Origin of the sequence: Pseudalkalibacillus hwajinpoensis (assembly GCF_015234585.1) — a bacterium.
Taxonomy (GTDB): Bacteria; Bacillota; Bacilli; order Bacillales; family Guptibacillaceae; genus Guptibacillus; species Guptibacillus hwajinpoensis_B.
Window position 1 is genome coordinate 1,441,786 of record NZ_JADFCM010000001.1, and the last position, 57,671, is coordinate 1,499,456.

Annotated in this window: 54 protein-coding genes, 1 tRNA gene, 1 pseudogene and 2 other annotated features (2 of these 58 only partly in view); of the genes and pseudogenes, 53 read left to right on the plus strand and 3 right to left on the minus strand. The window is 40.6% G+C overall.

Annotated features, from left to right (window positions below; all coding sequences use genetic code 11):
- The 15 genes from racE to IQ283_RS06995 form a co-directional block, all read left to right on the plus strand.
- Positions 1-530: the 3' portion of a glutamate racemase gene (gene racE / locus IQ283_RS06925; RefSeq protein WP_194219367.1), read on the plus strand. 268 nt of this gene lie to the left of the window's left edge; only the last 530 of its 798 coding nucleotides appear in the window; its start codon lies off the left edge, out of view; its stop codon occupies positions 528-530.
- A 210-nt stretch (positions 531-740) separates the two neighbouring features.
- Entirely contained in the window at positions 741-1,826 is a 1,086-nt protein-coding gene (locus tag IQ283_RS06930; protein WP_194219368.1) for a GerMN domain-containing protein, read from the plus strand.
- A 202-nt stretch (positions 1,827-2,028) separates the two neighbouring features.
- On the plus strand, positions 2,029-2,787 hold the full coding sequence (rph, locus tag IQ283_RS06935) for a ribonuclease PH (RefSeq protein WP_194219369.1): 759 nt from the start codon (positions 2,029-2,031) through the stop codon (positions 2,785-2,787).
- Positions 2,780-3,373: an XTP/dITP diphosphatase gene (locus tag IQ283_RS06940; RefSeq protein WP_194219370.1), complete on the plus strand. Its 594-nt coding sequence runs from the start codon at positions 2,780-2,782 to the stop codon at positions 3,371-3,373. Before rph ends, IQ283_RS06940 begins: the two co-directional genes overlap by 8 nt.
- Positions 3,374-3,481: 108 nt before the next feature.
- A complete protein-coding gene (locus IQ283_RS06945; RefSeq protein WP_194219371.1) occupies positions 3,482-3,997 on the plus strand; it encodes a metallophosphoesterase in 516 nt (171 codons plus the stop codon).
- 97 nt (positions 3,998-4,094) lie between these two features.
- Positions 4,095-4,171, plus strand: a tRNA-Arg gene (locus IQ283_RS06950).
- Positions 4,172-4,585: 414 nt separating this feature from the next.
- Positions 4,586-5,614 (plus strand): tetratricopeptide repeat protein, encoded by a 1,029-nt coding sequence (locus tag IQ283_RS06955; protein ID WP_194219372.1) that lies wholly within the window; start codon positions 4,586-4,588, stop codon positions 5,612-5,614.
- A gap of 259 nt (positions 5,615-5,873) precedes the next feature.
- Positions 5,874-7,166, plus strand: coding sequence for a trigger factor (tig, locus tag IQ283_RS06960; protein WP_194219373.1), 1,293 nt, complete (start codon positions 5,874-5,876; stop codon positions 7,164-7,166).
- Positions 7,167-7,493: 327 nt separating this feature from the next.
- The gene (gene clpX, locus IQ283_RS06965; RefSeq protein ID WP_194219374.1) at positions 7,494-8,768 is read left to right on the plus strand and encodes an ATP-dependent protease ATP-binding subunit ClpX; all 1,275 of its coding nucleotides are present in this window, start codon (positions 7,494-7,496) and stop codon (positions 8,766-8,768) included.
- A gap of 131 nt (positions 8,769-8,899) precedes the next feature.
- Positions 8,900-10,567, plus strand: coding sequence for an ATP-dependent protease LonB (lonB, locus tag IQ283_RS06970; protein WP_194219375.1), 1,668 nt, complete (start codon positions 8,900-8,902; stop codon positions 10,565-10,567).
- A 253-nt stretch (positions 10,568-10,820) separates the two neighbouring features.
- Complete coding sequence (lon, locus tag IQ283_RS06975) at positions 10,821-13,142, plus strand: endopeptidase La (protein ID WP_194219376.1); 2,322 nt, start codon at positions 10,821-10,823, stop codon at positions 13,140-13,142.
- Positions 13,139-13,720 (plus strand): ribosome biogenesis GTP-binding protein YihA/YsxC, encoded by a 582-nt coding sequence (gene yihA, locus IQ283_RS06980; protein ID WP_194219377.1) that lies wholly within the window; start codon positions 13,139-13,141, stop codon positions 13,718-13,720. The genes lon and yihA overlap by 4 nt, the downstream gene beginning before the upstream one ends.
- Positions 13,721-14,002: 282 nt before the next feature.
- Positions 14,003-14,818: a transporter substrate-binding domain-containing protein gene (locus IQ283_RS06985; RefSeq protein WP_306558415.1), complete on the plus strand. Its 816-nt coding sequence runs from the start codon at positions 14,003-14,005 to the stop codon at positions 14,816-14,818.
- A 79-nt stretch (positions 14,819-14,897) separates the two neighbouring features.
- Entirely contained in the window at positions 14,898-15,557 is a 660-nt protein-coding gene (locus tag IQ283_RS06990; protein WP_160918640.1) for an amino acid ABC transporter permease, read from the plus strand.
- A gap of 21 nt (positions 15,558-15,578) precedes the next feature.
- Positions 15,579-16,319 carry an amino acid ABC transporter ATP-binding protein gene (locus IQ283_RS06995; protein WP_276511803.1) on the plus strand — a complete coding sequence of 247 codons (741 nt, stop codon included), beginning with the start codon at positions 15,579-15,581 and terminating at the stop codon, positions 16,317-16,319.
- A gap of 23 nt (positions 16,320-16,342) precedes the next feature.
- Here IQ283_RS06995 and IQ283_RS07000 read toward each other — a convergent pair whose 3' ends face one another.
- Positions 16,343-16,819 (minus strand): LiaI-LiaF-like domain-containing protein, encoded by a 477-nt coding sequence (locus IQ283_RS07000; protein ID WP_194219378.1) that lies wholly within the window; start codon positions 16,817-16,819, stop codon positions 16,343-16,345.
- A gap of 241 nt (positions 16,820-17,060) precedes the next feature.
- On the opposite strand from IQ283_RS07000, the gene hemA reads away from it, so the two are divergent.
- The 32 genes from hemA to pheA all read left to right on the plus strand — a co-directional run bounded on the left by hemA (position 17,061) and on the right by pheA (position 48,893).
- Positions 17,061-18,434, plus strand: coding sequence for a glutamyl-tRNA reductase (gene hemA, locus IQ283_RS07005; protein WP_194219379.1), 1,374 nt, complete (start codon positions 17,061-17,063; stop codon positions 18,432-18,434).
- 17 nt (positions 18,435-18,451) lie between these two features.
- Positions 18,452-19,279, plus strand: coding sequence for a cytochrome c biogenesis protein (gene ccsA, locus IQ283_RS07010; protein WP_194219380.1), 828 nt, complete (start codon positions 18,452-18,454; stop codon positions 19,277-19,279).
- Positions 19,280-19,309: 30 nt separating this feature from the next.
- Positions 19,310-20,239, plus strand: coding sequence for a hydroxymethylbilane synthase (gene hemC / locus IQ283_RS07015; protein WP_194219381.1), 930 nt, complete (start codon positions 19,310-19,312; stop codon positions 20,237-20,239).
- A gap of 26 nt (positions 20,240-20,265) precedes the next feature.
- Complete coding sequence (locus IQ283_RS07020; protein ID WP_194219382.1) at positions 20,266-20,982, plus strand: uroporphyrinogen-III synthase; 717 nt, start codon at positions 20,266-20,268, stop codon at positions 20,980-20,982.
- A gap of 12 nt (positions 20,983-20,994) precedes the next feature.
- Positions 20,995-21,972, plus strand: a complete 978-nt coding sequence (hemB, locus tag IQ283_RS07025; RefSeq protein ID WP_194219383.1) for a porphobilinogen synthase — start codon at positions 20,995-20,997, stop codon at positions 21,970-21,972.
- A 28-nt stretch (positions 21,973-22,000) separates the two neighbouring features.
- Positions 22,001-23,287 (plus strand): glutamate-1-semialdehyde 2,1-aminomutase, encoded by a 1,287-nt coding sequence (gene hemL, locus IQ283_RS07030; protein WP_194219384.1) that lies wholly within the window; start codon positions 22,001-22,003, stop codon positions 23,285-23,287.
- Between the two features lie 142 nt (positions 23,288-23,429).
- Positions 23,430-24,464 (plus strand): stage VI sporulation protein D, encoded by a 1,035-nt coding sequence (spoVID, locus tag IQ283_RS07035; RefSeq protein WP_194219385.1) that lies wholly within the window; start codon positions 23,430-23,432, stop codon positions 24,462-24,464.
- Between the two features lie 68 nt (positions 24,465-24,532).
- A complete protein-coding gene (locus IQ283_RS07040) occupies positions 24,533-25,396 on the plus strand; it encodes a hypothetical protein (protein ID WP_194219386.1) in 864 nt (287 codons plus the stop codon).
- Positions 25,396-26,361 carry a phosphotransferase gene (locus tag IQ283_RS07045; RefSeq protein ID WP_194219387.1) on the plus strand — a complete coding sequence of 322 codons (966 nt, stop codon included), beginning with the start codon at positions 25,396-25,398 and terminating at the stop codon, positions 26,359-26,361. Before IQ283_RS07040 ends, IQ283_RS07045 begins: the two co-directional genes overlap by 1 nt.
- Positions 26,362-26,720: 359 nt before the next feature.
- Positions 26,721-26,945 (plus strand) — a binding site (T-box leader).
- A gap of 114 nt (positions 26,946-27,059) precedes the next feature.
- Positions 27,060-29,702 (plus strand): valine--tRNA ligase, encoded by a 2,643-nt coding sequence (locus tag IQ283_RS07050; RefSeq protein WP_194219388.1) that lies wholly within the window; start codon positions 27,060-27,062, stop codon positions 29,700-29,702.
- A gap of 56 nt (positions 29,703-29,758) precedes the next feature.
- Positions 29,759-31,054 carry a bifunctional folylpolyglutamate synthase/dihydrofolate synthase gene (locus IQ283_RS07055; RefSeq protein ID WP_194219389.1) on the plus strand — a complete coding sequence of 432 codons (1,296 nt, stop codon included), beginning with the start codon at positions 29,759-29,761 and terminating at the stop codon, positions 31,052-31,054.
- Positions 31,055-31,166: 112 nt separating this feature from the next.
- Positions 31,167-32,876: a sensor domain-containing diguanylate cyclase gene (locus IQ283_RS07060; RefSeq protein WP_206759434.1), complete on the plus strand. Its 1,710-nt coding sequence runs from the start codon at positions 31,167-31,169 to the stop codon at positions 32,874-32,876.
- 363 nt (positions 32,877-33,239) lie between these two features.
- Entirely contained in the window at positions 33,240-33,995 is a 756-nt protein-coding gene (locus IQ283_RS07065; protein ID WP_194219391.1) for a prepilin peptidase, read from the plus strand.
- 158 nt (positions 33,996-34,153) lie between these two features.
- Positions 34,154-34,387 (plus strand): hypothetical protein, encoded by a 234-nt coding sequence (locus IQ283_RS07070; RefSeq protein WP_194219392.1) that lies wholly within the window; start codon positions 34,154-34,156, stop codon positions 34,385-34,387.
- 335 nt (positions 34,388-34,722) lie between these two features.
- Positions 34,723-35,718, plus strand: a complete 996-nt coding sequence (locus IQ283_RS07075) for an SPOR domain-containing protein (RefSeq protein ID WP_194219393.1) — start codon at positions 34,723-34,725, stop codon at positions 35,716-35,718.
- A gap of 249 nt (positions 35,719-35,967) precedes the next feature.
- Entirely contained in the window at positions 35,968-36,546 is a 579-nt protein-coding gene (locus tag IQ283_RS07080; RefSeq protein ID WP_194219394.1) for a Maf family protein, read from the plus strand.
- Positions 36,547-36,598: 52 nt separating this feature from the next.
- A complete protein-coding gene (radC, locus tag IQ283_RS07085; protein WP_194219641.1) occupies positions 36,599-37,270 on the plus strand; it encodes a RadC family protein in 672 nt (223 codons plus the stop codon).
- 102 nt (positions 37,271-37,372) lie between these two features.
- The gene (locus IQ283_RS07090; RefSeq protein ID WP_194219395.1) at positions 37,373-38,410 is read left to right on the plus strand and encodes a rod shape-determining protein; all 1,038 of its coding nucleotides are present in this window, start codon (positions 37,373-37,375) and stop codon (positions 38,408-38,410) included.
- Positions 38,411-38,426: 16 nt separating this feature from the next.
- Positions 38,427-39,305 carry a rod shape-determining protein MreC gene (gene mreC, locus IQ283_RS07095; protein ID WP_194219396.1) on the plus strand — a complete coding sequence of 293 codons (879 nt, stop codon included), beginning with the start codon at positions 38,427-38,429 and terminating at the stop codon, positions 39,303-39,305.
- Complete coding sequence (gene mreD / locus IQ283_RS07100) at positions 39,302-39,847, plus strand: rod shape-determining protein MreD (protein ID WP_194219397.1); 546 nt, start codon at positions 39,302-39,304, stop codon at positions 39,845-39,847. The genes mreC and mreD overlap by 4 nt, the downstream gene beginning before the upstream one ends.
- Positions 39,848-39,888: 41 nt before the next feature.
- Positions 39,889-40,566, plus strand: a complete 678-nt coding sequence (gene minC / locus IQ283_RS07105; RefSeq protein WP_194219642.1) for a septum site-determining protein MinC — start codon at positions 39,889-39,891, stop codon at positions 40,564-40,566.
- A gap of 19 nt (positions 40,567-40,585) precedes the next feature.
- On the plus strand, positions 40,586-41,386 hold the full coding sequence (gene minD / locus IQ283_RS07110) for a septum site-determining protein MinD (RefSeq protein WP_194219398.1): 801 nt from the start codon (positions 40,586-40,588) through the stop codon (positions 41,384-41,386).
- Positions 41,387-41,574: 188 nt separating this feature from the next.
- Positions 41,575-42,309, plus strand: coding sequence for a M23 family metallopeptidase (locus IQ283_RS07115; RefSeq protein ID WP_206759435.1), 735 nt, complete (start codon positions 41,575-41,577; stop codon positions 42,307-42,309).
- The gene (locus IQ283_RS07120; RefSeq protein ID WP_194219400.1) at positions 42,309-43,133 is read left to right on the plus strand and encodes a M50 family metallopeptidase; all 825 of its coding nucleotides are present in this window, start codon (positions 42,309-42,311) and stop codon (positions 43,131-43,133) included. The genes IQ283_RS07115 and IQ283_RS07120 overlap by 1 nt, the downstream gene beginning before the upstream one ends.
- A 31-nt stretch (positions 43,134-43,164) precedes the next feature.
- Positions 43,165-44,313, plus strand: a complete 1,149-nt coding sequence (locus IQ283_RS07125; protein WP_194219401.1) for a ribonuclease E/G — start codon at positions 43,165-43,167, stop codon at positions 44,311-44,313.
- Positions 44,314-44,391: 78 nt separating this feature from the next.
- Positions 44,392-44,466: a sequence feature (ribosomal protein L21 leader region), on the plus strand.
- A gap of 12 nt (positions 44,467-44,478) precedes the next feature.
- Entirely contained in the window at positions 44,479-44,787 is a 309-nt protein-coding gene (gene rplU / locus IQ283_RS07130) for a 50S ribosomal protein L21 (protein WP_048312605.1), read from the plus strand.
- Positions 44,788-44,798: 11 nt separating this feature from the next.
- Positions 44,799-45,131, plus strand: a complete 333-nt coding sequence (locus IQ283_RS07135; protein ID WP_194219402.1) for a ribosomal-processing cysteine protease Prp — start codon at positions 44,799-44,801, stop codon at positions 45,129-45,131.
- Between the two features lie 13 nt (positions 45,132-45,144).
- Complete coding sequence (gene rpmA / locus IQ283_RS07140) at positions 45,145-45,435, plus strand: 50S ribosomal protein L27 (RefSeq protein ID WP_098444403.1); 291 nt, start codon at positions 45,145-45,147, stop codon at positions 45,433-45,435.
- A gap of 245 nt (positions 45,436-45,680) precedes the next feature.
- On the plus strand, positions 45,681-46,151 hold the full coding sequence (locus tag IQ283_RS07145) for a Spo0B C-terminal domain-containing protein (RefSeq protein WP_194219643.1): 471 nt from the start codon (positions 45,681-45,683) through the stop codon (positions 46,149-46,151).
- 9 nt (positions 46,152-46,160) lie between these two features.
- Positions 46,161-47,444: a GTPase ObgE gene (gene obgE / locus IQ283_RS07150; protein ID WP_194219403.1), complete on the plus strand. Its 1,284-nt coding sequence runs from the start codon at positions 46,161-46,163 to the stop codon at positions 47,442-47,444.
- A 126-nt stretch (positions 47,445-47,570) separates the two neighbouring features.
- Positions 47,571-48,020 (plus strand): ACT domain-containing protein, encoded by a 450-nt coding sequence (locus tag IQ283_RS07155; protein WP_194219404.1) that lies wholly within the window; start codon positions 47,571-47,573, stop codon positions 48,018-48,020.
- Between the two features lie 9 nt (positions 48,021-48,029).
- Positions 48,030-48,893 (plus strand): prephenate dehydratase, encoded by an 864-nt coding sequence (pheA, locus tag IQ283_RS07160; RefSeq protein ID WP_194219405.1) that lies wholly within the window; start codon positions 48,030-48,032, stop codon positions 48,891-48,893.
- A gap of 70 nt (positions 48,894-48,963) precedes the next feature.
- Here pheA and IQ283_RS07165 read toward each other — a convergent pair whose 3' ends face one another.
- Positions 48,964-49,509, minus strand: coding sequence for a transcription repressor NadR (locus IQ283_RS07165; protein ID WP_370314245.1), 546 nt, complete (start codon positions 49,507-49,509; stop codon positions 48,964-48,966).
- Positions 49,510-49,549: 40 nt separating this feature from the next.
- The gene (locus tag IQ283_RS07170) at positions 49,550-50,674 is read right to left on the minus strand and encodes an IscS subfamily cysteine desulfurase (protein ID WP_194219406.1); all 1,125 of its coding nucleotides are present in this window, start codon (positions 50,672-50,674) and stop codon (positions 49,550-49,552) included.
- A 123-nt stretch (positions 50,675-50,797) separates the two neighbouring features.
- Here IQ283_RS07170 and nadB point away from each other — a divergent pair, with 123 nt between their 5' ends.
- From nadB to IQ283_RS07200, 6 genes and pseudogenes are all read left to right on the plus strand, one after another.
- Entirely contained in the window at positions 50,798-52,348 is a 1,551-nt protein-coding gene (gene nadB, locus IQ283_RS07175; RefSeq protein WP_194219407.1) for an L-aspartate oxidase, read from the plus strand.
- Positions 52,302-53,143 (plus strand): annotated as a pseudogene (gene nadC / locus IQ283_RS07180) (carboxylating nicotinate-nucleotide diphosphorylase). Before nadB ends, nadC begins: the two are co-directional and overlap by 47 nt.
- Entirely contained in the window at positions 53,140-54,243 is a 1,104-nt protein-coding gene (gene nadA, locus IQ283_RS07185) for a quinolinate synthase NadA (RefSeq protein ID WP_194219408.1), read from the plus strand. Before nadC ends, nadA begins: the two are co-directional and overlap by 4 nt.
- Before the next feature lie 187 nt (positions 54,244-54,430).
- Entirely contained in the window at positions 54,431-56,317 is a 1,887-nt protein-coding gene (gene safA, locus IQ283_RS07190) for a SafA/ExsA family spore coat assembly protein (protein ID WP_194219409.1), read from the plus strand.
- Positions 56,301-57,212, plus strand: a complete 912-nt coding sequence (locus IQ283_RS07195; protein ID WP_194219410.1) for a phosphotransferase — start codon at positions 56,301-56,303, stop codon at positions 57,210-57,212. The genes safA and IQ283_RS07195 overlap by 17 nt, the downstream gene beginning before the upstream one ends.
- Positions 57,213-57,289: 77 nt before the next feature.
- A protein-coding gene (locus IQ283_RS07200; protein WP_194219411.1) for a YhcN/YlaJ family sporulation lipoprotein crosses the window boundary here: on the plus strand, positions 57,290-57,671 show its 5' portion. 245 nt of this gene lie beyond the right edge of the window; the window shows 382 of its 627 coding nt (coding positions 1-382); its start codon is at positions 57,290-57,292; its stop codon lies beyond the right edge, outside the window.

Here is a 57,671-nt window from a genome sequence, read left to right on the forward strand (position 1 = left end):
TCCCCGTAAGAGGTGTTATTCACCCTGGAGCAAGAAGTGCTTTGAAAGAAACGACAAATAAGTATGTTGGAGTAATTGGAACGACTGGTACTGTAAAAAGTCGAGCTTACGAGTACTCCCTTAAAGCTATTGATAATGATATTAAAGTGGAAAGTCTTGCGTGCCCTCCCTTTGTGCCGCTGGTCGAAACCGGAAATCTGAACAGTGAAGAAACGTATCAGACTGTCAGAAGCACGCTTGCCCCATTGATGGATAAAGGAATCGATACCCTGATATTAGGATGTACACATTATCCATTATTAGAATCAGTGATTCAATCAGTCATGGGAGACGATACAGCCATTATTTGTTCAGGCGATGAAACAGCATATGAAGTGAGTGGTATTCTAGAGTACAGTTCACTTTTATATACAGGTGATGAACGTCCATCGCATACATTTCTTACAACTGGATCAATTGACAACTTCGCTAGGATTGCGAGCCATTGGCTGGATTATCCTGTCGCTAATGTTGAACGTATCGAACTCTAATCTATCAAAGGTTAGAGTTTTTTAGTTATCTAAAAAATTAATCTTTCTCAAAAAAATTTCTAGAAATCACCAAGGTTCAATATCGTAGCCAATTTTTGAAGCTCGTATCTCTCCTAATAAATGATAAAACAAGTTATTCAAATTACTCAGGTATAAATTGAAATATAACTCGTATAAATGGTAGTACAAACCATCCGGGGAGGGATAGCTATGCGTTTACGCGGAATTGGGTTCGCGCTATTGTTGCTTTCATGTATATTAACAATATCTGGTTGCGGTTTCGGTTTTGAAAAATCATTAAAGGAAATCGATCCTCCTAAAGTCGATTATGTAAAAGATGGAGAACAGATGGAGGATAATGAGACAGGTGCTACAAAAGAAGGTGAAGTAGAAGAAGCGACGGGTGAAGAGGCGGCTGATGAAGCCACTGGAATGACGACTCGTCAACTCTATTTACTTGATGCCAATGGAATGGTTGTGCCACAGAGCGTTCAACTTCCTGCCGTAGAAGGTGCTGCAAAACAAGCGTTAGAATACCTTGTTGTTGATGGTCCAGTGACAGAAATGCTTCCTAACGGCTTTAAAGCTGTGTTGCCTGCTGGAACTGTTATCCAGGGCGTTGATCAAGTTGATGAAACGGTGGTTGTAGATTTCTCAAATGAGTTTAAAGATTATGCTGCAGAAAATGAGAAACAAATTCTTGAGGCTGTCACTTGGACATTAACTCAATTTGACGGAATTGAGAAGGTGAAAATTCAAATCAATGGCTATGATCAACAGGAAATGCCTGTGAATGGGACGCCAATCGGTGAGAGTGTTAGCAGGGCGAATGGGATTAACCATGAGATGGGTAATGTGGTTGATGTTTCCAATAGCGAAGATGTAACCGTCTATTTCATGGCACAAAGTGAAGACTATGCATACTACGTCCCAGTTACGAAACGCATGGAAGGCGTCTCGGATGATGTGCGAGGCGTATTGAAAGGACTAATGGAAGGACCGGCAGTTCATTCCGGCTTATTTAGTCAACTATCTAAAGACGTAAAATTATTGAAGGCTGAAGAGGAAGATGGTTTATTAACGCTAGATTTTAATGAAGCGATCTTAACTGGATCAGAAGAGATGGTTATTCAGAAAGATATTATAAATAGTCTGGTTCTTTCGTTAACCGAGAAGGAAAGCATTAATGAAGTAGCTATTACTGTTGATGGTCACCCAGAAGTCATTGATGAAGCTGGTAATGCTTTGTCAGAACCAGTTTCAAGGCCAGAAGACGTTAACAAAGTGGGTTTTTAAAATAGAATATGATACGATTAAGAGGCAGGTGTACTGCCTCTTTTTCTATTTAAATGAAGGTTAGTTAGGCTTATTACGATTAAATTCATGGGTCATCTGAAATTCAGTAACGTTTATTAACATAGTCTAGAAAAGATAAAAGGTAGTTTCATTAAATGGTTATGATTTAGTAATGAAAGAGATGGGGAACAGGAGGAAGAGTATGAGAATTGATGGACGTAAGGAAGATGAGCTTAGAGCGATACATATTGAAAGAGATTATATAAAGCATCCGGAAGGTTCTGTATTAATTACTGTAGGAGATACAAAAGTGATTTGCTCTGCATCAATAGAGGATCGCGTACCACCTTTTATGCGAGGACAGGGGAAAGGGTGGATTGCAGCCGAGTATGCTATGTTGCCAAGAGCTACTGAACAAAGAAACATTCGTGAATCAAGTAAAGGGAAAGTTGCTGGTCGAACAATGGAGATTCAGCGACTAATTGGAAGAGCACTTCGGACGGTAGTTGACCTTGAAGCACTTGGAGAACGCACGATTTGGATTGATTGTGATGTAATTCAGGCAGATGGCGGCACTCGAACTGCTTCTATTACTGGCGCATTTGTAGCACTTGCACTGGCTGTAGAAAAAGGTATGAATCGAAAGCAAATTAAGAAAATGCCATTAACTGATTTTCTTGCAGCCACTTCGGTAGGAATTGATCAAGGTGGAACGGCTTTATTGGACCTTTGTTATAAGGAAGATTCCTCTGCTCATGTGGATATGAATATTGTTATGACTGGTAGTGGGGAATTCGTGGAACTACAGGGAACAGGTGAAGAAGCAACGTTTAATATGAATCAATTAAATGAAATGCTTGCGCTAGGTAAAGATGGTGTTGAGAAATTGATTCAGAAGCAAACAGAAGTGATCGGTGAGTTTGCTTCAAAAATAAAGGAGGAATCTACGGACGATGCGTAAACTTCTTATTGCAACAAAGAATGAAGGTAAAGTAAGAGAATTTAAGAGAAGGTTCGAGTCAGAAGAGCTTACTGTAATTTCTTTATTGGATCTCGAAGAAGCGCCTGACGTGGCAGAAACTGGTCATACTTTTGCGGAGAATGCCGTACTAAAAGCCGAAGCCATTATGAAATTAACAAACCAACCGGTTATTGCGGATGATTCTGGGCTTGTCATAGATGCACTTGATGGTGATCCCGGGGTTTATTCGGCTAGATATGCAGGACTCGATAAAAATGATGAAGCAAACATGGACAAAGTTCTCGAAGAAATGAAGAATGTACCTGAAGAAGATCGTGGAGCTTCTTTTCAATGTATTCTAGCGGTCGCCATCCCTGGTCAAAACACGGAAGTTTTTTCGGGTTCATGCAAGGGGACAATTGCTTTTGAACGTTCTGGAAACTACGGGTTCGGTTATGATCCAATTTTCTACCTGCCTTCATACGGTAAAACGATGGCTGAACTTTCTCCTGAAGAAAAAAATGCTATCTCACATAGAGGACAAGCTCTTGATCGTTTAGAAAAGGGATTTAAGGATTTATTTTAAAACATATGGATAACTAATGATTTGAACTCGTTGAATATACGGCTTCTTTGCCTGAGTTAACATTAATAGCATTCATGACTCGACTCTAAATTGAAGAGGTGACGTGAGATGAAAGTTCTAGTTGTAAGTGATAATCATAGTTCTAACGAAGAATTGCAGAATCTTGTAGAGAGACATCAAAATGAAGTCGAATGTATGATCCACTGTGGAGATTCAGAATTTGATTATGATGCATCTGAAATGCTACCTTTTCAGGTGAGAGTGAGTGGAAACTGTGATTATGACCATCGTTATCCAGATGAATCGGTCGATAAAGTAGGGAACAAAACTGTTTTTACGACCCATGGACATTTATATAATGTGAAAATGACGTTAATGAAATTGCAGTATAAAGCTGAAGAAGTACAAGCGGATCTTGTTTGTTTTGGTCATTCTCATGAGGTCCTATCTGTATTTGAGGAAGGAACACTGTTTCTTAATCCTGGTAGTGTCAAACTTCCGAGAAAACCGCCGATTCAAACTTATGCGATTGTAGAATGGTCTGAAAATGATGTTAGCGTGACGTATCGTGATGAAAATGGGGAAATAGTAGAAGATCTTTCAAAAATATTTTCTCTCACTTAGGAAAAAAACACAGCGAAGGCTGTGTTTTTCTAGTTTTTCTATTGACATTATTTTTGATATTCGTTATATTAATAAATGTCGCTACAAACTAAACAATGTCCCAGTAGCTCAGTAGGATAGAGCAACAGCCTTCTAAGCTGTGGGTCGGGAGTTCGAATCTCTCCTGGGACACCATATCTATAACGTAAAGGCATTTATCCTTGTGATAAGATGGCTTTTTTTTTTATACTTTGAGCTGTGTGAATGAACGTTGTTGATTTTTGGCTGATTTTCACCATGTGAAAATAAGGTTTCACTTGAATGAGCCCAAAACGACATTTCATCAATATAACCTAACATAGCTTGCACTTTAATGAGTACGTTCAGAAACGGTGCTGTATTGTGACTTGCTTTCAGGGGAACAATCACGTATCGTAGCGCTTTACTAATAGAGCGTGTTAAACAACAAACAAGCGGGAATAGAACCTGTAACGTGCTTCAACTTGAGTTTACAGGTGGATACTGATAAACTGATACCTAATCGTAGCTGCGCCTTTCCTGCTGTAAACTCTTTTAATAGAGAATATAAGAGAGTGGAGCGATTACGTCATGGATAAAGAAAAGCATGAGAGGAAAATAGTTTATTTTCCAAACGTGGCAGGCAAACTTGTCGAAAAAGGAATGGCAGCACTTAAAGCTAAAGAAATTAAAGAGGCACATAAACATTTTAGTCAGCTACTTGAAATCGAACCAGATCATCCTCAAGGGAATTTTGGAATGGTCCTAAGCCTGGTTGAAATGGGCGATTTAAAAGAAGCATCTGAACGCTGTGAAACAATGATGCAGCAGGGTATCGGGGACTATTACGACATTTTTCAAGTATACATATCAATTTTAGTTCAGCTTGGAAAGTATCAGAATGTAGTTACGATGATCGAAGCGGTATTGCAAGAAAATCAACTTCCGTCAAATATAGCGGAATCGCTCTATCAGCTATTGCATTTCAGCAGGCAAATGACGAGTTATGATATCGATTCTGACGATGAGTTTGAAACTGTCCAAGAGGAAGATGCAGACAAGCTGATTGCTTATTTAGAAAGCGATAAGACGGAAAAACAGTGGTTGGCTATACAGAAACTGAGCGCTGTTAATGAGAAAAAGTCTATTCCAGTTTATCTTACATATTTAAATGCAACAGATAAGGATCCCCTCCTTAAAAGCCTGGTGTTACAGGTGTTAAGAGAAAAAGAGTTGAATCAAGAAGTTATCGTACATAAGTTTGGAAGAGAGATTACTGTAAATCCTTCCGAATTGAAGGATATTTTTCTGCAGGACTTTTCTTTAAGCGTTAAATCGAAACTATCTCATGTGGTGGAACAGAAAAATCCAGCTCTTTTTGAGATGTGTGTGCAAATTTGGTGGCATTATTTGTTCGCCATTTCGCCATTTGAGGCCGAACCATCGAACAGTGCTGTTTGGGCGGCAGCTGTTCATAAAGTGGCTTCTGAAATGAATGGTGAAGACTTGTTAAATGAGGAGCTTAGCGATTATTATGAAGTTAAGTCTTCTGAATTTGAGGTGGCTGCAAATCGGATCATGAACATTGAAAATCAGCCATTTTATCGCCCGTTTGAGTAGAAATACATGGAAATAGAATGTTTTGCCTTGCGATCATTCGGGAACATGGGTAAGCTGTACTATGGTTACGCGGTTTACAATCATACCGTATGTGTTGAAAAGTAACTGTTCTATGTTATAATAAAATGGTTGCAAACCCATATTTACTAGTAAAAGAGACCGTTTAAAAGACAGCAGACGCTTTTATACTCCAAAAGGCGTCATCTTTTTTAAACGCTCGATTAGTGGAAATATATTTATTGTTGGAGGTAATGTGTAAATGACTGCAAATTGGGAAAAGCTTGAAGGTAATCAGGGCGTTCTTACAGTAGAAGTAGACGCTACTGAGGTTAATAGTGCGCTGGACGAAGCGTTCAAAAAAGTCGTAAAACAGGTTAATGTACCTGGATTCCGTAAAGGTAAAATGCCACGCTCTCTTTTCGAAAAGCGTTTTGGTGTAGAATCTCTTTATCAAGATGCTCTTGATATTATTCTTCCTAAAGCTTATTCAGAAGCTATCGATGAATCTGGTATCGAGCCAGTTGATCGTCCGGAAGTAGACGTGGAGCAAATGGAAAAAGGTCAAAACTTGATCTTCAAAGCAACAGTAACTGTTAAGCCTGAAGTAAAACTTGGCGAATACAAAGGTCTTGAAGTTGAAGAACAAGAGACAAGCGTTACAGATGAAGAAGTGGAAGCAGAGCTTAAGTCACTTCAAGAAAAGCAAGCTGAGCTTGTTGTTGTTGAAGATGGAGAACTTCAAGAAGGCGATACAGCAGTAATCGACTTCGAAGGTTTCCTTGGTGAAGAACCATTTGAAGGTGGACAAGGCGACAACTATTCATTAGAAATTGGTTCAAACACTTTCATTCCTGGCTTTGAAGAGCAACTAATTGGTGAGAAAGCTGGTGCTGAGAAGGAAGTAACAGTTACTTTCCCTGAAGAGTATCATGCTGAGAATCTTGCTGGTCAAGAAGCAACATTCAAAGTTAAAATTCACGACATTAAGCGTAAAGAACTTCCTGAGCTTGATGATGAGTTCGCTAAAGATGTAAACGAAGAAGTAGAATCACTTGATGAGCTTAAGAAAACAACGAAAGAAAATCTTGAGAAACAAAAAGCAGAAGATGCTGATGTTCAAAAGAAAGACACGTTGATTGAAAAAGCTACTGAAAACAGCGAGATTGACCTTCCATCCGCTATGGTAGATGCAGAAGTTGACCGCATGCTTCAAGAATTTGAACAGCGTCTTCAACAACAAGGTATGAACCTTGAAATGTACTACCAATTCTCTGGTCAGGATGAAAAAGCACTTCGTGAGCAAATGCAAGAAGACGGTGAAAAGCGCGTGCGTACTAACCTAACTCTTGAAGCAATTGCTGAAGCTGAAAATGTGGAAGTTTCTGAAGAAGAAGTGAATGAAGAACTTTCTAAAATGGCTGCAATGTACAACATGGAAGAAGAACAAATTCGTTCAATGCTTACTATGCAGGGTGGCACTGATGCACTTAAAGGTGACCTACGCATCCGTAAAGCAATCGATGTTCTTGTAGACAACAGTAAAAAAGCTTAATACAAGCTATTAGATTGGCTTATTTGAAACAAGGCGCTTAATCGCGCCTTGTTTTTACAAAAAGAAGTAGTAATGAAATGAAACAAATTTGCTAAACATAGTAGTAAGACAAAGAACTTGATACATAATAAGCTTTAAAGAGTCGTTTTATTTCGTATCCTTTTGCGTTATATGATACAATTTCATTACATAAATAGGATGAGAAACCAGTGGTGGATGCCCGTTAAGATTACTTCATGAGTAATTAAAGTTCAATTGGACTGACGGAGTTCCTTTGCAGATAGACCTACTCGGATTTCATCGAGATCAAAGGTTAGGGGTGAATTCATGTTTAAATTTAACGATGAAAAAGGACAACTTAAATGTTCTTTCTGTGGTAAAACGCAGGATCAAGTCCGTAAGTTAGTAGCAGGACCAGGTGTTTATATCTGTGATGAGTGTATTGAATTATGCACTGAAATCGTTGAAGAAGAACTTGGAACTGAAGAAGAGGTGGACTTTAAAGAAGTACCGAAGCCTCATGAAATTTGCCAAATTCTTGATGACTATGTCATTGGGCAGGAAAAGGCGAAAAAATCACTTTCAGTAGCCGTTTATAATCACTATAAGCGTATTAATGCATCATCTAAACCTGATGATGTTGAGCTTGCGAAAAGTAATATTGCACTAATTGGACCAACAGGGAGCGGTAAAACGCTTCTCGCACAAACGCTAGCTAGAATTCTGAATGTGCCTTTTGCTATTGCGGATGCTACGTCATTAACTGAAGCTGGGTATGTTGGGGAAGATGTTGAGAATATTCTTCTTAAACTCATTCAAGCTGCAGATTACGATGTAGAAAAAGCTGAAAAAGGGATCATCTACATTGATGAAATTGATAAGGTAGCTCGTAAATCTGAGAATCCTTCTATTACACGTGATGTTTCTGGTGAAGGTGTTCAGCAAGCGCTACTCAAAATTCTTGAAGGTACAACTGCTAGTGTGCCTCCGCAAGGTGGACGTAAGCATCCTCATCAAGAATTTATTCAAATTGATACAACAAACATTCTCTTCATTTGCGGGGGAGCGTTTGATGGAATTGAACAAATTATCAAGCGTCGTCTTGGTAAGAAAATTATTGGATTTAGTGGCGAAGCAAAACAAGAAGATCTTAAACCAGGTGAATACCTAGGTAAGGTTCTTCCTGAAGACCTCCTTCGTTTTGGACTGATTCCTGAATTTATTGGCCGTCTTCCGGTTATTGGAAGCCTTGAGCCTCTAGATGAAGAAGCACTAGTAGAAATTCTTACAAAACCTAAGAATGCATTAGTGAAGCAATATCAAAAACTTCTTGAACTTGACGATGTTGAACTGGAGTTTGAAGATGATGCACTAGTAGAAATTGCGAAACAAGCAATTGAAAGAAAAACTGGTGCACGTGGACTTCGTTCGATTATTGAAGGAATTATGCTTGATGTTATGTATGACCTTCCTGCTCGTGAAGAGATTAAGAAGTGCGTACTGTCAGCTTCTACAGTAAGTGAGAAGACTACGCCTAAATTGATTCTTGAAGATGGTTCTGTTATCGACGAAGATAAGAAATCACCTAAAGAAAGTGCATAATTTCAAAGCCAATCGCCTGTGGGTGATTGGCTTTTTTGTGAGATGCCCTATCCAATTTGTGGATTGCCGGTTTATGGAACGAAACCTCAGGAGATACTAGTTCTATTGATCAATCTTCAGGAGGTAGGAGTATGAATTGGACAGGGATAGCACTAGCGATACAATTATTTTTTGGAATAGTGATCGGATTGTATTTCTGGAATTTGCTTCGGAATCAGCGAACCCAGAAAGTTTCAATAGATAAAGAATCGCGAAAAGAAATGGAGCATTTACGTCGATTAAGAAGTATTTCGCTAAGCGAACCGCTATCAGAACGTATTCGGCCAACTGGGTTTTCTGAGATTGTTGGTCAAGAAGAAGGGATTCGTACGTTAAGAGCCGCCATCTGTGGACCTAATCCGCAGCACGTGATTATATATGGACCGCCTGGGGTAGGCAAGACAGCGGCCGCCCGCCTCGTTCTAGAGGAAGCTAAGCGAAACCGTGGAACGCCTTTCAAAAATTCAGCCGTTTTTGTAGAACTAGATGCTACTACGGCACGCTTTGATGAAAGAGGAATTGCTGACCCTTTAATTGGTTCTGTTCACGACCCTATTTATCAAGGTGCGGGAGCTATGGGGCAGGCAGGCATTCCTCAGCCAAAGCAAGGAGCTGTTACGAATGCGCATGGAGGGATCCTCTTTATTGATGAAATTGGAGAGCTTCATCCCATTCAAATGAACAAGCTGCTAAAAGTTCTAGAGGATCGAAAAGTGTATCTTGAGAGTGCTTATTATAATGAAGAAAATACAAATATCCCCAACCATATACACGATATTTTCCAAAATGGATTACCAGCAGATTTTAGAATGATTGGAGCGACTACGAGAACTCCAGAAGATATTCCGCCGGCCATTCGTTCTAGATGTATGGAAGTTTATTTCCGTGAGCTGAGCCAGGAAGAAATCGCTCGTATAGCGACTAGAGCAGCGAAGAAATTAAACCTTACGCTCGATAACGATGGTATTGAGCGGGTTAGTCGCTATGCTAGAAATGGTCGTGAAGCGGTTAACTTAATGCAAATTGCGGCAGGACTGGCGATTACAGAAAATAGAGGAAGCATTACTGCGGCCGATATGGAATGGGTCATCCATGCCAGTCGACTTACGCCAAGACCAGAAAGAAAAATCCCTCTTTCCCCAGCAACAGGTGTTGTTAATGGGCTCGCAGTTTATGGACCAAACATGGGAGCTTTACTTGAAATTGAAGTGACAGCCGTTAAAGGGAAACTAGAAAAAGAAGGCTCTGTTACTATTACAGGTATTGTTGAGGAAGAAAGCATCGGGAATCAGTCAAAGTCGATCCGAAGAAAGAGCCTTGCGAAATCTTCTGTTGAAAACGTTATGACCGTATTAAAATCGATGGGGCTACCAGTGGGGGCTTATCATCTACATATTAACTTTCCTGGAGGTGTTCCTGTAGATGGTCCCTCAGCAGGGGTTGCTATTGCGACAGGTATATACTCTGCTGTTAAGGGAAGTCCTGTTAATCATAAAGTTGCAATGACTGGTGAAATTAGCATTCATGGGTTTGTTAAACCTGTCGGGGGCGTTTTTGCCAAAGTAACAGCTGCACGGGATGCTGGTGCTGAATTAGTCCTCATCCCATATGAGAATAATGAAGAAATGCTGAAAGTCATAAAAGGTATTACTGTAGTACCGGTAAAACATCTGTCAGAAGTATTTGACGCAGCCTTTATGATTGAAAAAGCGCAAGAATTTCCTTCCATTGTAATAGGAAAATCCCAGCCCGGAAGTTAGGGGGCGGGGATTTTCTTTGTGCATTGAAGAAAAGTCAAAGAAAAACGTGAAATAAATTAGATCAGCTAACATAGCTAAAAAAGACTGCCAGGCGCGTTTTTCTATTGTAAGTAAGTTTTTTTGGAGTTTGAGCAGGGATGATTAGACAAGTAGAAGAAACTTAGGATACAATGAAGTACAACTTATCAATAGAATAAGCTCGGATAATTGCGAATCATAACGTTTTTTAGTTTGTTGTCTGGAGGTGCCGTGATTGAAGAATGAACATAAAACATTGCCATTGCTGCCTTTAAGAGGTTTGCTTGTTTACCCATCAATGGTTTTACATCTTGATGTAGGACGTGAGAAGTCTGTACAAGCACTTGAGAAGGTAATGATGGATGACCAGAAAATTTTTCTATCTACACAAAAAGAGGTGGAAATTGAAACACCTGAAGTAAAAGATATCTACGAGATTGGAACACTTGCAACGGTTAAGCAAATGCTGAAATTGCCAAATGGCACAATAAGAGTGCTTGTTGAAGGGCTCCAACGAGGAAAAATTGTAGAATTTAAAGATACAGAAGAGTTTTATGAGGTTGAAGTAGAGCAAATTAATGAAAGCGCAGATAAGAACGTTGAAGAAGAGGCATTAATGCGAACAGTTCTTGATTTATTTGAACAATACATTAAAGTTTCTAAGAAAGTGACCGCGGAAACATTTGCTTCTGTAAGTGATATCGAGCAGCCCGGACGGCTTGCTGATATTATTGCTTCTCATCTTTCATTAAAGATTCGCCAAAAGCAAGAAATTCTAGAAACCTATAGTTCACAAGAACGATTAAATAAGCTGATTGAAATTCTTCAAAATGAAAAAGATGTAATCGATCTTGAAAAGAAAATTGGTCAGCGTGTAAAACGGTCGATGGAGAAAACACAAAAAGAGTATTATCTTCGCGAACAAATGAAGGCGATTCAAAACGAACTGGGTGAAAAAGAAGGTAAAACTGGTGAGATCGCAACACTGAAAGAGAAAATTGAAGAAGCGGATATGCCTGAATCCGTTCAAGAAATGGCGTATAAAGAGCTTGATCGGTATGAGAAAATTCCGCAAAGCTCTGCTGAAAGTTCTGTTATTCGTAATTATATTGATTGGTTAATTCAAGTACCCTGGTCAAAAGAAACGACGGATAACCTAGATATTAATCATGCAGAAAAGATTCTGGATGAAGATCATTACGGTCTTGAGAAAGTAAAAGAACGTGTGCTAGAATATCTTGCTGTTCAGCAACTCACCAAATCTCTCAAAGGACCAATTCTTTGTCTTGTTGGACCACCTGGTGTAGGGAAAACATCACTTGCAAGATCTGTCGCTCGTTCCATTGGACGAGAGTTTGTGCGAATTTCTCTTGGTGGTGTGCGTGACGAGGCTGAAATACGAGGTCATCGTAGAACCTATGTTGGAGCTATGCCAGGTCGAATCATCAGAGGGATGAAAAAAGCAGGCACTGTTAACCCTGTTTTTCTATTAGATGAAATCGATAAAATGTCTAATGACTTCCGTGGTGATCCATCATCTGCCTTATTGGAAGTGCTTGATCCGCAACAAAACAACACATTTAGTGATCACTATATTGAAGAGCCGTATGATCTGTCGAAAGTGATGTTCGTAACAACAGCTAATAATCTTGCAACGATACCGGAACCACTTCTTGATCGTATGGAAGTCATTCAAATTGCAGGGTACACTGAAATTGAAAAAGTGAATATTGCTAAGAATTATCTTGTACCAAGACAGCTTGAAGAGCACGGATTGAAAAAAGGTAATCTTCAGCTCAGAGAAGAGAGTCTTTATAAGCTTGTGCGTCACTATACGAGAGAAGCTGGTGTTCGTAATCTTGAGCGCCAAATTGCTACGGTTTGTCGAAAAGCAACGAAATTAATTGTTTCAGGTAAGAAAAAACGCGTTATTGTTACTGAAACTATGCTTGAAGAGCTGCTTGGACATCCGAAATTTCGTTATGGTGAAGCTGAGAAGGAAGATCAAATTGGAACGGCCACGGGTCTAGCTTATACGACGGCTGGTGGAGACACCCTTGCTATTGAAGTTTCCCTATCACCTGGTAAAGGTAAGCTCATATTAACAGGGAAACTTGGCGATGTGATGAAAGAATCAGCTCAAGCTGCGTTTAGTTATATTCGCTCTAAGTCAGAAGAGCTATCCATTGACCCGTCGTTCCATGAGTCGAACGACATTCATATTCACGTACCAGAAGGGGCTACTCCAAAAGATGGTCCATCAGCAGGGATTACAATTGCCACGGCTCTTGTATCAGCATTAACAGGCAAGGCTGTTCGAAGAGATGTAGGGATGACCGGTGAGATTACGTTACGTGGACGTGTTCTGCCGATTGGTGGACTTAAAGAAAAATCGCTTAGTGCGCATCGAGCTGGTTTAACCACTATCATCATGCCAAAGGAAAATGAAAAAGATCTGGATGATATTCCAGAAAGCATTCGCAAAGATTTAACATTCCTTCCAGTCTCACATTTGGATGAAGTGTTAAAAACCGCACTTGTGGGGGAGAATAAATGAAAGTAACGAAATCAGATTTTATAATTAGTGCTGTTAAGCCAGAGCAATATCCTGTAGATGGTTTACCTGAGATTGGCTTAGCTGGCCGATCTAACGTAGGGAAATCTTCTCTTATTAACACGCTAATTAATCGAAAGAATCTTGCTAGAACATCACAAAGACCTGGTAAAACCCAAACGCTTAATTTTTATTTGATTAATGAGCTTTTGTATTTTGTGGATGTTCCTGGTTATGGCTTTGCTAAAGTATCCAAGAAAGAAAGAGATGCCTGGGGGCGTATGATTGAGACTTATTTAACTGATCGAGATCAGCTTAAAGCGGTCATTCAAATTGTTGATTTACGTCACTCTCCATCTAATGATGATGTCGTGATGTACGATTGGTTAAAGCACTATGAAATACCAGTAATTGTTGTAGCGACGAAATCGGATAAAATCCCTAAAGGAAAATGGGATAAACATTTAAAAGTCGTTAACCAGACGCTGAAAATTGAACCATCCGACAAACTCGTCACGTTTTCTTCTCATACTGGACAAGGTAAAGAAAATGTATGGGGTGCAATTAAATCTTATTTGTAGTTATCAAGCCCGGTCAATAGATCGGGTTTTTCTTTATGGTTATTTTTCAGATAATTAGCAATTTAAGGTTTTCAATTCAAATAGAAAGGGAATGGAAATAAAATGAAGGAAACAGAAGGATATAGAGGCTGGTTTTCTGTTATCCGCTCTTAGGGGGAATTAGGAGGTGTACAAGCCGCAAGTCAGAATTGAAAGAAATGTCTAAAAATTGGTATTATAAAAGTATCGCAGTTTACATAATCCTAACTGCAAGTTTGAAAAGTCGTTTAAGGGGGACACGTGATGATGAAAAGAAAGTGGAGTTTTCTAACCGCAATAATGTTATTGTTTGTGCTTGTTTTAGCCGCTTGTGGAGGGAACGAAGAAGAAAGTGGATCATCTGGTTCTGAAGGAGACGACGGTCTAGAATTAACAGAAGACGGTAAATTCAGCTACGTCGTTTCGGGTGAATTTCCACCGTTTAGTACAGTAGATAAGAATGGAGATCTTGATGGCTTTGACGTAGCAGTTGGTAAAGCCATCGCAGAAAAGTTAGATCTTGAACCCGCTGTAGAGAAATTTAAATTTAGCGGTATGGTATCGGCCATTCAGTCAGGTCGTTATGATGCGGCAGTAGCTAGTCATACGATTACGGATGAGCGTAAAGAAGCAGTTAATTTTAGTGAACCATACTACTATTCGGGACCTGTACTTTATGTTCAGCCTGGAAGCGATATTAAGAGTGTAGAAGATTTAAGTGGCAAAGATGTCGCTGTATCTAAAGGTTCCACTTACGAAAAATCAGCCGAAGAGTACACTGATAAGATTTCAAACTACGATAGTGATCAAACTGCACTGCGTGCATTAAGTGAAGGAAAGCATGATGCAGTTATTACAGATGACATTACAGGCAAGCAAGCAATCGAAGAAGATTTCAAGATTGAGAAGGTTGAGCAACTTGGTACGAGTGAACAAGCTGTTGCCATTAAGAAAGAGAACTCAAATCTTCTTGAAGCCGTTAACAAAGCTTTAGAAGAGTTAAAAGAAGATGGAACACTAACAAAGCTAAGTGAGGAATACATCGGAGTAGACATCACCCAGAGTCCTGACAGTGAGTAAGGAAAAGGAATGTGTGCGATGTGCGCACATTCTTTTTTTTAACCTGTTACGTTACTGAATTCTAAGGAGCTGATCGCACTTGCCAACTTTTGCTCATTTTTTTGAAACATTATTAGAAAGCTACCCTGTTTTCTTTGAAGGTTTATGGCTAACGATTCGAGTTACATTCGTATCTGTTTTAATAGCTGTTTTTATTGGACTGTTTTTTGCACTTTTTAAAATATCTCAATCAAAAATACTTAATTGGATCGCGAATGTGTATATCGCTGTCATTCGAGGTACACCACTTATTGTGCAAATCTTTATTTTCTATTTTGGTTTAACTGAATTCAACATTCCGAAATTCTGGGCTGCTTCGATCGGACTTGCTCTCCATAATGGGGCTTATATTGCAGAGATCTTTCGAGGTTCGATTCAATCAATCGACAAAGGTCAGATGGAAGCAGGACGCTCTCTTGGAATGAGTCATACTCTTGCTATGAGACGGATTATCCTTCCACAAGCATTCAGACGAGCACTTCCGCCACTGGGTAACCAATTTATCATTGGTTTGAAAGATTCCTCTCTAGCAGCCTTTATTGCTCTACCAGAATTGTTTAGCGTTGCGACTACGCAGGGAGCAAGAACGTTTGATGAGATGACGTATTTACTTATAGTTGCTGTATATTATCTTGTGTTGGTTCTAATCTTTACGTTCTTAGTTAACCTTCTTGAGAAACGACTATCAGCTAGTGATTAAGAAACCAGAGAGGTGTTAGAAATGGCCGAAAAAGCTGAAATGATTCGAGTAGAGAAATTGAATAAATCCTTTGGTGACCTCCATGTCCTAAAGGATATTGATCTTGAAGTTAATGAAAGTGACGTTGTTGTTCTGATTGGAGCTAGTGGTTCAGGTAAAAGCACCTTGCTACGCTGTATGAATTTTCTTGAAATCAAGAATAGCGGGAATGTAATCATTGAGGGTGAAACAATCGATCCTAAAAGAAATGATCTAAATAAAGTAAGGCAGCGTGTTGGAATGGTGTTTCAACATTTCAACTTATTCCCGCATAAATCCGTTCTAGAAAACGTCATCGAAGCACCGTTAATGGTTAAGAAATTGAAACGTGCTGAGGCTGAGAAGGAAGGCAAAGAACTTCTTGCGAAGGTAGGGCTAGCTGATAAAGCAAATGTGTATCCGAACAAACTTTCAGGTGGGCAAAAGCAGCGAGTTGCAATAGCACGTTCACTTGCGATGAAGCCAGACATTATGCTTTTTGACGAGCCGACTTCGGCGCTTGATCCTGAACTTGTAGGAGAAGTTCTTTCAACTATGAAGGAATTAGCGAAAGAAGGAATGACCATGGTAGTGGTCACACATGAAATGGGCTTTGCGCGCGAAGTTGGAGACTGGGTCGTATACATGCACGACGGTAAAATTGTAGAGAAGGGTCACCCGAACGAACTGTTCAACGATCCAAAAGAACAGAGAACACAAGACTTTTTAAGTTCAATTCTATAAAAAAAGTAAGGAGCTGCAGCTCCTTACTTTTTTTTCGTTACAAGATAGATACCGATTGCAATTAAAACAAGGGGCCAGAATTTTCCTACGAAAGAAAAAGTAGTCGTAAGCCAAATTTCTAACCCGGTGTATAGAAGTTCAATAATGGATATAGCAAGTAGAATTAAACCTGGAATGAGGCCAGTTTTCTTGGTCTTATAATATGTAACGAGATAGGCAGCACTTAATATAAGGGTATACATGCCCCAGCTGTCTGGCCAGATAGCGAGTTTATTGACGAAGTAGAAATGGACACCAAGGCCAAGTAGGAGTACTCCAGGAAAAAGCATGTTTCCTTCTCTCGCAATGAAGCCTTGAATCATCATCGCTACACCGATAACGATTAGGATTACTTGCCAATTCATTAGTTGCTCAGAAAAAGGCAGATTTAACGTTTGTGAGAGATAATAAAGGCCGATTCCGATAAATAAAACACCCGGAAAAATACTTTGACGTTTCAATGAAAATCCTCCTATTGTCAGAAATACGCATTTTTTGCTATACAATTGATTTTCTGGTACATTAATAGTTGTATGACTACTAATAATATGCAGAGATAATACTTTCTTCATCATATCATAATTGCTTTCATAGTCTGTTCACATTTCATAACTCTGTGAGTTTTGTCACATGTTACAATAATTAGAGACGGTATGATAGCAAAAGATTAGTTTTAGCTAACAATTTTATGGGGGTGGAACGATGCACATCCTGGTCGTAGGGTTGAACCACAAAACAGCCCCTGTTGAAATACGAGAGAAACTTTCCTTTCAGGAGAACGAATTTCCTGAAGCATTAGATAAGTTGCGTCACTCTAAAAGTATTCTAGAAGCGGTGATCTTATCAACATGTAACCGTACAGAGTTATATGTTGTTGCTGATCAGCTTCATACAGGGAGATATTATTCAAAAGCTTTTCTATCTGAATGGTTTGGAATTGAGAAAGAAGAATTTTCACCATATCTAGTGATTCGCGAAAACGATGCGGCAACAGAACATCTTTATCGTGTAGCGGCTGGACTTGATTCGCTTGTCATCGGGGAGACGCAAATCCTTGGACAAGTTCGTGATGCTTTCTTGCTTGCTCAGGATTCAGAGACAACAGGAACAATTTTTAACCAGCTTTTTAAACAAGCGATTACTCTTGCTAAACGCTCCCATTCCGAAACCGAAATTGGAGAAAATGCCGTTTCGGTGAGCTATGCTGCAGTCGAATTAGCCAAGAAGATCTTTGGTGGACTTCAAAATAAACACGTTGTCATTCTTGGCGCTGGCAAAATGGGTGAACTCACTGCTAAGAATTTGCAAAGCAACGGTGTAGACCAAGTTACGGTCGTAAATCGAACGCTTGAGAAAGCGACAGAGCTTGCTTCTCGTTTTAAAGGACAGGCTCGTTCTATGGATGAAGTAGAAACTGCGCTTGCTGATGCAGACATTCTAATCAGTTCAACAGGCTCAACAAGTTATGTTCTAACCGAGCAAAATGTCAAACCTCTACTTAAAAAGCGAAGAGGTCGTCCATTGTTTATGGTAGATATTGCTGTTCCAAGAGATCTAGATCCATCACTTAATAATATGGACTCTGTTTTCTTATACGATATTGACGATCTAGAAGGGATTGTCGAAACAAACATTGCAGAGCGTAAGAAGGAAGCAGAGAAAATTGAACTAATGATTGAAGAAGATCTTGTTCAATTTAGAGAGTGGCTCAATACACTTGGCGTTGTACCGATGATTACAGCATTACGTACTAAGGCACTTGCGATTCAAGCAGAAACAATGAATAGTATTGAACGCAAACTGCCGAATTTAACAGATCGGGAACGAAAAGTATTGAGTAAGCATACCAAAAGCATAGTGAACCAGCTGCTACGTGATCCTATAGTGCGAGTGAAGGAGATGGCTGCAGAGCCAAATGCAGAAGAGTCGCTTGAGATCTTCACTAAAATATTTGCGATTGAAGAAGAGATTGAGAGAGAACTCCATAAGCAAAGAGTGAAAGAAAACGAAGAAAAAAGACAGCATGAATCCGTTGACTACTCCCCTTTATTACAGGTATCGCAGTTGCGCTCCTAGGAGAGGAGACATGATTTGTGACGAACGCCAGCTGGCTTTATGATATAACGATATTACTTTATGCACTTAGTGTGCTTGGGTATTTTATTGATTTCTTGCAGAACAACCGGAAAGTAAATCAGTTTGCTTTCTGGTTGCTTTCTATTGTCTGGATCCTGCAAAGTGCGTTTCTTGTAACGCAGATTATTGAAATTGGCGGATTCCCGATTTTAACACCTTTTGAGGGGTTATTTTTTTATGCGTGGGTGATTGTCTCGCTATCGCTCTTGATTAATTGGTTTTTTCGAGTCGATTTTTTTGTCTTTTTTGCAAATGTACTCGGTTTCAGCATTATGGCGATCAATTTATTTGCTACTCGAGAGCAGGCATCGAGTTTACTCACTGAACAGCTTATGTCTGAGCTTTCGATTATTCATATTACGATGGCTTTCTTATCATATGGAGCATTTTCACTTTCCTTTATTTTCTCGATTATGTATTTAACTCTCTATCAAATGTTAAAAGGCAAGAAGTGGAGCAAACGACTGAGAAGATTTGGGGATTTGTCACAGCTTGAGAAATTGTCTTATTTATGTAGCGTTCTAGGTGTGCCGCTTTTGTTACTGAGCCTGATTTTAGGAATCGTATGGGCTATCTTGAAAGTAGATACATTCAGCTTATTGGATGCAAAGGTTATTATCTCTTTCTTTGTTCTTGGCGCATATAGTACGTATTTATATCAAAAGGTAGCTAGAGATATGGAAGGGAAATCCCTTGCTTTATGGAACGTAGCGGCGTTTCTTATCGTTTTAATTAATGTCTTCCTTTCTGGAACATTTTCAGAATTCCATTTCTGGTATGTATAAGGGGAGCACTGAAAGTTTGGAGGATAAATGATGCGTAAAATCGTAGTTGGTTCAAGAAGAAGTAAATTAGCGATCACTCAAACAAAATGGGTGATCAGTAAACTAAAGGAATTAAATCCGGATGTTGATTTTGAAATCAAAGAGATTGTCACTCGTGGTGATAAAATTCTTGATGTTACGCTCTCAAAAGTTGGGGGAAAAGGACTATTTGTGAAGGAAATTGAAGACGCCATGTTAAGAGGAGATATTGATATGGCGGTTCATAGTATGAAGGATATGCCTTCTATTTTGCCTGAAGGATTAATGATTGGGTGTATACCTGAACGTGAAGATCATCGGGATGTGATTATTTCTGAATCGAAGAAGACGTTCAGAGAGCTTCCAGAAGGTGCCGTAATCGGAACTAGCAGTTTGAGACGTGGTGCACAGTTGAAAGCCATTCGTCCGGATGTGGAGATTAAGTGGATTCGCGGAAATATTGACACGCGTATACGTAAGCTTACAGATGAAGATTATGACGCCATTGTACTAGCTGCAGCGGGTCTACACCGTATGGGATGGTCAAAGGAGATTGTTACAGAATACCTTGATCCTGATTTGTGTGTACCGGCTGTTGGACAAGGCGCTTTATCGATTGAATGTCGAGAAAGTGATGATGAACTACGAGCTATTTTAAATCAATTCAGTGATTATGAAACGACGAAAACAGTATTAGCGGAGCGAGCTTTTCTTCATACCCTCGAAGGTGGATGTCAGGTGCCGATTGCCGGTCATGCGACGCTTAAGGATGAGACGCTTACGGTTACTGGATTAGTGGGAGAACCTGATGGTTCGATCATTATTAAGGAAATGGAAATTGGTGATGATCCTATCCAGGTAGGGAACACACTTGCAAATAGAATGAAAGAACAGGGAGCTAAGGATATCCTTGACCGTGTGAAAGAAGAATTAGACCAATGATCTCGCCGCTCTCAGGAAAGCGTGTATTGGTCACGAGAGCTCGGGAGCAGGCAACATCATTTACGAAATTAATTGAAGAAAAAGAGGGGATTTCTATTGAAATCCCTCTTATTTCATTCGAATCTCGGAATCAACTGTTGAATTCGATCACGTTGAGTGAATATAGCTGGATTGTGTTTACAAGTGCGAATGGTGTGCGGTTTTTCTTGAAGCAAGCGAAGGTTCCAAAAGGTGTAAAGGTTGCAGCGGTTGGAAGTAAAACAGCTAAGGCCCTAAAGCGATATGGGATTGAAATCAATCTTATGCCAAAGGATTTTATAGCAGAAGGGCTTGTAGCTGCTTTGTCTCGTAAGGCTGACCCAAATGAGAAGATACTATTACCAAGAGGAAATCTTGGTCGAGCAGTATTGCCGGGGCAATTAAGGGATCTTGGATTTAACGTAACTGACTTACCTATCTATGACACAGTCATTCCTTACGAGTCCAGGGCAGCATTGAAAAGAGTGATTGAAGAGCGGGAGTGTGATGTGATTACGTTCACTTCTTCGTCAACGGTCCACCATTTTAATCAACTTCTCCAAGCCGAGAATTTGAAAGATAAGCTTAAAGGGATCACAATAGTGGTAATCGGACCTATTACTGAAAAGACGCTACTGTCTTATGGGATCGTACCTCAGGTAGTCCCTGATCAATATACAATTGAAGGAATGCTTGATAGCCTTGAGCGTTTCTTTGAAAAATAGGAGGAAAGTATAATGGAAACAGGAAACTTTCATCGTCATCGTCGTTTAAGACGATCTGAATCAATGAGATCACTCGTGAGAGAAACCTATTTACATAAAGAGGATTTCATCTATCCCATATTTGCAGTTGAAGAAGAGAATGTAAAACGCGAAATTCCTTCTATGCCTGGTGTTTATCACTATTCATTAGACCGTTTGAATGAAGAGGTACAGGAAGTTGTTGACCTTGGCATTAAGTCAATTATGATGTTTGGTGTCCCAAATCATAAGGATGCGGTTGGATCAGAAGCATACTGTGATACTGGAATCGTGCAAAGAGCTATTGCACAAATTAAAGAAGCGTTTCCTGAATTAACTGTTATTGCAGATACATGTCTTTGTCAGTATACGGATCATGGCCATTGTGGTGTGATTGAGAATGGTTATGTACAAAATGACCAGTCGCTAGAGTTGCTTACGAAAACAGCGATTTCTCAAGCGAAAGCAGGAGCAGATATGATTGCCCCATCTAACATGATGGATGGTTTTGTTGCGGCAATTCGTCAAGGTCTTGATGAAGCGGGCTTTGTTGACGTCCCGGTGATGAGCTACGCTGTGAAATTCTCATCTGCTTTCTATGGTCCTTTCCGCGATGCGGCTCATAGTACTCCGCAGTTCGGAGATCGTAAAACGTATCAAATGGATCCAGCTAATCGACTCGAAGCTATTCGAGAAGCAGAGAGCGATATCGCTGAAGGGGCAGATTTCTTAATGGTTAAACCGGCTCTTTCTTATCTTGATATCATTCGTGAACTCAAAGATCGTTATCCTCTACCGATGGTTGCTTATAATGTAAGTGGGGAATATTCCATGATAAAGGCTGCGAGTCAGAACGGGTGGCTAAATGAACAAGATGTTGTCCTTGAGAAATTAACAAGCATGAAGCGCGCAGGAGCAGATTTAATTATCACATATTTTGCGAAAGATGCTGCTCGCTGGCTAGATCAATAGAACTGAAAGAGAGGGGTTGTTTGTGAAAATGGGTAATTTTGATCGTTCTAAGGAAGCTTTTCAAGAAGCATCTAAAGTAATGCCAGGTGGAGTGAACAGTCCAGTTAGGGCGTTTAAATCAGTTGGCATGGATCCTATTTTTATGGAAAAAGGAAAAGGATCTAAAATTTATGATATCGACCAAAATGAGTATATTGATTATGTCCTTTCGTACGGACCGCTTATTCTCGGTCATGCTGATGAACAGGTTGTTGATCGCCTTAAAGCTGTGACAGAGCTTGGAACAAGCTTTGGTGCACCAAGTAAGTATGAAACGAAACTAGCTGAACTAGTGATTGATCGAGTACCATCTATTGAAATTGTTCGTATGGTGAATTCAGGAACGGAAGCCACTATGAGTGCTTTACGTTTAGCTAGAGGATATACTGGCCGTAATAAAATCCTTAAGTTTGAAGGTTGCTATCATGGTCATGGGGATTCGTTATTAATAAAAGCGGGTTCTGGTGTTGCGACACTTGGGCTACCTGACAGTCCTGGCGTACCTGAGGGAATTGCGAAAAATACTATTACGGTTCCATATAATGATCTTGAAAGTTTACGTTACGCATTCAAGGAATTTGGAGATGACATTGCAGGCGTCATTATTGAACCTGTAGCAGGTAACATGGGGGTCGTCCCACCACAGCAGGGCTATCTTGAAGAAATTCGTAAGATAACGGAAGAGAATGGCACACTTCTTATTTTTGATGAAGTTATGACAGGCTTCCGCGTTGGGTATAATTGCGCCCAAGGATATTACAATGTTACACCCGATCTTACGTGTTTAGGTAAAGTTATTGGCGGTGGGCTCCCTGTTGGCGCTTATGGCGGTAAGAAAGAAATCATGGACCAAATCGCACCAAGCGGTCCGATTTATCAAGCGGGAACGTTAAGTGGAAATCCGCTAGCTATGACGGCTGGGTATGAAACCTTATCGCAACTCACGCCAGAAAGTTATGAGGAATTTGAACGAAAAGCAGAGCTACTTGGAGAAGGACTTTCAAAAGCTGCTGCAAAATACAATATCCCTCATACAGTAAATCGTGCAGGATCGATGGTTGGTTTCTTCTTTACTAATGAAGATGTGATTAATTTCGAAACAGCATCCTCTTCAAATCTTGAACATTTTACAAACTATTTTAAAGAAATGCTTGAACAAGGGATTTCACTTCCCCCTTCTCAATTTGAAGGAATGTTCCTGTCAACCGCCCATACAGATCACGATATTGATGAAACAATTGCGGCTGCAGAAGCGGCTTTCTCAAAACTTATCTAACCTAAAGCTACCGGCATTTGCCGGTAGCTTTTTCTATGATAAGAAATTGAAAACTTCTTCATTCTTTTTCAATTTAGACATAATCCTGTGAATCACTCATACATGTGTAATGTATGGATAATGTTTGAAAGGAGGAGAAGGCATGCCTGAAGGCTCATATTTGCATTTCTCCGTGGAGGAGCAGGTCTGGTTAAAGAAAGGACAGGAAGTTGAAGAGGTTCTATCTATCTCACTTGACCCTGAAATTTCGATTGAAGAGTATGAGGATTATGTAGCTGTGAAAGGCTGTTTATATTTAACGGGTGAATATTTGCAGCGTGACCAAACAGATGAGGAAGTTATTAACGAAGCTTCCCCTTATCGTTCCATTCATGAGGTGAACGTTAGAGAAGATGGTACAGCGTCAATGGGGCATCGTTTCCCTGTTGATATTACGATTCCAGCAAGCCGTATAAGGAGTCTCGAGGAAATTTTCGTTACGGTTGACACGTTTGATTACTCTCTAGTGGAAGAGAATTGCCTTCAGTTGAAAGCAGATATTTCCATTAGCGGCATTCAGGGGGATCAAAATCGTGTGGAAGAGGACGAAGCTGAACTATACGTTGTAGAAGAGGACGAAGAGACAGAGGATTATACAACAGAGGAAGATGCAATCTGGGAGAATGATATTAAATACGTTGATGACAATGAGGTAGAATCATTGGAACAGGCCTATCATTTACGCGCTCCACAAGTAGGTATGAGAGCTAAGTCAGACTCATATGAAGTAAATGAACTAGAGAACGATGATCAAGAGCAGCCGGAACCCACGTATGACTTTCTCACGAGAATGGCTAGGCAAATGGATGGTTCCAATGAATATAATAACCAGCCAATCGTAGAAGAAACGAGGTCATATCAAGACGATCATTATAACTATGAAGAGGAGGAACAAGAGCGTCAGGAAAACCGGAATCAAGCACCGCGCGAAGAAAATGCGCTCTATCTTACAAGTATGCTGACAAAAGAAGAAGAACAATTTTCGAGAATGAAGATGTGTATTATCCAGCCTGGGGATTCGTTAACCGAAATAGCGGAACGCTATCGAGTCCTTCCAAGTCATCTTGCGCGAGTCAATCGTCTTGAGGAAGATGAAGTGAAGGAAGGACAGATCTTATATATTCCTGTCAATCGTTAACTTAAATTGTTTGCTGCCCCTACCTTTGGAATGTTGCAAATAAGGTAGGGGATAAAGGGGTAATCGAAATGGATCTCGTAACGATCATTGAAGAGAAGTATGATCTAAAAGATGTCCAATGGTTAGAGAAACCACAATTGATCATGACCCATTTAGGTAAAAGAAAACTATCATACTGGCGGGATCGGGATTTGCTTGAGTATCATCTCAACTTCCGTGACCGTCTTTTTTCTCAACATGGATTTCTTTGTAATCGAATGATTCGAACCAGTGAAGGGAAAGGATTTATCCGAATAGAAAACGATTATATGACTGTACATGATCATGTAGAAGAAGCTTATCCATTGGACATCGTTCCTGAAATGAAAGGATATTTACTTGCGACACTACTAAGTACCGGAGATCAGAAGGCTACTCTTACATCACATTTTCCTTATCGTAAGACGTTAGAAGATTTATCATTTATAAGATTAACTCATAAGGAACAATACTTGTTACTTGTTAACCTTATTCCTGAAGTGAAAAAGCGCCTGAATTTTGAGGTGTGTTATTCGCTTCCATTCATTCCATTTACTTACTATGTTTTAAAAGAGGTTTTAGGCCAAATCTACTTTGAAAGTAGCGACGAACCACCTGTTTCTGCTTCCAAAGTTATCATGAAAGAAGTTCATTCCTGGTATACTCTTAAAAACTTCAATCACTTTGTAAAATGCTTTGAAGCGTTAGTGAATGGCGTGGAGGACGATATGAAACACAGACTTATTCAGGCTATTTTTGCTCCATGGGAGTGGCAGGAGTGTATTCAGGCATTGCAATCGAATATGAATGACCCTGATCAGGTTATGAAAGAGTTTATTGATAAGTGGGAAGCGAATAGAGATATGTTAAGGCAGCTTGAGCTCTCCCTTTCAGATAGGAGGATTTCCTTCTAATGAGCGATCCAGCACTCTTATTTCAATATGATTTATATCCTGAACGGGTTGTACAAATGGGGAAAATCACAAAGATCGAAACAGAGAGAGGTGCGTTTGCTTTAAAAAAAACGCAGCTTAGTAAAGAACAGATGGATCGTATGCTTTATTTAGAGGAGCGGTTTAAACAGCTAAAATTCGAAGGTTATGTACCGCTTGTTCGAACAAAGTATGGAGATTCCTTCGTTTATCAAGGGGACCACATCGTTTATTTAACGCCATGGGTAGATGAAAGGGAAACAAGTCCTGCTCAAAAAGATGAGCTTCTCGTTCATCACCTTGCTGAATTACATGGCTATACTGCTAAAGAGCAAGCTTTTTCTGAAGAAGTGATCAAACAGTCGTATCAGAAAATGGTTTTATTAAGAGAAAGTAGACAATTTGAAATGGAGAAATACGTAAGGCATATTGAAAAGCGCATTTATCTTTCGCCATTTGAGCTTACCTTTGTATCACATTTTCATCAACTGATGAGGTATTGTGAGCTCGCGAAAAGAAGATTAGATGACTGGTATGAGCAAATTCTGGAAACTAAACGGTATCGAAGTGTTCTCTGTCACGGAAAATGCTCTCCTTCTCATTATGTATCAAGCGGGGGGAGAGGGTATTTTATTAATTTCGAAAAGTCAGTTAGCGATACTCCTATCAGGGATCTTGCTTATTTTATTCGCTCATCTATTCAACCTTTTCAATTCAACCCTGCTGCCACAACTGCTCATCTTGCCAGATATGAAGCCCAATTCTCTCTTAATGATGAGGAAAAGGAGCTTCTTGCAAGCTATTTATATTTTCCAGAGTCGGTTTTTAATAGCGTGTTATTATTTAATGAAAACCGACAACAATGGCCACATATTAAGCATGTCCGCCTATTCACGAAAAAAATAGAAGTGATGAATGGGATAAATAACGTTCTAGAAAACTTCTAGATCCATTCAAAGTAAAAGCACACTTCTAATGCAACAAGGATTATTAATATAAGTACATCTATAGATGTTGGAAAAAGGATTGTTCGGATCGTTTGAAACACAATAAACGGAGGTACGAACTGAGCGCAAATATCTCTGAACTTATATAACGAGGGTGGGATCTGAAAGCGATTCATTCCACCAAACCGTTTTTTCATATCAGGTATTCCCCTTTGTTTTCAGTTATTGTTACCAATAGACTATGTGGGAAGTTGGAATTGGGTGATTAAGGCGGGAGAGAACTGGCTAAGCTAAGAAAAAGGGCTCTTATGATCTTGACGATCTCGAATCAAAAAGGTAAACTTAATGATACAAATAGTCGACAGGCAAAGATAGGGAGTAGTAGAATGTGAACCCTTCAGAGAGAGAAGTCATTTGCTGAAAGATTTCTCAGGATCGTAGCATTCGAAGTCGCCCTTGAGCTGTTTCTCTGAACGAGTAGTAGGAGAATCCGGTAATCCCGTTATTCGAATGAAGCGTACAGCTAACGTTTATTTAGCTGTAAATAAAGGTGGTACCGCGAAAATACTTCTTTCGTCCTTTTCCTAAGGATGGAGGAAGTTTTTTTGTTGTCTAAAAAGCTTACACCTTCGTGGAAAGAGAACAAGGAAAGCCGCAGAAATGTCCTGAGACTTATTGAATGGAAAGGAAGAGTGACAATGGCGAATAAAGAGCTAACGATGCCGACGAAGTACGATCCGAAGGCAACAGAGCAGAAATGGTACCCGTATTGGGTAGATGGCAAATTTTTTGAGGCAACAGGTGATAAAGAAAAAGAACCTTATACAATTGTAATCCCCCCGCCGAACGTTACAGGTAAACTACACCTCGGGCATGCTTGGGATACAACGCTTCAAGATATTCTATCGCGTGTAAAGCGTATGCAGGGATATGATGTTCTCTGGCTTCCAGGAATGGACCATGCTGGGATTGCGACACAGGCAAAAGTTGAAGGGAAGCTCCGAGAAGAAGGTACCTCGCGCTATGACCTTGGCCGAGAGAAGTTCCTTGAGAAGTCGTGGGAATGGAAAGAAGAGTATGCGGATTTTATTCGTAGCCAGTGGGCGAAGCTTGGTCTTTCTCTAGATTATTCAAGAGAGCGTTTTACACTTGATAACGGTCTTTCTGATGCAGTACGTGAAGTATTTGTAAAGCTATATGAGAAGGGCTTAATTTATCGCGGTGAATATATTATCAACTGGGATCCACAAACAAAAACGGCCCTTTCAGATATTGAAGTTATTCACCAGGAAGTAACTGGTCACTTCTATCATATGCGCTATCCTCTTGCAGATGGCTCAGGACATATCGAAATTGCAACAACGCGTCCTGAAACAATGCTAGGTGACTCAGGTATTGCTGTTCATCCAAAAGATGAGCGCTACAAGCACCTAGTTGGTAAGAAAGCGATTTTGCCGCTTGTAGGTCGTGAAATTGAAATTGTTGCGGATGATTACGTTGATATGGAATTTGGATCAGGCGCTGTGAAAATCACTCCAGCTCACGATCCGAATGACTTCGAAATTGGTAACCGTCATAACCTTGAGCGCATTCTCGTAATGAATGAAGATGGGTCAATGAATGAGAATGCCGGAGAGTACCAGGGCATGGACCGATTTGAATGCCGTAAGAAACTTGTGAAAGATTTACAGGATAAAGGAATCTTATTCAACATTGAAGAGCACGTTCATTCCGTAGGTCATTCTGAGCGAAGCGGTGCTGTTGTCGAACCTTATCTTTCAACACAGTGGTTTGTTAAAATGGGGCCTCTTGCTGAGCAGGCGATTGCTCTTCAGAAGTCAGACGACAAAGTGAACTTTGTACCTGAGCGATTTGAAAAAACGTATTTAAATTGGATTGAGAACATTCGTGACTGGTGTATTTCAAGACAGCTTTGGTGGGGGCATCGCATTCCCGCGTGGCATCATAAAGAAACTGGAGAGATCCACGTTGGACTTGAAGAGCCAGCCGATATTGAAAACTGGGAGCAAGACGTTGATGTTCTAGATACGTGGTTTAGTTCAGCGCTTTGGCCATTTTCTACAATGGGATGGCCAAACGAAGACGCCGAAGACTTTAACCGTTTCTACCCAACAAACGTTCTAGTAACGGGTTATGACATTATTTATTTCTGGGTAGCTCGTATGATCTTCCAGGGTATTGAATTTACAGAGCAGCGCCCGTTTAACGACGTCCTCATTCATGGGCTTGTACGTGATTCTGAAGGACGTAAGATGAGTAAATCGCTCGGTAACGGTGTCGATCCAATGGATGTTATTGAGAAGTACGGTGCTGATTCCCTTCGTTTCTTCCTATCCACTGGCTCATCACCAGGTCAGGATCTCCGTTTCTATTGGGAAAAGGTAGAGTCTACGTGGAACTTTGCTAATAAAATTTGGAACGCTTCTCGTTTTGCCCTAATGAATATGGATGGCATGACGTATGAAGAACTTGATTTAACAGGTGAAAAATCGACAGCTGATAAATGGATTTTAACTCGCTTAAACGATACGATTGAACAAGTGACGCGCCTGATTAATAACTATGAGTTTGGTGAAGTGGGTCGCTACCTTTACAACTTTATCTGGGATGACTTCTGTGATTGGTATATTGAAATGGCGAAACTGCCGCTCTATGGTGAAGATGAAGTAGCGAAGAAAACCACTCGTTCTGTTCTAGCTTATGTACTTGATCAAACGATGCGTCTTCTGCATCCATTCATGCCTTATCTTACTGAAGAAATCTGGCAACACCTTCCTCACGAAGGAGAATCGATCACAGTTGCAAACTGGCCAGTAAAGAACGAAGAGCTTCACTTCCAAGAAGCTGCTGCTGATATGGCGCTTCTAACGGAAATTATTCGTTCAGTACGTAACATTCGAGCTGAAATGAATGTGGCACCAAGCAAGCCGATTGAACTTCGTATTAAGCCAAAATCAGCTGATACTCAGAAACAGCTTGAGCAAAATAGTCAATACATCGAACGCTTCTGTAACCCAGAAACCTTGAGTATTTCAGCGGATCTTCAGGCACCGGAAAAATCGATGACGGCTGTTGTATCTGGAGCTGAATTATTCTTGCCGCTTGAAGGGTTAATCAATATTGATGAAGAAATTGAGCGTCTAAAAGGAGAAATGAAGAAGCTAGATTCTGAAGTTGATCGTGTTCAGAAGAAGCTCGCTAATGAACGCTTTATTAGCAAAGCTCCTGAGAAAGTCGTTGAAGAAGAACGAGCGAAAGAAAAGGATTATCTTGAGAGAAGAAGCAACGTAGAAGCTCGTATTAACGAACTAAAAAAATAAGAAAATGACGAATCTCTTTTAGAGGTTCGTCTTCTTTTAAGGAAGGAGCGGGACGCATGTTTCACTCATATGACGAAGCGGTGAGTTGGATTCATAGTTTATTAAATCATGGCATTAAACCAGGTTTAGAGCGTATGGAATGGATGCTGGATCAGCTCGATCATCCAGAAAGACGGTTAAAAACGGTACACGTTGGCGGAACGAACGGGAAAGGATCAACCGTTACGTACTTGCGAACGGTGCTCGAGGAGTCAGGATATGAAGTAGGAACTTTTACTTCTCCTTATATTGAATCGTTTAGCGAACGAATCGCTATTAATGGACAACCGATTAATGAAGAAGACTTAGTTGCTTTATGCAATCGTGTTCAGCCTCTTGTTGAGATGGCTGCTGTCTCTCCGCTTGGGTCACCAACTGAATTTGAAGTGATTACGGTTATCGCTCTCTTATATTTTGGGACAATTGCCTATCCAGACCTTGTTTTGATGGAAGTTGGTCTTGGCGGACGATTTGATTCAACCAATATTATTCACCCGCTTGTAAGTGTGATTACAAATGTCGGATACGATCATACGCACATCCTTGGGAGTGATATTAAGCAAATCGCTTATGAAAAAGCGGGGATCATTAAGTCAGGGGTTCCTCTTGTGACAACTGCTGAAAAAGAAGAGGTACTCACTCTTTTACATGAAACGACCAAATCGAAAAAGACGAAAATTTATCGATTGAATGAAGAGTTTTCTATTAAGGAGCAAATGAGTGATAAGGAAGGGGAGCGTTTTTCTTTTCAATCACCTTACCGTAAACTAGAAGATCTACACATTCAGATGAAGGGTGAGCACCAGGTAAAAAATGCAGGCGCAGCACTTATGACACTTGAATATTTACGTGTTTTCTATGGTCTACATATTGAACAGGGTATGATTCAGCGCGGACTGGAGAGAGCAACGTGGCCAGGTCGATTTGAACAGCTTCGTTCAAATCCGACTATTGTTGTGGACGGTGCGCACAATCCGGAAGGTGTCGAAAGTCTTGCTAACACGCTTAAGCAGCATTACCCTGAGACACGCATACATGTTATCTTTAGTGCTCTTGGTGATAAAGATATTGAATCGATGCTAAAACCACTTTATCCTCTAATTGAGACTATTTCGTTTACTACCTTTGAATTTCCAAGAGCTATATCAGGTGAGGAGTTGTCGAATAAAGCGACTTTTGCTAATAAGAGATATGAGGAAAACTGGAGGAAAGCCATCCAGGTGACGATGGATGAGATGGTTGAAAATGACCTGCTTCTGATAACGGGCTCTCTTTACTTTGTCTCTGAAATTCGCCGTTTTCTAAAAAATTAGAATTTTATAGAAAAAACTAGGACTTTTTCGCCATTTTTTGCTAAAATAGAACTTAACCACATTAATATGGAAAAATATTCTTCCTGAGTTTGGAAGATGGAGGGGGAAACAATTGACTGCATTAATGAAACGTAAAGTTTGGTTGGTATGGCTTTTGTTCTGGCCACTACTCATTTTTGCAACGTTCTATTTCTTTCCTCCTGTATTATCAGGGAATTGGGCAGATGTTCTTGCATTGTTTGTGCTTCTTGCTGTTGTTGCTATGATGCCAATTAATGTGAAGGGGACTGACCTTTTTTTTATCCAGGGGATCTCGCTTGCTGTCTTCTTAAGATATGGTCTATTTATCGAAATGATCTTAACTCAGTTAGCGATACTCGTTTTTCTTTTAAACTTACGTGTCACAAAAAAAGATAGTCATCGTTATCCTGTTAACATGCTGATGTTTATGCTTGTTTCACTCGTATCCGGTGGACTTTTCTATTTACTCGGTGGTTCAGTAGGTGAATTCTCTGGTGATGCGATTACGCAGCTCGTTCCTTCAATTGCATACATCTTATCGCTTATTGTTGTAAATCAAATTCTCCTACATTTTTTAAAAATTTATATTTACAAAGAAGCTGATACTAAATTTTTTGGTAAAGATATGCTCTGGGAAGCGATATCAACTGGGGTGACTCTTCCTGTTGGATTCTTACTATATATGCTACATACATATCTAGGCACAGTCGCTATTTTCTTTGTAGGTGTACCATTTATACTGGCTTCTCTTATGCTCAGGCTCTATTATTCCAGCCAAAAAGTAAACAATCTTCTTCAACAAACGAGTGAGATTGGTCAGCAAATCACCCAATCTCTCGATACAGATGAAATATTAAATTTATTCTTAAATGAAGTAAAAGATATGTTCGTTGTTGACTATGCCTATATTATGGATGCCGAACATGTGAAACGATTGACAGTTATTAAGCGATATGAAAAAGAGCGTGGCATTGTATCCAAAGAGGAAAGTAGCCCTTACCAGGAAGGAATCAGTTCAAGGGTGTGGCGAAGCGGACGAAGCCGCTTGTATACGAAGCGTTCTCAGTGGAAGAATCTTACGGAAGGCGTGCTTTCTGACGCCGCTAACTCGGTCATTTCCGTCCCAATGAAGCGGAATAAAAATGTTGTAGGCATCATTACTCTTGCTTCAGGCCGCGTCCGTTCTTACGAGAAACATCACATTCTTGTCCTGCAAATACTAGCTAACTATTTAGCCGTGGCTGTTGATAATGCTAGACATTATGAAGAGACGAAAAGGCGAAGTGAACGATGTCCATTAACGAATTTATACAACTTCAGGTTTTTTGGGGAGTTATTGGATGAGAAATACAAGCGTTTTGACGAAACGCCTGATCCGTTCTCTATCATTCTGCTCGACCTGGATCATTTCAAAAAAGTGAATGACACGTTTGGTCATCATAGTGGTAATGAAGTGCTTTGTGGGGTAGCGAATCGACTTGAAGAAGAAATTGGAGACAGGGGCACCGTTGCAAGATTTGGTGGAGAAGAGTTTGTCGTTCTGCTAGAAAATCATTCTCATAAGAAGAGTGTTCAAGTAGCAGAAGACTTACGATGCTCCATCGCGGATCGTCCATTTGAAATTTATAATGATCTCGATAACGGCAATCGCCAGGTCATTTACGTAACGGCTAGTATTGGTGTGGCCACGGCTCCTGATCAGGGAGAGGATGCGCAAACGTTGATAAGAAACGCGGATCGAGCGATGTATACTGGAGCCAAGCAGCAGGGGCGAAACCGTGTTGCGAGCTATGTTGGATAAATAAGAAAACCCCCGTTCTTCACGAATTGTGAAGAACGGGGGTTTTATAAGAATTCCTTTTGGAACGTTCAATTGGAACGGGTTCAACAATTTACTTAAAACACAGGGTTCTACGGTCTTGAAGTAGGAAGATGTTCTGAGTATCATTGGCTGGTAAGTGATTTGTAGTCGATGGGGTACATTTTCTTGAAAATTTCTTTGTTGGAAATAGCCATAACCGCATTTCTGATATTTGTTGATATATGGGTAAGATGATTTTCGTTTCACTTTATTAGCATTAAAACAACTTTTAATGCTGAAAGTACTTTATATACATACCGTTTTTCTTAATCTACTAAACTCTTTCGAAGAGGGGGGAAACATATGGGGGTCATTTTACATAGTTATTTATTTCTAGTTGGGCTTGCACTTGGGTCTTTTTATAATGTTGTAGGTCTTCGGATGCCTATCAAACGATCGATTGTGGCCCCTCGCTCATCCTGTCCAACGTGTGAACGAGAGCTTTCACCGCTTGAGCTTGTGCCGGTTTTCTCTTATTTATTCCAGCGCGGAAAATGCAAAGGCTGCTCGTCACGTATTTCACCGATATACGCCGGTGTTGAATTCGCTACGGCACTTCTTTTTACGATTGCACCGTTTTTGGTGGGATGGTCAAAAGAATTGGTCATTTCGTATGGATTGATTTCGCTTCTTGTGATTATTTTTGTTTCAGATATCACCTATATGCTTATTCCAGATCGTATTCTTCTCTTTTTTGCTGCTTACTTTATTGTTGGTCGAATCCTTGTTCCAATGGATCCGTGGTATAGCCCTTTTATTGGAGCGGCTGGAGGATTTTTATTACTCCTTCTCATTGCTGTTATTAGTAAAGGGGGAATGGGGGGCGGTGACATTAAATTATTTGCGGTACTAGGCTTCGTATTTGGTTATCAGGAATTACTTCTTGTGTTTTTCTTTTCTACTTTGTGTGGCACGATCATTGGCGTAACAGCGCTATTGACTGGGAGAGTAAAGCGAAAGCAGCACATTCCGTTTGGGCCATCGATAGCGCTAGGGGCAATCATAACGTATTTTTATGGTCAACAAATCTTACACTGGTATATTAGTTTTCTTTTATGATGTAGGGAATAGGCGGTGGGCTTTTTAGTTTGAAGGCAAAAAAACGTAGACTAGTTTGAATTTGCATGTTCATGTTAATCAGATGGTAGAGCTCGCTCTTTCTATCATGGGGATTCGTTCTTATTAGGAATGATTTTTACCTGAAGGGTTTGTTAAGGATGGAGAAATCAGTGAGCGTGATTTTAGAAGAGTGGGGAATTATAGGGAAGCGGGTCGTTTTTCTTGTGCCTAATGCCTATCTTGTTTTCCGTTATGAGAAGATCCCGCGAGCCATTTCTAACGATGACATTAAAGGCTACTTGTACCTTGAATTTGGGGCGAGCATCACGTTTCTTTTTCTGAATTTCGTTTTGATTATGAGTAGATTAGTGAAACGGATGCTGTGTTGCTAGATGAAGCTGAGAAAAATGAGTTAACATATACGGCGAATGTAGCTACTTTTCACATCCCACCTTAACGGATCTAGCAGAGCAAACGCCATCGATTGATTATCCAGAACCTGCAGATAAAGACAATCCATTGTATGAAAAGGTTGATAAAGAAGAAGCTTCGGAGTAATGATGTTTTTATAATCACAAGTGATATAGCAAGTGGAGGAAGCCTTTGTCGGTTAACAAAGGCTTCTTTTTATCGTCTGAATTATCCTGATCTACTCTAGTATTTTCAGTTCTAGTATTTCGTCAGAATTCATAGACTGTAGTACAAGCCGGTACCGAGGAGGATGATTATGGATAAGGAGAGACGGACGATTTCAATTCGATTAAATGATGAGGAGAAAAGCGAGCCTCCCGAATCACATAAAGAAGAAAGCGCAGCAGCTGAGGAGAAGGAATTTGAGTGGATTTTACCCGAACGGCGTGATTCGAGGAAAATAGTAGAACTTAAAAAGAGGCACATTCAAAAAAAAGCTGGAGCTTTTTATGAAAAGAAAAGTCCAAGGCTCCCAGTTGGACGCAAAAAGAAAAAACACTTAGTTAATAAGAAACCTATTATTACACTACAAAAGAAAGTGGTGGCTTCCGCTGCTTTTGCTATTATTCTTGGGATTTTATTTGGATTTGGTTTATTAATGGTATTCAGTGGGGATAGCGTGGCGACGATAGATGATGGATATGAAGAAGCAGCTACAACGACCACGGATTTGGACTTATCATTAGATTTTCACGTAGTTCAATCTGGAGCTTATGAAACAGAGGAATCTGCGAAGGAGTTTCAAGACAAGTTGAAAGAGAATGGATTTCCGGCAGCTATTTTTAAAGGAGAGAAATACTATTTGTTTATAGGTGTATCTCCTTCTGCTGAAGGACAGGATGCACTTGGAGCTTATTATGAAGGAAAAGGACAGGATGTCTATAAGAAGGTGTGGTCGATTGATGGTCAGAAAGCATCTGTGAGTGACGAAATGGCGGGTCAGATGAAGGAAGGCAAAGCGTTGCTCGAAAAATTAACGACGCTAGATCTTGTCGCATTATCTGATGGAAAGCTGAAAGAAGCTGAAATGAGTGACATAAAAAAAGAAGTTGAAGCCTGGAATGAGAGTGGCTCGGGGAGAAAAGAGTGGGATAAAATCGGCGGGAAAGAGCTTGAACAAAGTCTGAACAGTGCTTTGGAGGAACTTGAAATGTACGCTTCTGACGAAACAGTACCTTCTTTATGGGTTGCTCAGCAGCATTTATTAGACGGGATGGTAGCATTTCAAGATGTAGTGGAAAGGTTGAAATAATCAGTTATTTGCGGAGATTCTCAATTAACGGTACGATATGAGTATTGGGAGCGACCCTCCCTAACGACTTTTTCTTAACGAATTAAAATAAGATTAAACAAATTTAAACTGTATGCACATACAGAAACGAAAGAAAACGAAAAATGTAGAGGAACGTTAGAAAATTAAATTGTGGAAAGAAAAGGGATTTGATAAGCTGTTATCAAGCCCTTTTCCCACTTATGAATCATTTACAAAAAGGGTGGTAAAATGAAGCGCCTCGTCTTAGCCTCAGGGTCTCCACGAAGAAAAGAACTTCTAGATCAAATGAATCTCCAATTTGAGATTATCGTTAGCCGCTTTGAAGAGCATCTCTCTCAATCTGTCCCACCTTCAGAACTTGTGAAACAGCTTGCCTTAGGGAAAGCAAATGAAGTGTATACAAATACTTCAGATGCTGTCGTGCTAGGTGCAGATACGGTTGTTACACTCGACCATGAGGTCCTTGGAAAACCTGATAGCCGCGAGCATGCGAGGCAGATGCTTAAAGCCTTATCAGGACGATCTCACGTCGTTTATTCAGGTGTGGCCATTCTATCCAGTGAACGAAGTGCCCAATTCTTTGAAGCAACTGAAGTAGAATTCTGGGAGTTAACAGATCAGGAGATTGAGAACTATCTGGATACAGGAGAGCCTTTTGATAAAGCGGGAGGTTATGGCATACAGGGTTTCGGTGCCGCCTTTGTGAAGCGAATTCATGGTGATTATTATAGTGTGGTAGGGCTTCCTATTTCGAAAACGCTACGAGAGCTTCGTGCGTTTGGAATTGTTCCGGAGATTCAGCGTTAGTCAGTCATGAAGATGAATCCAGGGAGGAAGCGTGTTGTTGAAAACACCTTTAATGATTCGAGATTATCCTGAAGAAGAGCGCCCGAGAGAGCGTCTGATGAAGGATGGTCCTGAGACCTTATCCAATCAAGAATTATTAGCTATTATCCTCAGGACAGGAACAAAGCAGGAGTCAGTACTTCAGCTTTCTTATCGCATTATCCAGAATTTTGAAGGACTTCGACTTCTGAAAGATGCAAGTATTGAAGAGTTAACGTCTCTAAACGGCGTTGGAACTGCTAAAGCGGTTCAGCTAATCGCAGCGATGGAGCTCGGTAGAAGAGTTAGCCGCCTTCAATTAGAAGAGCGCTATACGATTCGTTCTCCTGAAGATGGTGCGAATTATGTGATGGAAGACATGCGCTTCCTATCACAAGAACATTTTGTTTGCTTATACTTAAATACGAAGAATCAGGTACTGCATCGTCAAACTGTCTTTGTTGGAAGTCTAAACGCATCGATTGTTCATCCGCGTGAGGTCTTTCGTGAAGCATTTAGGCGGTCGGCAGCTTCATTAATTTGTTTTCATAATCATCCGAGCGGTGATCCAACACCGAGCAGAGAAGATATTGAAGTGACAAAACGTCTTGCAGAATGTGGTAAAATGCTTGGTATTGATATGCTAGATCATATTATTATCGGAGATCAGAAGTTTATTAGTTTAAAAGAAAAAGGGTATGTATAAATCGGACGTGGGATAGCACGTTTTCCCACTACCGTTTTCAATACTGATGCAGTATAATCATATTTATGAGTTTTGCTTGAATTGAAGGGAGATTTAACATAAATGTTTGGTGGATTTTCAAGAGATATGGGAATAGATTTAGGTACAGCTAATACGCTGGCATATGTAAAAGGAAAAGGCGTTGTTGTTCGAGAGCCATCAGTTGTGGCACTTCGTACAGATACAGGTTCTATTGAAGCAGTCGGAAACGACGCAAAGAACATGATTGGACGTACACCGGGTAATATCGTTGCACTTCGTCCAATGAAAGATGGCGTTATTGCTGATTTTGAAACAACGGCTACAATGCTAAAATATTTTATTCAACAGGCACAGAAAAACCGTTCTGTGTTCGCACGTAAGCCAAACGTGATGGTTTGTGTACCTTCAGGGATCACTGCTGTCGAAAAAAGAGCAGTAGAAGATGCAACTCGTCAAGCTGGAGCACGTGAACCTTATACAATTGAAGAGCCGTTTGCAGCCGCAATCGGAGCTGATCTACCAGTTTGGGAACCAACTGGTAGTATGGTTGTCGATATTGGTGGAGGAACAACAGAAGTTGCGATCATCTCATTAGGTGGAATCGTTACAAGTGAATCGATTCGCATTGCTGGTGATGAGATGGACGAGTCTATCATTCAATATGTGAAGAAAACATACAATTTAATGATTGGTGAACGTACAGCTGAACAGCTTAAGCTTGAAATCGGATCTGCTGGAACGACAGAAGGTATTGAAGCGATGGATATTCGTGGACGTGACCTTGTAACGGGTCTTCCAAAGACGATCAGCGTATCCGCTGATGAAGTGTCGGGCGCTCTTCGTGATACGGTTAATAGCATTATGGAAGCTGTTAAAGTAACACTTGAGAAAACACCGCCAGAACTTGCAGCAGATATTATGGATCGTGGAATTGTTCTTACAGGCGGTGGTGCATTGCTTCGTAACCTGGATCAGGTGATTAGCGATGAAACAAAAATGCCTGTTATTGTAGCTGAGAATCCGCTTGAGTGCGTAGCGATTGGTACTGGGCGTGCGCTAGAAAATATTCATCTGTTCAAATCTAGAGCTGGTATTACTTCCCGCTCAAAACAGAAGTAGTTGGAAGGTGTAAGGCATGCCACAATTTTTTTCGAATAAACGACTCATTGTATTACTTGTCAGTATCATTATTCTTGTAGCGTTAATTGGGACGTCTATGAAAGAACGTGATGATCTCACGATGCCGGAGCAATTTTTCAAAGATTCCGTTGGCTGGCTTCAATCAATCTTCTATAAACCCGCTAATTCAGTAGCGGGTTTATTTGAGAGTATTGGTGATATGAAGGACATGTACGAAGAAAATGAGCTATTGAAATCGAGACTTAATGAATTTGTTGCTGTCTCAGAAGAGCTCAAAACAGTGAAGAAGGAAAATGAAGACTTAAAAAGCGAATTAAACATCGATTCATCAACTGGGTTAGCTAGCTATCAAACATTTCACGCAAATATGATTGCAAGATCTCCAGATCGGTGGAATGATTTATTAACGATTGATAAAGGTAAACAGGACGGGGTAGAAGCGGATATGGCTGTTGCCACACCAGATGGATTAATCGGTAAAGTGAAAAACGTTCAGCCTTTTTCATCGACTGTCCAGCTAGTGAGTGATGTAGACCGGACGAATCGAATCGCTGCTATGACTCAAGAAGATAAGAACGTTTTCGGTACAATAGAAGGTTATGATACTGAAAAAGAAGTGCTTATGTTCTCGAAAATTCCAGTAGATACAAAGGTTAAAAAAGGTCAAACTGTTATTACGGCAGGTAATGGAGGCATTTTTCCACGAGGTATTGTCATCGGGGAAATTGTAGATGTGGAAACAGACAACGTTGGAACGACTCAGACGGCTTATGTGAAACCAGCCGCCGATTTATATGATATTAACAATGTTATGGTAATCGATCGTGGAGCGCAGGATGTTACGCCTGATGACGGAGAAGGTGAAGAGGAATGAGGCGTTTTCTTCTAATTGGAACGCTATTTGTTCTTTTTCTTCTTGAAGGTACCGTTTTTCAGGTGTTTGCCCCTGAGCAATTCGGATTTGAATTTCAATTAATCCCACGTTTTGTTACTGTGATTGTGATTATGATTGGAATGATTCTCACCCCTGCTTATGGAGTAGTGTACGGTGTCATATTTGGTCTATTGCACGATTTGATCTACACGGATCTTGTTGGTGTCTATATGTTTGGAATGTCTGTTGCAGCCTACATAATCGGTTATTTATCGAAAGTATTTCACCTGAATTGGTTTACAACGCTTATCCTCGGTTTACTTGGCGTATCATTGGTGGAATTCTATGTGTATGAACTATTTTCACTTATTAATGTAACGGATCTTTCTTTCTCTTCCTTTTTCTACAAACGCTATCTTCCTTCATTACTTTTAAATGGAATCTTTTTGCTTATTGTTTACTATCCTGTTAAACGGTTGCTGGATGATTTATCGGAAAACCGTAGACAAGAAAATCAGGCCAAAAGAAGGAGTTTCCTTTAGCAACGTTGAATTATTCTATGTTGAGGTGAATGAAATTGTCTATGGTACAAAAGCAAACACAGCATTTTGTCACGATTAAAGGAACGAAAGATGGCTTGAATCTGATTTTAGATGATTCTTGCGCTTTTCGTGATGTTATAAATGAACTTGATGAAAAACTTTCCGCTCGTCATATACAGCAGACGGAAGGTCATACGATTACTGTTACCCTTAAATTGGGTAATCGATATTTAACAGACAAACAAGAAGAAGAGCTTCGTGCCATGATTCAATCTAAGCAAAACCTTGAGGTTGATCGGATTGATTCAAATGTCATCTCTCGGAGTGAAGCGGAAGCAGAGCGAAAAAGAACAACTGTAACATCTGTTTCGAGAACCGTTCGTTCCGGACAGGTACTTGAAGTAGAAGGAGACCTTCTTTTGATTGGCGACGTTAATCCTGGTGGCACCGTAATGGCTGCAGGGAATATATTCGTAATGGGTTCGCTTAGAGGCATCGCACATGCAGGGGCTTATGGCGATATAAATGCCGTGATTACGGCAGCTGTTATGAAGCCATCTCAGTTGAAAATCGCTGAACTAATAAGCAGGCCACCTGATCAAGCAGGAGTAAGTATTCATGAAGCAGAATGTGCTTTTGTTAAGGACGGGCAATCTGAAATTAGCGTTGATCGCGTTCAAATACTGACTAAAGTTCGACCGAATTTGACTAGGTTGTAGACAGAAAGGGGAATGTTGTGTGGGAGACGCTATCGTCATTACTTCCGGAAAAGGTGGTGTGGGTAAGACCACAACGACAGCAAACATTGGGACAGCTCTTGCACTATCGGGGAAAAAAGTATGTCTGGTAGATACAGATATAGGTCTTCGAAATCTTGATGTAGTCATGGGACTTGAAAATCGTATTATTTACGATCTTGTCGATGTTGCTGAAGAGCGATGTCGACTACATCAAGCGTTAATAAAAGATAAGCGTTTTGAAGCGCTTTATATGCTACCTGCAGCTCAAACGAAAGATAAATCTGCTGTGCAGCCAGAGCAAATGAAGAAGATTATTGGTGAGTTAAAGCAGGATTATGACTATGTTCTCATTGACTGTCCTGCTGGCATTGAGCAGGGCTTTAAGAATGCGATTGCAGGTGCGGATAAATCGGTTGTAGTAACAACTCCCGAAACGTCGGCTGTTCGAGATGCTGATCGTATTATAGGCCTTCTTGAAAAAGAAGAAGGTATTGAAGCACCAAAACTTGTTGTTAATCGTATCCGAAACCATATGATGGAAAGTGGAGAAATGCTAGATGTAGATGAGATCGTTTCTATTCTTGCTATCGATCTACTTGGCATTGTTGGCGATGACGATACAGTTATTACAGCATCTAACAAAGGAGAGCCCATTGCGCTCGACCCTAGTTCAAAAGCATCCATCGCCTATCGCAATATCGCGAGACGAATTTTAGGTGAATCTGTTCCGCTTCTTTCTCTCCAAGAAGAACGAGGGATGTTTAGTAAAGTGAAGAAATTCTTTGGAATGCGTTCCTAAATCTCGGCTGCGGCCGGGATTTTTTTGTTTCTTGCTATTCCTTCTTCCTTATCAAAGTAAGACGGCTTTTGATCGGTTGTGTGATCTTCATTTCATTCAATTCCTTGTGAAAGAAAGTATTCTCAATGACATATCCCCACAGGACAAGTCATAAACTGAGTACTACTTATAGGAAGGTTGGGTGAAGAATGCGGAGAGACCTAGATGATGTAAGGAAACGACTTCATTCAAGAAAAAGACAGCGGCGACAAGTTCCCCAAATGGAAAGACGTCATGATGCTATCCCTTCATCTTCTTTTCAAAACACGGAGGTCAAAATCCACCCTCTCTTTAACAGGCAAAGTTTTTTAATGCGCACGATGGTTGCGGCATGCTTGTTTCTTGCTGCGGGAATACTATTTAAAGCGGAGAGCGATAAGCTTGCGCCTGTTCAGGGCTATGTTTCAGACATGATGGTAGAAGAATTTCAGTTTGCCACTGTGAAAAGTTGGTATGAAGGAAAGTTTGGGAATCCTGTGGCGTTGTTCCCGACAGCGCCTGAAACTGATTCAGCTGGGGAAGCACCAAGCTATGCTCTTCCTGCGAGCGGAAAAGTCCTTGAAAACTTTGAATCGACGGGCAAAGGAATTATGGTTGAAACGGTTTTAAGCTCCGATGTTGAAGCAATCGATGCAGGAGTAGTGACATATGCAGGTGAGAAAGAAGGAATTGGGCAGACAGTTGTGATTCAGCATACGGATGGTAGTGAATCATGGTATGGGATGCTAGATTCGGTGGATGTATCGATCTATGATTTTGTTCAAACAAAGGATCAACTTGGAAGCGTGTCGAATTCTGATGATGGGAAGACAGGAACGTTCTATTTTGCCATTAAGAAGAACGAGGCATTTATTGATCCGCTTCAAGTTGTGCCAATCAAATAATGGTGAAAATGATAACGATCCATCCACTATTTTGGATGACGATTGGTCTTTCCATCTTAACAGGTAGGTTTAGAGAGATGCTGCTGCTCTTCTTAGTTGTCCTCATTCACGAGTTAGGGCATGCGGGGGCAGCCCGTTTTTTAGGATGGCGTATCAATGAGATTGTTTTATTACCATTTGGGGGCGTAGCCGTAGTTGATGAACATGGGAATCGTCCCTTGAAAGAAGAGCTTATTGTCATTCTCGCAGGGCCGTTACAGCATGTTTGGATGATGGGGGTTGGCGCGACGCTCCATTATATGGGAATATGGAATGACATGTTCGATCTCTTTATGCTTCATAATGTCATGATTCTTTTGTTTAATTTGCTGCCGATTTGGCCACTCGATGGCGGGAAGCTCCTCTTTCTTCTTTATTCTTTGCGTCTTCCCTTTAAATCGGCTCACAAAATGATGCTATATTCTTCGTTGTTTTGCTTTTCACTTCTTATTATTTTAACAGCGATATTATTTCCTTTTCATCTTAATTTGTGGATGGTGATTGTCTTTCTGTCTGTATCACAATTTAAAGAATGGAAACATCATCCTTATATTTATTTTAGATTTTTACTTGAACGCTATTCTAAATCGTTTAATGGGAAAAAACAGGTTGTTACAATTGCTCCAGATATGCGCTTAAATGACCTGCTAGCAACCTTTTCACGAGGGAAGCATTACCATATCCTCATACAAGATTTGAATATTGAAACAGATGAACATTTCTTACTGGAGGCTTATTTCAAAAAAAATCAAATTGCCTGTGCAGTGGGAACGCTATTTAGGTAAACTAAAGAAAAGCTACTAAAGGAGAACGGCTATGCGATTAATTGTTCTTGAGAGAAATCAATGGCGGGCAGCAGCTATTGAAATAAATAATGAATTTACAGATATATGGGCGGAAACGTTGACGAATAGGAAGCCTTCTCAAGGAGATATTATTCTCGGAAAAGTGTCTTCCGTATTAGATGGCAAAAACGCCGCCTTTATCTCTCTAGGCAGTGGAAAACCCGGGTTATTAAATGGAGAAGAATTTGTTTTAGCGCAAGGGAAAAAGACAGCTGGAGAACCATTACCGGCTGTTTCTGAATGCGTTCAAGAAGGACAGGCTATTCTTGTTCAAGTAAAGCATCCAGGCGTTGATCGGAAGGGCCCAATTGTTACAGAGCTAATTAAGCTGACGTTGGATCACTTAGTCTACATGCCTTATGCAGGATACTCAGCTGTATCGAAGCAGTTAACTACAAATCGTGAAGAACTACTCCAATTTGCAGATAAATATTGTATAGAGCAAGAAGGTGTTATCTTTAGAACTAGTGCAGGATACATAAAGGAAGAAGCTCTTTTAGCGGAATTACAGTCTCATCGTAAAGAATGGCTGCGTATTCTCGAACAATCCTCTACACAACGAGCGCCTAGTATGGTGAAAAAAAACAGTGGCCTTGGGGAGGAAGTGAGCAAACTATATCCCCTTCATCGGGTGAGTAGTTTAGCGGCAAATTCCTCCGAAGCGGTTAGCTCGTTTTTTCCGCTTTTATCAAAGAATGCGACCCTGATGGAATTGAATGAGAAGAAAAAAAAGCTTGATAAGCTTGAAGATACCATTCTGAATATGAAGAAAACCATTAAAATGGGGAAAGCGAATCTTCATATTGAAGAAACGCATGCATTGACAGCTATTGACGTCGATACTGGAGGAGTAAAGCTTGGGACGAAAAATGAAACTCATTTCGAAGTGAATCGATTAGCGGTGGACGAAATTGCGAAACAGCTTCGACTTCGCAACATTAGTGGATTGATTGTCGTCGATTTTTTACGAGTCGAGAAAGAAGAGCAACAGAACCTTCATGCGTTAATGAAAAGCAAAGAAGAAACAGATAAACGCTTAAAAGTTGGAGGATTTACAAAGCTAGGACTATTTGAGATGCAACGAAAAAAGTCCGGACTTCCGTTAAGTCGGTTTGTGTAAAATAAGTCACGTTAATCGCATTGACATGGCAATTTTAGCTGTGGTATGATTTAGTGGTTAGTTCGTTTGGAAGCACCCAAAGAGCTACAACCGCTCAAGAACAGGTTTTTAAGCTAGTTTCTAGCACCTGCAATGGCGAGTCTTAGTATTAGAGGAGGTGCACGTATGTACGCAATTATTGAAACTGGTGGTAAACAAATCAAGGTTACTGAAGGTCAAGAAATCTACATCGAGCTTCTAAACACTGAAGCTGGTGAAACGGTTACTTTTGACCGTGTGCTAATGGTAGGTGGAGATGACATTAAAGTTGGTTCTCCTATGCTAGATGGCGCTACTGTAACTGGTAAAGTTGATAAGCACGGTAAAGGTAAGAAAATCACGGTTTATAAATATAAGCCAAAGAAAAACTACCGTCGTAAGCAAGGACACCGTCAACCTTACACTAAAGTAGTTATCGACAAAATTAACGCTTAAGGATATCTAAGATGATACGTTTCAAGCTGAAGCGAGATTCTAACAATCGCATCCTTTCATTTTCCCTTTCTGGACACGCTGATTCTGGCCCTTATGGCTATGATTTAGTTTGTGCAGGTGTTTCTGCTGTGTCGATTGGGACGGTGAATGCGATTGAATCCCTTTGCGATGTAACTCTCATAGTTGATATGGAGGATGAAGGCGGCTACCTCAGCTGTACTGTTCCGGATCATCTGGAACAACGTATAGATGAGAATGTTCAACTTCTCCTTCAAGGAATGGAAGTATCCATTTCTGCTATTGCCGAGGAATATGGCAAGCACATCCAAATTACTCACACATAGGAGGTGGGACAATATGTTGAAAATGAATCTACAGTTTTTCGCATCGAAAAAGGGTGTAGGTAGTACAAAAAACGGCCGTGATTCAATCTCCAAGCGTCTTGGCGCGAAGAGCGCAGACGGCGAGTTCGTATCCGGCGGTTCGATTCTTTTCCGTCAACGCGGAACTAAGATCTACCCTGGTACAAACGTTGGCCGCGGTGGAGACGACACTCTATATGCGAAAATCGACGGCGTCGTGAAATTCGAGCGTCTTGGACGTGACCGTAAACAAGTAAGTGTATATCCAGTTGCTAAGGAAGCATAAGCAACTTAAGAAAAACTCTAACCGAACGGTTAGAGTTTTTTGATATAATGGAGAAAATGAGATGGATAAGTGACGATGCACAATGAATTCGCGTAAGATTGTTTTCTTTTAATCCAAAGTAACATACAGAAAAGATCTATTGTTATAATGAAGGAAATGGTTAGAGCATTGGGAGTGCAATTATGTCTAAAAATTGGAATACCTTTGACGTTCTGCGCCATTCTCGTCATGATTAGTTAAATCGTTTGCAGCTGATCAAGGGAAACCTTGCACTGGATCATGTAGACAGGGCAAAGGAAATTATCGAAGAAATTATTATCCAGTCGAGACAGGAAGCAAAATTATCGAATTTAAATGCTCCGAAACTTGCAGAATATATATTAACGTTTAACTGGTGTAACCATTTATTTCAGTTGGATTTTGAAGTGATCGGAGACGAGTATGATATTTGCGTTTATGAAGCGGATCTTATCGAGTTAATCTCTCGATGTACAACAGTGCTTGATTCTTATGTGAAAGTTCCATCAGATCATCACTTGTTATTAACGCTTCAGTTGTACCACGAAGAAATTCATCTTGTTTTTGATTTTCAAGGTGAAGTTTCCGATCAAAACAAGCTCAAGCTGGCGTTCGAAAATCCTGAGGTGAAAAGCGCTAAATTGATTGAATTAGAGCAAACGGGTCAGGAGCTAGTTAGCACGTTTTTGATTAAATGAGGTGAAAGTATGTTTGTAGATCAGGTCAAAGTATTTGTTAAAGCAGGCGATGGCGGAAATGGTATGGTAGCCTTCCGTCGAGAGAAATATGTACCGGATGGCGGTCCTGCAGGAGGCGACGGAGGAAAAGGCGCAAGCGTCATTTTCGAAGTAGAAGAAGGTCTTCGTACGCTTATGGACTTCCGTTACAATCGTCATTTTAAAGCCAAAACAGGTGAGCATGGTCGCTCGAAGAATCAGCATGGCCGTAATTCAGAAGATATGGTTGTAAAGGTCCCACCTGGTACAATTGTATCTAATGCGGAAACGGGAGAAGTTATTGCGGATCTAACTGAGCACGGGCAACGTGCAACTGTAGCGCGTGGCGGTCGAGGCGGACGTGGGAATTCACGTTTTGCATCACCTTCTAACCCGGCACCAGAGCTTTCAGAGAATGGTGAACCTGGGGAAGAAAAAGATGTTACTTTAGAGCTTAAGGTTCTAGCTGATGTTGGACTTGTTGGGTTTCCTAGTGTAGGTAAGTCAACGCTTCTATCCGTAGTATCAGCAGCGAAGCCCAAGATTGCAGCATACCATTTTACAACGATTGCACCAAATCTAGGTGTTGTTGATACAAAAGATGGACGCAGTTTCGTTATGGCTGATTTACCTGGATTAATTGAGGGCGCTCATGAAGGTGTTGGCCTTGGCCATCAGTTCCTTCGACACATTGAACGAACACGAGTTATCGTTCACGTCATTGATATGTCTGGTATGGAAGGGCGAGACCCTTATGAAGACTACTTGAAGATCAATGATGAGTTAAAGCAATATAAAATGCGTCTAATGGAACGTCCGCAAATCATTGTCGCTAATAAAATGGATCTTCCAGATTCTGAAGAAAATCTTGAAATTTTCAAGGAAAAGCTTGAGGAAGATTTCCCGATTTATCCGATTTCTGCTGTAACGCGACAAGGTGTCCAGGAAGTATTGTTTGAAATTGCAGACAAGCTTGAGACAACACCTGAGTTCCCTCTTGATGAAGAGAAGGAAGAAGAGACTCGCGTGATGTACCGTCACGAAAAAGGTGCACCTGAGTTCTTTGTAACGCGTGATAGCGACGGAACATTCGTTGTTAACGGACCACGAATTGAAAAGCTATTCAAGATGACAGACTTTAACCGAGAAGACAATGTTCGCAGGTTCGCGCAACAAATGCGTAGCATGGGAATTGATGATGCGCTAAGAGAGCGTGGAGCTGAGGATGGAGATGCGGTTCGAATTCTGGAGTTCGAATTTGAGTTCGTAGACTGATAAACGGAGAAGACTGTCCTCATGGAAGGGCGGTCTTTTTTTACATAGAGCTACATGAACATAGCAAACCTGCAAATGGTAGACGATTATCGGTCGTAGCTGGCCGCGATAGAGGAGAGGGGAAGAATGAGCAAAGACGATAAGAATTTTTATCTCGTTCGGGAAGATGTCCTATCTGATTCGATGTTGAAAACGCTGCAAGCCAAGCTTCTTCTTGAAAGTGGCACTGTGGAATCAGTTCGAGAAGCCATTGATGAAGTTGGCGTAAGTCGGAGTGCATTCTATAAATATCGTGACACAATCTTACCGTTTCATACGATGATCATTGAACAGATCGTAACGCTCTCGGTTCATTTGGAAGATCGTTCAGGAGCACTTTCTAGAGTGCTTAGCACAGTAGCCTCACTTGGTTGCAATTTATTGACGATTAACCAGACGATTCCCCTACAGGGCTATGCTACGGTTATTTTAACAATGGAAATTGGTGAAACAAACTTACGCTTAAGCAATTTACTTGAGAAAATTAAAGACATCGAAGCCGTAAACAATGCTGAAATTATTGGATCTGGAGCATAGGGGGAGAAAATGGATAATCAAAAGAAGATAGGTTTTCTTGGACCAGAAGGAACTTTTACAGAAATCGCAGCAAAAACGTTATTTCAAGACGAGGATCGGACACCTTTTCCTACGATTCGCGCATGCCTTGAAGCAGTAGAAAATGGTTCTGTTGACTATGGCGTTGTTCCTCTAGAGAATACGATTGAAGGCTCCGTTAATATGACGCTTGATCTTCTTTCGCAGCAAGTTTCACTTCCAATCGTAGGAGAGCTTGTATTGCCAATTCGACAGCACTTACTGATCCATCCTGATCAAAACGATTGGACAAAGATTACTCGAGTTCTTTCGCATCCGCACGCGATAGCCCAATGCCATGTTTTTCTACAAAAGGAGTTAGCTCAAGCTGAGCTTAGTAATGCAGCGTCTACAAGTGCTGCAGCGGAATATGTGCAGAGTACCGGAAAGATCGAAGAGGCAGCAATTGGTAATGAACTTGCTGCAGAAAAATACGGATTAACCATTGCACAGGCTGACATACATGATACAGAAGATAATGATACTCGCTTTCTTGTTTTACATCAAACGGCTGAACCGCTCCCGAGAACTAACCTATTTCGGGAAGACCGCGTCACTTACAAGATTATTCTTCCTTCAGATTATCCTGGAGCCCTCCATCAAGTGCTTGCGGCATTTGCATGGCGTAATCTCAATTTAACGAAAATCGAGTCTCGCCCAATGAAAACAGGACTTGGTAACTATTTCTTTATTATTGATGTCGAACGTCCTAACCGCGATGTACTCTTAAAAGGCGTAATGGAAGAAATTCAAGCGCTTGGTATTGGTATTTCTGTATTAGGAGAGTACCCCTGCTTTGTTGTAACGAATAAATAGCGATAGGAATGCAATAAAAAGGAACGGCATCTGAGCCGTTCTTTTCTATTGGAAAATAAAGTTTTTAGAATTAGTCCTGTTCTAATAGAAACCCTTCGTGTTTTAATGCGTTGATAACAGCCTCAAGCTGTGATTTAGAGTTTGCTTCGATTGTATGAAGATGAACACCAGAAGTAAGCTCGGACAAAAGAGAAGCATTTGTCATAGAGAGCTTAGAAAGAAATTGATCTGCTTCAAAGCGATTTCCTACGTAAAGTGAAGCTGTTAAGTGTCCATAAAGAGGATGCTCAACGGTGACGTCTTTCACAGTCCCTCCGTTATCAACTATTGTATAGAGTTCATTCTTTGTATCTTCTGGTAAATGCTTGCATGCAATCACTTGTTCTTGCTTTGTATCTTTCCGATCTGAAGAGAACATGACATATCCTTGGGAAGTAGCGATAATCGGTTCATTTCTTGCTTTTAACAAAGAAATATCCTGGACAATCACTTGTCTGCTGACATTGGTTCGTTTTGATAAATCACTTCCTGTTAAAGGCTTTTCGCTCTCTTTCAGCCATTGAAGAATGAGTAACCTCCTGTTCTCACCCAGAATTTTTTCTCCTTCTTGTCCCACTATTGAAAACCCCTTTCGAAGACCACGATGTGTACCCTTATTATATCTTTGTTACGGAAGTGCGTGTAAGGATTTCATGAAATACGTCTGCTATTTTCTCGATTTCTTTCTGTGTAGTTCTTTTTCCAAAGCTTATACGAATTAACTCTCTAGCTTCATCATCCGATCTCCCCATTGCTCGTAATGTCTTTGAAGGCTGCTGTTGGCCAACTGAACAGGCTGATCCAGTTGAAATAGCAATTCCTTTGCGATTCAGCTCTAGCATGACATATTGTCCTTCCAGCCCTTTTATTCGAAGTCCGATAATATGTCGTAGTCCTTCTTCTCCCTCGATGACAATATTCGGATGAGTAAGTTTATTCACGAGGTAGGCACGTAAGTTTGTATATTTTGTTTGGTTCGAGTTCAACGCATGAATCGTTTCTTCTGCTGCTGCAGCAAAGGACATAATGCCTGGAACATTTACGGTACCAGGACGAAATCCTTTTTCATGAACGGTTCCGGGTAAATTCTGCCTCCATGCTAAAGACGGTGCAATATAGCATGCGCCAACACCTTTTGGTCCATATACCTTATGGGATGAAACGGATAATGCAGAGATATGCATCTCCTTGACATTAATCGCGATTTTGCCGAAAGCCTGTACCGCATCTGTATGGAAAAGAATGTGACGCTTCGCAAGTTCTTCTCCGATTTCTTTCATTGACTGAACGGCTCCTATTTCACTATTCCCAAAGGCGATCGATACTAAAATCGTGTCTTCACGAATAGTCTTTAACAATTCACTAAGTAATACATGCCCATTATGATCATAAGAAAGATATGTTACCTCATATCCTTCCTGTTCTAGCTGAGAGAATGTATGCAAAACGGAAGAATGCTCTGCAGCACAAGTAATCAAATGTCCTTTAGCATACATTTTTACTAAACTTCTAAGAGCAAGTATATTTGATTCTGTTCCACCAGATGTAAAATAAACTCCTGATGGTTCGCCATTTATGTGAGAGGCGATTGAACTACGCGCAGCTTCTAGTAAATGAGAAGCGTCGGTGCCAGCATCATGAGAACTTTGTGTATTTGCATAGAAATGCTGTGCGGCATGAGTATATGCCTCAATTGCAGCTTCTGACATCGGTGTTGAAGCTGCGTAGTCTAAATAAATCATTTTAATCTCCTCGCTTATATTCCGTCTTGTTATTTATTTAAATATATGTAAATATAGGTGTCAAGACACATGTTAATTTACTTTGGTGTAATCTCCATATTGTTCAGCGAGAGAAGGGATTTCATGAATCAGCTAAAAACAGATGTATTAGTAATTGGAAGTGGCGTGAGTGGATTGATGGTGGCCGAACTTCTTTCGGCGCAAAAGAATGTGACTGTTATCACAAAGTCTAAGTTTGGACAAAGCAATTCAATGCTTGCACAAGGAGGAATTGCCGCAGCTACAGCTGATGAAGACAGCTGGACAAATCATTTTTTTGATACGATTCGTGCCGGGGTTTTTCATAATAATGAAGAACTAACGGAACTTTTGGTCAGAAAAGGACCAGATCAAATCGATCAGCTCATAAACTTAGGAGTTCATTTTGATCAAGAAGCTGATGGAAAGTATAAAAGGTGTAAAGAAGGAGCTCATAGTGTTTCACGTATTTATCATTCTGGGGGAGATGCGACGGGGAGAGAAATTGTTTTAACGCTAATGAAGCGTGTTCAAAGAAAGTGTACGATCATTGAGCATCATCAAATCGTTGACTTAACAATGAAAGATGGGCAGTGTATTGGAGCTGAAGCGATCAATCAAGAAGGTGAAAGAATGCTTATTAATTCAGCGTACACTATTCTCGCTACCGGAGGAGCGGGGCAACTTTATCCTGTTACTTCAAATGAACTATCAATAACGGGCGATGGTCTTGCGATGGCTTATCGTGCCGGAGCCGTTCTAGCCGACCTAGAATTTATGCAGTTTCATCCTACAATGTATGCAGGAGACACCGAGCAATCGTTCCTTATTTCAGAAGCTGTCCGAGGAGAAGGCGGCATTTTATTAACGTCTGAAGGCAAGCGTTTAATGGAAGGTAAGCATGACCAATTAGATCTCGCCCCAAGAGATGTCGTTGCGAGAGAGATTCAACAAGAGGCTTCGACTGTATATCTTGACATATCAAAGGTTTCACAGTTTGAAGAACGATTTCCAACAATCGCTAAGCAGTGTAAAAGTCATGGCGTAAGATTAGCTGAGGGAATCATTCCCGTGAAACCAGGCGCCCATTTTCTTATGGGCGGAGTAATGACGGACCAGGTTGGTAGAACATCCATAGAAGGTTTATTTGCTCTTGGTGAGGTCGCTCATACAGGTGTACACGGTGCTAACCGTCTTGCAAGCAATTCTCTTTTGGAGGGAATTGTATTTGCTAGTGAAGCGTCGGAGTGGATTCTTCAAAATAAACGGAACGTTACGGAAGGTAAATTGGAGAGCTCACATTTTCAACTTCATGAACCTTTGTTAACAACAAATGAGTTAAAAAACATAATGGAACAACATGTAGGAATGGTGAGAACAAGTGATGGGTTAGCTTACTCGCTAAGAATGCTTCAGCTGGATGAAATGAGGCTAGTTGAGGATTTAAAAATACAGTCAATCGAGCGATACAATATGTTTCAGGTAGGGTGGTTAATGGCAACTTCAGCTTTTCTTCGTGAGGAAAGCAGAGGAGGGCATTATCGCGCAGATTATCCAGATCAGAAGCAAGAGTGGAAGCAAAAAAGAATACTCAGGGGGATATATTGCGATGATTGGGCTGAAAGTCAAAAAAGATCTCGAACAGTTTTTTATTGAAGACATTGGAAATGTTGATTTATCAAGTGAGTTGTTATTTCGTTCAGAGGATCAAGCTGAGGCGCTATTTGTAATGAAAGAGGCTGGCGTTTTTTGTGGGCATCAGGTAATCGAGACCGGGTTTGAACTTCTTGATCGGGATATTTGTGTCGAGGTTTACGTCGAAGATGGCGATCACGTTCAAACTGGTGAAGTAATTGCTTCTGTTAAAGGAAATGTTCGCACAATATTAACGGGAGAACGGGTTGTTTTAAATATGATACAGCGAATGAGCGGTATTGCAACGATGACTTCTCATGCTGTGGAAATTTTGGGGGATTCATCGATTCGGATCTGTGATACACGCAAAACGACGCCTGGGTTAAGAATGTATGAGAAGTATGCAGTAAGGAGTGGAGGAGGATTTAATCATCGAATGACACTTGATAGCGGGGTAATGTTAAAAGATAATCACATTGCCCAGTTTGGTAGTATCGAACAGGCTGTAGCACATGTGAAAGGTCGCTTAGGGCATATGACCAAAATTGAAGTTGAGACGTCATCTGAAATAGAAGTTCGTCAAGCGGTGAATGTGGGAGCAGATATTATTATGTTTGATAATTGTTCTCCTACAGAAGTCGCTTCATACGCGCAGTTAGTACCTGACCACATTATAACTGAAGCTTCTGGGGCATCACGCTTAAGAACCTTGCAACTTATCGTGATACAGGTGTTCAGTTTATTTCACTCGGCTGCTTAACACACTCTGTTAAAAGCCTTGATATTAGCTTACGAATGAAAGGGGAAGAGAAATGAGTATTTTAGATGCGTTGAAGCGATCGAACGGACTTCCTGATCGATACAAAGAACTATCAGATCAAGAGATGGTAGAAAAAATCACAGCGATTAAAGCAGAGATGGGGGAGCGTTTGTATTTACCTGCCCATCACTATCAAAAAGATGAAGTCGTTCAATTTGCAGATGATACCGGAGATTCACTTCAACTTGCCCAGCTTGCCGCTCGGAATAAGAAGGCAGAAGCAATAGTCTTTTGTGGTGTTCATTTTATGGCCGAGACAGCAGATATTTTAACTGAAGAAGATCAAACGGTTATTTTACCTGATATGCGAGCGGGATGTTCGATGGCTGATATGGCGAATATTCATCAAACTGAACGTGCTTGGAGCCATCTCATTAATCTTTTTGGAGAGACCATTCTTCCCCTAACTTATGTAAATTCAACGGCAGCTATTAAAGGATTTGTTGGAAGAAACGGAGGGGCAACTGTTACATCTTCAAATGCTGTAGCAATGGTTGAGTGGGGTTTTACTCAAAAAGAACGCATCCTATTTTTACCTGATCAGCATCTTGGGCGGAATACAGCTTACGACCTTGGTATTCCACTTGAAGCGATGGCAGTGTGGGATCCAATAACGGATACGCTTGAATATGAGGGAGATTATGATGCAATTAAGGTGATTCTTTGGAAAGGTCATTGTTCCGTCCATGAAAAGTTTACAGTTCAAAACATCGCACAAATTCGAGAGAATGATCCTGATATGTCCGTCATTGTTCATCCAGAATGCAGTATTGACGTTGTTAAACGTTCTGACTTATCAGGATCTACTAAAATGATTATTGAAACCATTGAGGAAGCAGAGCCAGGTACGAAATGGGCAATCGGAACAGAAATGAATCTTGTGAATCGGATCATTCAACAGCATCCAGATAAAAGAATTGTTTCTTTAAACCCAAATATGTGTCCTTGTCTTACAATGAATCGAATCGATATGCCCCACCTTCTTTGGGCGCTTGAGGAAGTACAAAGTGGAAAGAAAACGAATCAAATAATCGTTGATCAAGAAACATCCTTCTACGCAATTAAAGCATTGAATCGAATGCTTGATCGAGCATGATGGATAAGGAATCAGACATGATGTTTGATTCCTTTTTTTATTGAAGAGAGAGACACTATACATAGCTACACTTGCTCCTGCATATTAATGTGATGATCTTATCCTTTAAAAAAGGTAGCAATCTGCCCAGTCACGCATACACTGTACTGAATTTCATTGTACTGATTACAGGAGGGAGTTTTTTAGCTTGAAAATACATGTCGTTCAAAAAGGCGATACTTTGTGGAAAATCGCTAAAAAATATGGTGTTGATTTTGAACAACTAAAAGCTGTTAATTCACAGCTTAACAATCCTAATATGATTATGCCTGGTATGAAAGTGAAAATACCATCTGGCGGTGTTCCGGTAAAGAAGAAGGAAATGCCGATTAAAGAAATGAAAAAAGAAATGCCTAAGAAAAAAGAAAAGCCAATGATGAAGCCGAAAGAGAAGCCTTCAATGACAATGCCGATCAACAATGAATTGAATATGAACATGAACATGAATATGAACATGATGCCTCAAGAAGAGAAGCCTAAAAAGGTTAAGCCAAAAGAAATAAAGCCTGAAAAGAAAATGAAGCCTGTTGAAAAGAAGGCTGAGAAGAAAGTAGAAGAGAAAAAGGCAGCTGCGAAGAAACCTGTTGAGAAAGCGAAGAAAGCAGAAAATTTATTCTATCCAATGAATGACGAAGAAGTGCTGAGCGAATTTGAATCCTCATCAATGGAAATGCCCCCACCGCCAATGAACCAGGGCTATCCTAATAATGTAGCGGGTGCAACGAATTATGCGAACAAAGAATACAATGGAGGTTACCCGGGGTATCCAACTTCTATAGGCGGAGCGCATATGGGCTTCCCAAACAACCAGAATATTGCTGGTGTATATGATGGTTATGGGAACAAAAGTAATCAAAATGGCTCTCCAGGAGAAGTGGCTGGGATGTATCAAGGCTATGGAAATAAAGGTGGCTATCCAGGTTCAGTTGCTGGAGCAGAAATGAATAATTATGGCCATAAAGGAGAGGAAAGCTCTGAAGTAGCTGGGGCTTATGAAGGGTATGGTCAGCCGAATTTCGGTGCGCCTTCTGGGAATGTAGCAGGCGCGTATAATCAAGGTGACGGCTATCCTAATCAGAATGTAGCAGGCGCATATCAATATGGAAATAAGAGTTCTGTCGGTGGGGCTAATAAAAATAATTATGGAATGGGCGAAGAAAGCTCAGATGTAGCAGGAGCAAGCTACGGTCATAAAGCCAATCAACAAATGTCAGGCTATCCAGGCTCAATAGGTGGCATGCAATATGATGGGAATCAGGGTTACCCAAATCAAAACGTAGCGGGTGCGTATGAAGGTTATGGTCACAAAGGAAATAATGGTGGTTATCCAGGTTCAGTAGGTGGCATGCAATATGATGGGAACCAGGGTTATCCAAATCAAAACGTAGCGGGTGCGTATGAAGGTTATGGTCACAAAGGAAATAATGGTGGTTATCCAGGTTCAGTAGGTGGCATGCAATATGATGGGAACCAGGGTTATCCAAATCAAAACGTAGCGGGTGCGTATGAAGGTTATGGGCACAAAGATAACAATGGAGGTTACCCAGGCTCAGTAGGTGGCATGCAATATGATGGGAACCAGGGTTATCCAAATCAAAACGTAGCAGGTGCGTATGAAGGTTACGGGCACAAAGGGAACAATGGTGGATACCCAGGTGCTGTAGCAGGTGCAGCTTCCGGTTATCCGCAAATGAATATGGGCTACCCAAACGTCGCAGGTGCTTCAATGAATGGGAATGGTATGCCATCACCTTATGGCCATAAAGGAAATGAAGAATATCCTGAAGCTGTAATGGGAGCTTATGGCTATCCAAATGAGAACGTAGCAGGCATGATGATGCCTCCGGGTTACCCGAATCAGCCAATGGTATCACCTTATCAACAGCACGACTGTGGATGTGGTGGGAATCCGAACGTATCACCCTATCACCAAATGCCGCAATATGCTAATCCGGGATTTGTTCAGGGAGCGAATAAAGCGCCAATGATGGATGATTACATGGGCATGGAAAGTAGCTATGCAGAATCACGCTAAGGAAAAAGAGGACGGTATCCTGGAAAGGGTACGTCCTTTTTTTCTTCATTTAGAACGTGTTAATTCATTTGTTTGGAAGGGCAGATTGATTACTGGGGTATCGGTTTATTTGAAAGGATCTGTAAAAAAGGAATCGTTAAGAAAGCAAATACACCTCTCACATCACTGTTCAGATTCTTTTATTACTTTCATTCCATTTCCAGATGGCGATTGGCTTAAGGAGGACGGGGGACTATATTTTGCCTGTATGAAAACAATGAAGGGCCGAACGCTCAATTACTCATTGAAAGAAGATCGGCTTTTAGCGATTGAGAAAGTAGCACACTTTCATCAAGAAAGTATAGGATTAGTCAGTAAAGATATTTTTCCCGTATCACTTACTCGTAAGTGGACGAACCGTTTAATTCGCTTCAAGAATGAAGTAGGATCTTCTCTAATATCTGCAAATGAAAAACAATTCATTCAGTATTATATTTCTGTAGGGGAAGAAGTCATTTCGGGTATGACAGCGATCGAAGAATTGGAACGAAATGCTCTCCGTGATAAATGCATTGTTCACGGCGACCCCGCACATCATAATTTTATCTTTCGTACGGATACATTATTATTGATTGATGGTGACCTTGCGAACTATGCCCCTCATGAATATGACTTTTTGCAGTTAATAAATCGAATGCTGCCTCACTGTAACTGGTCACTGGATGAATGGTCACGATCTCATATCCCGACTGTTCGACATTGCTTGGAGAACCCTTTGTTGTGTAGGCTTCTAGCCTATCCTGCCGATTTCTACCGAGAATGGTTGATGAATCCAAATGGAAGAAGTGCCCTATTAGTTAAAATGGCACAACAAAACGACCTTAGATCACGGTTTATCAACTCGATTCTGAAGTAGGTCCCTCTGTTACCTAGAACTAACAGATTAAAATGATAAGCCTCCTCACATTCTAAAGGTGAAAGGAGGTTTTAAATATGAAGAAAACAGTCTTGACGCTTTCAACGATGATGCTCGCAGGTGGTTTGATCGGCTGTACAGCTGATAATGAGGCGATGGATACGCGTTATAACGACTCAGCACGTCCAATTGGTTACTACACAAGTGAAGATAATAACGGTGATTACCGTGAAGGTGCAGTAACGGATATGATTGATCGTGACTATTCGAACGGAGTTAAGGCCCCTGACAAAAAGCAAATCGATAAGCGAAATGGCATGAATGGCCCTGGATATATGCGTACAGATAACAATTATTCAGGTTATGATAATGAGCTTTCTACACGACTAGCTAAACGAATCAATAAGCTTAAGAACGTGGATGATGCTCGAGTTATCGTATATGGTGATCAAATTATGA

Coding starts and splice junctions, on each gene's coding strand:
- IQ283_RS06930 (WP_194219368.1), top strand. CDS start 741: ATGCGTTTACGCGGAATTGGGTTCGCGCTATTGTTGCTTTCATGTATA.
- rph (WP_194219369.1), top strand. CDS start 2,029: ATGAGAATTGATGGACGTAAGGAAGATGAGCTTAGAGCGATACATATT.
- IQ283_RS06940 (WP_194219370.1), top strand. CDS start 2,780: ATGCGTAAACTTCTTATTGCAACAAAGAATGAAGGTAAAGTAAGAGAA.
- IQ283_RS06945 (WP_194219371.1), top strand. CDS start 3,482: ATGAAAGTTCTAGTTGTAAGTGATAATCATAGTTCTAACGAAGAATTG.
- IQ283_RS06955 (WP_194219372.1), top strand. CDS start 4,586: ATGGATAAAGAAAAGCATGAGAGGAAAATAGTTTATTTTCCAAACGTG.
- tig (WP_194219373.1), top strand. CDS start 5,874: ATGACTGCAAATTGGGAAAAGCTTGAAGGTAATCAGGGCGTTCTTACA.
- clpX (WP_194219374.1), top strand. CDS start 7,494: ATGTTTAAATTTAACGATGAAAAAGGACAACTTAAATGTTCTTTCTGT.
- lonB (WP_194219375.1), top strand. CDS start 8,900: ATGAATTGGACAGGGATAGCACTAGCGATACAATTATTTTTTGGAATA.
- yihA (WP_194219377.1), top strand. CDS start 13,139: ATGAAAGTAACGAAATCAGATTTTATAATTAGTGCTGTTAAGCCAGAG.
- IQ283_RS06985 (WP_306558415.1), top strand. CDS start 14,003: ATGATGAAAAGAAAGTGGAGTTTTCTAACCGCAATAATGTTATTGTTT.
- IQ283_RS06995 (WP_276511803.1), top strand. CDS start 15,579: ATGGCCGAAAAAGCTGAAATGATTCGAGTAGAGAAATTGAATAAATCC.
- hemA (WP_194219379.1), top strand. CDS start 17,061: ATGCACATCCTGGTCGTAGGGTTGAACCACAAAACAGCCCCTGTTGAA.
- hemC (WP_194219381.1), top strand. CDS start 19,310: ATGCGTAAAATCGTAGTTGGTTCAAGAAGAAGTAAATTAGCGATCACT.
- hemB (WP_194219383.1), top strand. CDS start 20,995: ATGGAAACAGGAAACTTTCATCGTCATCGTCGTTTAAGACGATCTGAA.
- hemL (WP_194219384.1), top strand. CDS start 22,001: ATGGGTAATTTTGATCGTTCTAAGGAAGCTTTTCAAGAAGCATCTAAA.
- spoVID (WP_194219385.1), top strand. CDS start 23,430: ATGCCTGAAGGCTCATATTTGCATTTCTCCGTGGAGGAGCAGGTCTGG.
- IQ283_RS07040 (WP_194219386.1), top strand. CDS start 24,533: ATGGATCTCGTAACGATCATTGAAGAGAAGTATGATCTAAAAGATGTC.
- IQ283_RS07045 (WP_194219387.1), top strand. CDS start 25,396: ATGAGCGATCCAGCACTCTTATTTCAATATGATTTATATCCTGAACGG.
- IQ283_RS07050 (WP_194219388.1), top strand. CDS start 27,060: ATGGCGAATAAAGAGCTAACGATGCCGACGAAGTACGATCCGAAGGCA.
- IQ283_RS07055 (WP_194219389.1), top strand. CDS start 29,759: ATGTTTCACTCATATGACGAAGCGGTGAGTTGGATTCATAGTTTATTA.
- IQ283_RS07065 (WP_194219391.1), top strand. CDS start 33,240: ATGGGGGTCATTTTACATAGTTATTTATTTCTAGTTGGGCTTGCACTT.
- IQ283_RS07070 (WP_194219392.1), top strand. CDS start 34,154: ATGGAGAAATCAGTGAGCGTGATTTTAGAAGAGTGGGGAATTATAGGG.
- IQ283_RS07075 (WP_194219393.1), top strand. CDS start 34,723: ATGGATAAGGAGAGACGGACGATTTCAATTCGATTAAATGATGAGGAG.
- IQ283_RS07080 (WP_194219394.1), top strand. CDS start 35,968: ATGAAGCGCCTCGTCTTAGCCTCAGGGTCTCCACGAAGAAAAGAACTT.
- radC (WP_194219641.1), top strand. CDS start 36,599: ATGATTCGAGATTATCCTGAAGAAGAGCGCCCGAGAGAGCGTCTGATG.
- IQ283_RS07090 (WP_194219395.1), top strand. CDS start 37,373: ATGTTTGGTGGATTTTCAAGAGATATGGGAATAGATTTAGGTACAGCT.
- mreC (WP_194219396.1), top strand. CDS start 38,427: ATGCCACAATTTTTTTCGAATAAACGACTCATTGTATTACTTGTCAGT.
- mreD (WP_194219397.1), top strand. CDS start 39,302: ATGAGGCGTTTTCTTCTAATTGGAACGCTATTTGTTCTTTTTCTTCTT.
- minC (WP_194219642.1), top strand. CDS start 39,889: ATGGTACAAAAGCAAACACAGCATTTTGTCACGATTAAAGGAACGAAA.
- IQ283_RS07115 (WP_206759435.1), top strand. CDS start 41,575: ATGCGGAGAGACCTAGATGATGTAAGGAAACGACTTCATTCAAGAAAA.
- IQ283_RS07120 (WP_194219400.1), top strand. CDS start 42,309: ATGGTGAAAATGATAACGATCCATCCACTATTTTGGATGACGATTGGT.
- IQ283_RS07125 (WP_194219401.1), top strand. CDS start 43,165: ATGCGATTAATTGTTCTTGAGAGAAATCAATGGCGGGCAGCAGCTATT.
- rplU (WP_048312605.1), top strand. CDS start 44,479: ATGTACGCAATTATTGAAACTGGTGGTAAACAAATCAAGGTTACTGAA.
- IQ283_RS07135 (WP_194219402.1), top strand. CDS start 44,799: ATGATACGTTTCAAGCTGAAGCGAGATTCTAACAATCGCATCCTTTCA.
- rpmA (WP_098444403.1), top strand. CDS start 45,145: ATGTTGAAAATGAATCTACAGTTTTTCGCATCGAAAAAGGGTGTAGGT.
- obgE (WP_194219403.1), top strand. CDS start 46,161: ATGTTTGTAGATCAGGTCAAAGTATTTGTTAAAGCAGGCGATGGCGGA.
- IQ283_RS07155 (WP_194219404.1), top strand. CDS start 47,571: ATGAGCAAAGACGATAAGAATTTTTATCTCGTTCGGGAAGATGTCCTA.
- pheA (WP_194219405.1), top strand. CDS start 48,030: ATGGATAATCAAAAGAAGATAGGTTTTCTTGGACCAGAAGGAACTTTT.
- IQ283_RS07170 (WP_194219406.1), bottom strand. CDS start 50,674: ATGATTTATTTAGACTACGCAGCTTCAACACCGATGTCAGAAGCTGCA.
- nadB (WP_194219407.1), top strand. CDS start 50,798: ATGAATCAGCTAAAAACAGATGTATTAGTAATTGGAAGTGGCGTGAGT.
- nadA (WP_194219408.1), top strand. CDS start 53,140: ATGAGTATTTTAGATGCGTTGAAGCGATCGAACGGACTTCCTGATCGA.
- IQ283_RS07195 (WP_194219410.1), top strand. CDS start 56,301: ATGCAGAATCACGCTAAGGAAAAAGAGGACGGTATCCTGGAAAGGGTA.